The sequence below is a fragment of the Streptococcus sp. V919 genome, from assembly GCF_054353475.1.
On sequence record NZ_JBTHHY010000004.1, the window covers coordinates 3,901 to 61,571 of the forward strand.

General features: G+C 40.8%; 48 protein-coding genes and 3 pseudogenes (1 of these 51 running past the window's edge). 15 read left to right on the forward strand and 36 right to left on the reverse strand.

Annotation, left to right across the window (positions count from 1 at the left end; all coding sequences use genetic code 11):
- The 4 genes and pseudogenes from ACXYSK_RS08520 to ACXYSK_RS08535 all read right to left on the reverse strand — a co-directional run.
- Positions 1-1,550: SSURE domain-containing protein (locus ACXYSK_RS08520; RefSeq protein WP_458625693.1), on the reverse strand; the 1,550-nt coding region annotated here is incomplete at its 3' end.
- Positions 1,551-1,686: 136 nt separating this feature from the next.
- Complete coding sequence (locus ACXYSK_RS08525; RefSeq protein ID WP_006150965.1) at positions 1,687-2,352, reverse strand: potassium channel family protein; 666 nt, start codon at positions 2,350-2,352, stop codon at positions 1,687-1,689.
- Between the two features lie 13 nt (positions 2,353-2,365).
- Positions 2,366-3,745, reverse strand: coding sequence for a TrkH family potassium uptake protein (locus ACXYSK_RS08530; protein WP_458625694.1), 1,380 nt, complete (start codon positions 3,743-3,745; stop codon positions 2,366-2,368).
- 33 nt (positions 3,746-3,778) lie between these two features.
- Positions 3,779-4,455, reverse strand: a pseudogene (locus ACXYSK_RS08535) (nucleoside phosphorylase); the annotation flags it as partial.
- Here ACXYSK_RS08535 and ACXYSK_RS08540 point away from each other — a divergent pair.
- Positions 4,449-4,565, forward strand: a pseudogene (locus ACXYSK_RS08540) (glycerol-3-phosphate 1-O-acyltransferase PlsY); the annotation flags it as partial. The pseudogenes ACXYSK_RS08535 and ACXYSK_RS08540 sit on opposite strands and share 7 nt — an antisense overlap.
- An 81-nt stretch (positions 4,566-4,646) precedes the next feature.
- On the opposite strand, the gene ACXYSK_RS08545 reads toward ACXYSK_RS08540, so the two are convergent.
- The 4 genes and pseudogenes from ACXYSK_RS08545 to ACXYSK_RS08560 form a co-directional block, all read right to left on the reverse strand.
- Positions 4,647-5,930, reverse strand: coding sequence for a glycosyltransferase (locus ACXYSK_RS08545; protein ID WP_458625695.1), 1,284 nt, complete (start codon positions 5,928-5,930; stop codon positions 4,647-4,649).
- A pseudogene (locus tag ACXYSK_RS08550) lies at positions 5,890-6,546 on the reverse strand (hypothetical protein). Before ACXYSK_RS08550 ends, ACXYSK_RS08545 begins: the two are co-directional and overlap by 41 nt.
- A complete protein-coding gene (locus tag ACXYSK_RS08555; protein ID WP_458625696.1) occupies positions 6,539-7,681 on the reverse strand; it encodes a glycosyltransferase family 2 protein in 1,143 nt (380 codons plus the stop codon). Before ACXYSK_RS08555 ends, ACXYSK_RS08550 begins: the two are co-directional and overlap by 8 nt.
- On the reverse strand, positions 7,681-8,454 hold the full coding sequence (locus tag ACXYSK_RS08560) for an SDR family NAD(P)-dependent oxidoreductase (protein WP_458625697.1): 774 nt from the start codon (positions 8,452-8,454) through the stop codon (positions 7,681-7,683). The genes ACXYSK_RS08555 and ACXYSK_RS08560 overlap by 1 nt, the downstream gene beginning before the upstream one ends.
- A gap of 163 nt (positions 8,455-8,617) precedes the next feature.
- Between ACXYSK_RS08560 and ACXYSK_RS08565 the strand changes: the two genes are divergently transcribed.
- The 4 genes from ACXYSK_RS08565 to ACXYSK_RS08580 all read left to right on the forward strand — a co-directional run bounded on the left by ACXYSK_RS08565 (position 8,618) and on the right by ACXYSK_RS08580 (position 10,461).
- Positions 8,618-9,070, forward strand: coding sequence for a DUF3290 family protein (locus ACXYSK_RS08565; RefSeq protein WP_458625698.1), 453 nt, complete (start codon positions 8,618-8,620; stop codon positions 9,068-9,070).
- Positions 9,067-9,699: a DUF421 domain-containing protein gene (locus ACXYSK_RS08570; RefSeq protein ID WP_458625699.1), complete on the forward strand. Its 633-nt coding sequence runs from the start codon at positions 9,067-9,069 to the stop codon at positions 9,697-9,699. Before ACXYSK_RS08565 ends, ACXYSK_RS08570 begins: the two co-directional genes overlap by 4 nt.
- 118 nt (positions 9,700-9,817) lie before the next feature.
- Entirely contained in the window at positions 9,818-10,021 is a 204-nt protein-coding gene (locus tag ACXYSK_RS08575; protein ID WP_000020982.1) for a CsbD family protein, read from the forward strand.
- A gap of 251 nt (positions 10,022-10,272) precedes the next feature.
- Entirely contained in the window at positions 10,273-10,461 is a 189-nt protein-coding gene (locus ACXYSK_RS08580; protein WP_458625700.1) for a hypothetical protein, read from the forward strand.
- A 216-nt stretch (positions 10,462-10,677) separates the two neighbouring features.
- On the opposite strand, the gene ACXYSK_RS08585 is transcribed toward ACXYSK_RS08580, so the two are convergent.
- Together ACXYSK_RS08585 and ACXYSK_RS08590 are read right to left on the reverse strand one after the other, a co-directional pair.
- Entirely contained in the window at positions 10,678-11,625 is a 948-nt protein-coding gene (locus ACXYSK_RS08585) for an AEC family transporter (RefSeq protein ID WP_458625701.1), read from the reverse strand.
- A gap of 83 nt (positions 11,626-11,708) precedes the next feature.
- On the reverse strand, positions 11,709-13,334 hold the full coding sequence (locus tag ACXYSK_RS08590) for a malolactic enzyme (protein WP_458625737.1): 1,626 nt from the start codon (positions 13,332-13,334) through the stop codon (positions 11,709-11,711).
- A gap of 324 nt (positions 13,335-13,658) precedes the next feature.
- On the opposite strand from ACXYSK_RS08590, the gene ACXYSK_RS08595 reads away from it, so the two are divergent.
- The 3 genes from ACXYSK_RS08595 to ACXYSK_RS08605 all read left to right on the forward strand — a co-directional run bounded on the left by ACXYSK_RS08595 (position 13,659) and on the right by ACXYSK_RS08605 (position 15,441).
- The gene (locus ACXYSK_RS08595; RefSeq protein ID WP_458625702.1) at positions 13,659-14,009 is read left to right on the forward strand and encodes a helix-turn-helix domain-containing protein; all 351 of its coding nucleotides are present in this window, start codon (positions 13,659-13,661) and stop codon (positions 14,007-14,009) included.
- Positions 14,010-14,120: 111 nt separating this feature from the next.
- Positions 14,121-14,996, forward strand: a complete 876-nt coding sequence (locus tag ACXYSK_RS08600; RefSeq protein WP_458625703.1) for a LysR family transcriptional regulator — start codon at positions 14,121-14,123, stop codon at positions 14,994-14,996.
- A gap of 295 nt (positions 14,997-15,291) precedes the next feature.
- A complete protein-coding gene (locus ACXYSK_RS08605; protein WP_458625704.1) occupies positions 15,292-15,441 on the forward strand; it encodes a hypothetical protein in 150 nt (49 codons plus the stop codon).
- Positions 15,442-15,483: 42 nt separating this feature from the next.
- On the opposite strand, the gene ACXYSK_RS08610 is transcribed toward ACXYSK_RS08605, so the two are convergent.
- From ACXYSK_RS08610 to rpoB, 5 genes are all read right to left on the reverse strand, one after another.
- A complete protein-coding gene (locus ACXYSK_RS08610) occupies positions 15,484-16,686 on the reverse strand; it encodes a carbohydrate-binding domain-containing protein (RefSeq protein ID WP_458625705.1) in 1,203 nt (400 codons plus the stop codon).
- A 153-nt stretch (positions 16,687-16,839) separates the two neighbouring features.
- On the reverse strand, positions 16,840-17,403 hold the full coding sequence (locus tag ACXYSK_RS08615; protein WP_458625706.1) for a sugar O-acetyltransferase: 564 nt from the start codon (positions 17,401-17,403) through the stop codon (positions 16,840-16,842).
- A gap of 146 nt (positions 17,404-17,549) precedes the next feature.
- The gene (locus tag ACXYSK_RS08620; protein ID WP_458625707.1) at positions 17,550-24,107 is read right to left on the reverse strand and encodes a CshA/CshB family fibrillar adhesin-related protein; all 6,558 of its coding nucleotides are present in this window, start codon (positions 24,105-24,107) and stop codon (positions 17,550-17,552) included.
- A gap of 256 nt (positions 24,108-24,363) precedes the next feature.
- A complete protein-coding gene (gene rpoC / locus ACXYSK_RS08625) occupies positions 24,364-28,014 on the reverse strand; it encodes a DNA-directed RNA polymerase subunit beta' (RefSeq protein WP_458625708.1) in 3,651 nt (1,216 codons plus the stop codon).
- Between the two features lie 32 nt (positions 28,015-28,046).
- Complete coding sequence (gene rpoB, locus ACXYSK_RS08630) at positions 28,047-31,649, reverse strand: DNA-directed RNA polymerase subunit beta (protein WP_458625709.1); 3,603 nt, start codon at positions 31,647-31,649, stop codon at positions 28,047-28,049.
- A 534-nt stretch (positions 31,650-32,183) separates the two neighbouring features.
- Between rpoB and ACXYSK_RS08635 the strand changes: the two genes are divergently transcribed.
- From ACXYSK_RS08635 to ACXYSK_RS08645, 3 genes are read left to right on the forward strand one after another with little or no spacing between them, the layout of a single operon-like run.
- Entirely contained in the window at positions 32,184-32,489 is a 306-nt protein-coding gene (locus tag ACXYSK_RS08635) for a rhodanese-like domain-containing protein (RefSeq protein WP_458625710.1), read from the forward strand.
- 20 nt (positions 32,490-32,509) lie between these two features.
- On the forward strand, positions 32,510-34,165 hold the full coding sequence (locus ACXYSK_RS08640) for an FAD-dependent oxidoreductase (RefSeq protein WP_458625711.1): 1,656 nt from the start codon (positions 32,510-32,512) through the stop codon (positions 34,163-34,165).
- The gene (locus ACXYSK_RS08645; protein WP_006151008.1) at positions 34,155-34,448 is read left to right on the forward strand and encodes a rhodanese-like domain-containing protein; all 294 of its coding nucleotides are present in this window, start codon (positions 34,155-34,157) and stop codon (positions 34,446-34,448) included. The genes ACXYSK_RS08640 and ACXYSK_RS08645 overlap by 11 nt, the downstream gene beginning before the upstream one ends.
- Positions 34,449-34,545: 97 nt before the next feature.
- On the opposite strand, the gene ACXYSK_RS08650 is transcribed toward ACXYSK_RS08645, so the two are convergent.
- Positions 34,546-34,803, reverse strand: a complete 258-nt coding sequence (locus ACXYSK_RS08650) for a metal-sensitive transcriptional regulator (RefSeq protein WP_006150993.1) — start codon at positions 34,801-34,803, stop codon at positions 34,546-34,548.
- Between the two features lie 485 nt (positions 34,804-35,288).
- On the opposite strand from ACXYSK_RS08650, the gene ACXYSK_RS08655 reads away from it, so the two are divergent.
- A complete protein-coding gene (locus tag ACXYSK_RS08655) occupies positions 35,289-37,301 on the forward strand; it encodes a DUF2079 domain-containing protein (RefSeq protein ID WP_458625712.1) in 2,013 nt (670 codons plus the stop codon).
- A 49-nt stretch (positions 37,302-37,350) separates the two neighbouring features.
- On the opposite strand, the gene ACXYSK_RS08660 is transcribed toward ACXYSK_RS08655, so the two are convergent.
- The 10 genes from ACXYSK_RS08660 to ACXYSK_RS08705 all read right to left on the reverse strand — a co-directional run bounded on the left by ACXYSK_RS08660 (position 37,351) and on the right by ACXYSK_RS08705 (position 46,495).
- A complete protein-coding gene (locus ACXYSK_RS08660; RefSeq protein WP_458625713.1) occupies positions 37,351-38,205 on the reverse strand; it encodes a VOC family protein in 855 nt (284 codons plus the stop codon).
- Between the two features lie 130 nt (positions 38,206-38,335).
- Positions 38,336-39,838 carry a zinc ABC transporter substrate-binding protein AdcA gene (locus tag ACXYSK_RS08665; protein WP_458625714.1) on the reverse strand — a complete coding sequence of 501 codons (1,503 nt, stop codon included), beginning with the start codon at positions 39,836-39,838 and terminating at the stop codon, positions 38,336-38,338.
- A 9-nt stretch (positions 39,839-39,847) separates the two neighbouring features.
- Positions 39,848-40,654, reverse strand: coding sequence for a metal ABC transporter permease (locus ACXYSK_RS08670; protein WP_006150990.1), 807 nt, complete (start codon positions 40,652-40,654; stop codon positions 39,848-39,850).
- On the reverse strand, positions 40,647-41,351 hold the full coding sequence (locus tag ACXYSK_RS08675) for a metal ABC transporter ATP-binding protein (RefSeq protein WP_303941918.1): 705 nt from the start codon (positions 41,349-41,351) through the stop codon (positions 40,647-40,649). The genes ACXYSK_RS08670 and ACXYSK_RS08675 overlap by 8 nt, the downstream gene beginning before the upstream one ends.
- Positions 41,351-41,791, reverse strand: a complete 441-nt coding sequence (gene adcR, locus ACXYSK_RS08680; protein ID WP_458625715.1) for a zinc-dependent transcriptional regulator AdcR — start codon at positions 41,789-41,791, stop codon at positions 41,351-41,353. The genes ACXYSK_RS08675 and adcR overlap by 1 nt, the downstream gene beginning before the upstream one ends.
- A gap of 248 nt (positions 41,792-42,039) precedes the next feature.
- Positions 42,040-43,308 carry a D-alanyl-lipoteichoic acid biosynthesis protein DltD gene (dltD, locus tag ACXYSK_RS08685; RefSeq protein ID WP_458625716.1) on the reverse strand — a complete coding sequence of 423 codons (1,269 nt, stop codon included), beginning with the start codon at positions 43,306-43,308 and terminating at the stop codon, positions 42,040-42,042.
- Positions 43,301-43,540: a D-alanine--poly(phosphoribitol) ligase subunit DltC gene (dltC, locus tag ACXYSK_RS08690; protein WP_000351968.1), complete on the reverse strand. Its 240-nt coding sequence runs from the start codon at positions 43,538-43,540 to the stop codon at positions 43,301-43,303. Before dltC ends, dltD begins: the two co-directional genes overlap by 8 nt.
- A 14-nt stretch (positions 43,541-43,554) precedes the next feature.
- Positions 43,555-44,799 carry a D-alanyl-lipoteichoic acid biosynthesis protein DltB gene (dltB, locus tag ACXYSK_RS08695; RefSeq protein WP_458625717.1) on the reverse strand — a complete coding sequence of 415 codons (1,245 nt, stop codon included), beginning with the start codon at positions 44,797-44,799 and terminating at the stop codon, positions 43,555-43,557.
- Positions 44,796-46,346, reverse strand: a complete 1,551-nt coding sequence (dltA, locus tag ACXYSK_RS08700; RefSeq protein WP_458625718.1) for a D-alanine--poly(phosphoribitol) ligase subunit DltA — start codon at positions 46,344-46,346, stop codon at positions 44,796-44,798. Before dltA ends, dltB begins: the two co-directional genes overlap by 4 nt.
- Positions 46,347-46,363: 17 nt before the next feature.
- Positions 46,364-46,495: a teichoic acid D-Ala incorporation-associated protein DltX gene (locus ACXYSK_RS08705; RefSeq protein ID WP_006150987.1), complete on the reverse strand. Its 132-nt coding sequence runs from the start codon at positions 46,493-46,495 to the stop codon at positions 46,364-46,366.
- A 285-nt stretch (positions 46,496-46,780) separates the two neighbouring features.
- Between ACXYSK_RS08705 and hslO the strand changes: the two genes are divergently transcribed.
- Together hslO and dusB are read left to right on the forward strand one after the other, a co-directional pair.
- Complete coding sequence (gene hslO / locus ACXYSK_RS08710; protein WP_458625719.1) at positions 46,781-47,653, forward strand: Hsp33 family molecular chaperone HslO; 873 nt, start codon at positions 46,781-46,783, stop codon at positions 47,651-47,653.
- Positions 47,640-48,620, forward strand: a complete 981-nt coding sequence (gene dusB, locus ACXYSK_RS08715; protein WP_373114035.1) for a tRNA dihydrouridine synthase DusB — start codon at positions 47,640-47,642, stop codon at positions 48,618-48,620. The genes hslO and dusB overlap by 14 nt, the downstream gene beginning before the upstream one ends.
- Before the next feature lie 51 nt (positions 48,621-48,671).
- On the opposite strand, the gene ACXYSK_RS08720 is transcribed toward dusB, so the two are convergent.
- A complete protein-coding gene (locus ACXYSK_RS08720) occupies positions 48,672-49,358 on the reverse strand; it encodes a DUF1275 family protein (RefSeq protein WP_458625738.1) in 687 nt (228 codons plus the stop codon).
- 127 nt (positions 49,359-49,485) lie between these two features.
- A complete protein-coding gene (locus tag ACXYSK_RS08725) occupies positions 49,486-50,172 on the reverse strand; it encodes a hypothetical protein (RefSeq protein WP_458625720.1) in 687 nt (228 codons plus the stop codon).
- A gap of 280 nt (positions 50,173-50,452) precedes the next feature.
- Between ACXYSK_RS08725 and ACXYSK_RS08730 the strand changes: the two genes are divergently transcribed.
- Positions 50,453-50,683 (forward strand): hypothetical protein, encoded by a 231-nt coding sequence (locus ACXYSK_RS08730; protein WP_458625721.1) that lies wholly within the window; start codon positions 50,453-50,455, stop codon positions 50,681-50,683.
- 38 nt (positions 50,684-50,721) lie between these two features.
- On the opposite strand, the gene ACXYSK_RS08735 is transcribed toward ACXYSK_RS08730, so the two are convergent.
- From ACXYSK_RS08735 to ACXYSK_RS08770, 8 genes are all read right to left on the reverse strand, one after another.
- Positions 50,722-51,495, reverse strand: a complete 774-nt coding sequence (locus ACXYSK_RS08735; RefSeq protein ID WP_458625722.1) for an NUDIX domain-containing protein — start codon at positions 51,493-51,495, stop codon at positions 50,722-50,724.
- A gap of 75 nt (positions 51,496-51,570) precedes the next feature.
- Complete coding sequence (locus ACXYSK_RS08740; RefSeq protein ID WP_458625723.1) at positions 51,571-54,003, reverse strand: ATP-dependent Clp protease ATP-binding subunit; 2,433 nt, start codon at positions 54,001-54,003, stop codon at positions 51,571-51,573.
- A 6-nt stretch (positions 54,004-54,009) separates the two neighbouring features.
- Positions 54,010-54,468, reverse strand: a complete 459-nt coding sequence (locus tag ACXYSK_RS08745) for a CtsR family transcriptional regulator (RefSeq protein WP_414259938.1) — start codon at positions 54,466-54,468, stop codon at positions 54,010-54,012.
- 336 nt (positions 54,469-54,804) lie between these two features.
- The gene (locus ACXYSK_RS08750) at positions 54,805-55,095 is read right to left on the reverse strand and encodes a DUF7675 family protein (protein ID WP_458625724.1); all 291 of its coding nucleotides are present in this window, start codon (positions 55,093-55,095) and stop codon (positions 54,805-54,807) included.
- Positions 55,096-55,125: 30 nt separating this feature from the next.
- Complete coding sequence (locus tag ACXYSK_RS08755; RefSeq protein WP_458625725.1) at positions 55,126-55,365, reverse strand: hypothetical protein; 240 nt, start codon at positions 55,363-55,365, stop codon at positions 55,126-55,128.
- Positions 55,366-55,522: 157 nt separating this feature from the next.
- Positions 55,523-55,888: a hypothetical protein gene (locus ACXYSK_RS08760; protein WP_458625726.1), complete on the reverse strand. Its 366-nt coding sequence runs from the start codon at positions 55,886-55,888 to the stop codon at positions 55,523-55,525.
- A 103-nt stretch (positions 55,889-55,991) separates the two neighbouring features.
- On the reverse strand, positions 55,992-56,720 hold the full coding sequence (locus tag ACXYSK_RS08765; protein ID WP_458625727.1) for an ABC transporter ATP-binding protein: 729 nt from the start codon (positions 56,718-56,720) through the stop codon (positions 55,992-55,994).
- Positions 56,720-57,671, reverse strand: partial view of an ABC transporter substrate-binding protein gene (locus ACXYSK_RS08770; protein ID WP_458625728.1) — the 3' portion only. Its footprint extends 56 nt past the window's final position; the window shows 952 of its 1,008 coding nt (coding positions 57-1,008); its start codon lies off the right edge, out of view; it ends in the stop codon at positions 56,720-56,722. Before ACXYSK_RS08770 ends, ACXYSK_RS08765 begins: the two co-directional genes overlap by 1 nt.

Genomic DNA, 57,671 nt, shown 5'->3' on the forward strand with positions numbered 1-57,671 from the left:
GACCATGGAGCCTTGTCTGATGCCTTCAGAATCAAACGAGTCAACATACCGTCACCGGCAAAGAATTCATATGGGATAACTTGGTTAACACCGGCGGTGAATGGACCTGGGAAGTTAGCCTTGTCCAAGTAAGAAGCTGGGACATCTACTGTATCTTTGGTATTGTCGGCCACACCTTTTTGCACTTCAGCTGGGGTAGTCAAGCCATTCAAATTGACATCCAAATCTTTAGTCGCTACGAGGTTGCTCAAATCGGCCTTACCATCTTTCGCACCATACACTTTAATAGTAGCTTTATAACTTTGAGTGCCGTTTTGTTTCAAGGGGTCAAGAAGCTCTTTGTCTGATTTTCCTTGAGTACCAGCCAAATCCACTTCATAGAAGTAGAGGCCTTTGCCCAATTTCTCTACTGGTGGGAGAGCGGGATTTTTAGCTGAACCGTTGTCTGACCATGGGGCCTTATCGGATGCTTTTAAGATGAGGCGGGTCAACATACCGTCACCAGCGAAGAATTCGTATGGAATCACTTGGTTAACACCGGCGGTGAATGGACCTGGGAAGTTAGCCTTGTCCAAGTAAGAAGCTGGGACATCTACTGTATCTTTGGTATTGTCGGCCACACCTTTTTGCACTTCAGCTGGGGTAGTCAAGCCATTCAAATTGACATCCAAATCCTTAGTCGCTACGAGGTTGCTTAAATCGGCCTTACCATCTTTCGCACCATACACTTTAATAGTAGCTTTATAGCTTTGAGTGCCGTTTTGTTTCAAGAGGTCAAGAAGGTCTTTATCTGATTTACCTTGAGTGCCAGCCAAATCCACTTCATAGAAGTAGAGACCTTTGCCTAATTTTTCTACTGGTGGGAGGGCAGGATTTTTTGCTGAGCCATTGTCTGACCACGGAGCCTTGTCAGAAGCTTTCAAGATAAGGCGGGTCAACATACCATCACCGGCAAAGAATTCGTATGGAATCACTTGGTTGACTCCGGCTGTGAATGGGCCTGGGAAGTTGGCCTTGTCCAAGTGAGTGGCTGGGACATCTACTGTGTCTTTGGTATTGTCAGCCACACCTTTTTGCACTTCAGCTGGAGTGGTTGCTGGTTGAGCTTCACTTGCCTCACGGTCTTGTCCAGAGACTACAGGAGCAGAATTTGTTGCAGGTTTAACCGTATCTGCTGTTTGCTTCTTAGATTCTGGTTTTGCTTGCACTTCTTCTTTGGGAACTACTACTTGGTCTTTATCAGCTACATCCGCTTTTTCTGGAGAGCTTATAGAATCCAAGCTTACTTTAGGTACTGAATCTGCCTGTTCTGAAGGAAGAGCTACATCGACTGCTTTTTTTAGAGCCTCTGCTGGTAAGTCGCTCTTTTCACTCACCGAATCTGCATCTGGCACGACTTGAGCAGTGGTCGGATTGACCACATCAGCACGCGCAGAACTTGGTTGTCCGACCAGGACAAAGAAGCCACTAGCTACAACAACTGAAGCAACACCGACACTGAGACGGCGAATAGACCAACGAGTATATCTCTGATTTGGATTGAATTTCATAGGATTCTCCTTAGAGTTTTCTTTTTTTGATGACTCTAGTATAATCTCCTAAAATTAAAAAGGATTAAGAAAAAGTTAAAATTTTTCTTAAATCCCTCTTATAAAATATTTATATTGACTCAATAATCTTTTTCTTCTACTCATTGAGGTTTGCAAGATTATCTAAGTATTGGTTATTAATAATAGCCATGATATAGGTATCAGACTGTAAAAGGTCTTCCGGTCCGAATTGAACATCTAGTGGAGCATTCTCGTATTTACGAAAACCGAGTATATTGAGATTATAGCGTCCTCTAAGATTTAATTGGCTAAGACTCTGACCTACCCAAGATGCAGGGATTTTCATCTCAACAATGGAGACATTCTTGTCCAACTGAAAGACGTCTACGCTATTATGAAAGAGAATCGTTTGAGCTAATGAACGACCCATTTCATACTCTGGTGAAATAACAGAGTCTGCACCGATTTTTTCAAGTACTTTTTTTGCTGTATGACTTTTGACCTTAGCAATAACAGTTGGTACTCCCAAATCCTTGCAATGCATAACCGCAAGAACACTAGACTCCAAGTTTTCACCAGTTGCGACCACAACCGTATCACAGGTATCAATTCCGGCTGATAACAAGAGTTCTTCATCTGTGATATCTCCAACAACACCGCGAACTAAAACAGGTTCAAATTGATTGATAAGTTCCTCATGGTCGTCAATAGCTATGATATTGATATCATGCTTGGCAAGCGCTGCGAGAACACTGCTCCCAAAAATTCCTAAACCTAAAATTCCGATTGTCCGATCTGACATAGTTTATCCTTTCCTATCCTATAGTAATATCTGCTTTCATATAGTGGATCATATCTTTCTTGTCTGGACGATACTCAGCCAAGCTAACTAATAGCGTCAACGGCCCGATTCGTCCTATAAACATCAATAACATGACAACACTAAGTGCTATCTTACCTAATTCTGGTGTCAAGTTCGCTGTTACTCCAACGGTAGCAAGCGCAGAAATAGTTTCAAACATCAAGTAGATAAATTTCGGATTCCCTTCTGCTGTTATTCCAAGTAAAATCAAACCCACCAAAAAAGTTATCAAGAAAACAATGAAGACACTGAAGGATTTTTGCACTGTCCGAGGTTCAATCGTTCTCCGAGCTACATTGGCATGGGGCAATCCTAAAAGTTCACTGCGCGCAAATACTAACAATACAAAGAAGGTTGTGATTTTAAGTCCCCCGGCTGTTCCACCAGGTGCCCCACCTAGAAACATTTGTAAAATATAAATCAGCAACGTAACAGGTCGGGCCTGGGTGTAATCAATCGAAGCAAAGCCTGCCGTTCTCATACTGACTGTTTGGAAAAAGCTAACCAGCAATTTATCAGGTACGGTGAGATTGCCAATGGTCCCTGGATTGTTCCACTCAATCAAAAGGGTTGAAACTGTTCCAGTAAATAAAATCCCCACTGTTAAAAAAAGAACCAATTTGGTATGAAAACGAAGACATCGTTTTTTCTTCTTTCCTAACTGGGTCGCTAGGTCAAACCAGACCATAAATCCCAGACCACCTGTGATGATCAAAGCAGCAATTACTAGATTAATCAAAGGGTCGGTCTGAAAAGCTACCAAACTTGTACTTCCAAAATTATCAAAACCAGCATTACAGAAAGCTGAAATAGCTACGAAGATAGAGGTGAAAATCCCTCGGCCCCAACCAAATTCAGGAACAAAACGAAAACTTAACAGGAAGGCTCCTAGGCCTTCAACGAGAAAAGTCGTTAAGAAAATTGAACGTATGAAAACCTTTAACGACTGAGTTTCTCCATAACTGAAGCTCTCAAGAATTGTTTCACGGCTACGAAGACTTAGCTTTTGCTTACTTTGAATATAAAAGACCCCGATAAAGGTCATGAGACCCAAACCGCCAATCTGGATTAAAAACATACAGATTAACTGGCCCCAGACATTGTAGGTTGAAGCTACTGGTTGAGTAAAGAGTCCTGTCACGCAGACCATGGATACTGCTGTAAAGAGATGGTCGAAATAGGTCGCTTGAGAGCTAGTTGCTTGCACAAATGGAAGACTTAAAAGAAGAGAGCCTACGAAAATAACCAAAGCAAAACTTAAAAAAATTCGACGAGCAGGTGACAAACGCCCCAAGGTCGTGTTTATTTTTTCCGAAAATGATTTGAATAACATAGCTACATTGTACCACAAAATCAGTTAAAGCAGTCATATATGACTAACGATTTCAAGACAGAGTTCTAGCGCCTTATCAAAAGCTTCAGAGCCCCAGTCACGACTGTCGTAGTTGTCCAGATCCGCTAAGGAATCTGCGGTAAAGAGCAACTCACCCCAGACTGCACCGCGAAGTTGAGCTACTGCTGCTAATGCAGCACATTCCATCTCCACAACTGCACAGCCTTCCTCCTTACGATAGGCGACTTTTTCAGCTGTTTCTCGGTAAAAACCATCTGTCGACCAGGTCATGACTTCTTCATAAGGAATACCTCTTTGTTCCAAGACTTGCTCAATGGCAGAGATAGCCTCAGTCTGCATCTCCATATAACGAGAAGGCGCTGCATAGTGGTAGCTCGTCCCCTCATCTCGCAGAGCGCGAACAGGGACGAGAAAGGCATCTTCCTCAATATCGGCTAGGACTCCACAAGTACCGGTGGGGTGGAAATGATTTGCTCCACACCATAGCCAATCAACCAATCCATAAACTGGGCCGCTGGAGCAGAACCAACAGGAGCTTGGGCTAGGCATACTTTTTCACCTTTATAATCCATGACATAAACAGGATAAGTTTTAGTGGCAGAAACAAATTCCCCGACGCACTTCGCCCCTACTTCCTGAGCATAGCGATCAATCTCCTCCTCCAAAAATGCATAGACGCACTTCTTTGGCCACCTTGATTATCATCCGTCACAAGGACAATATCAAACGAATCCTCAACAAGAATGAAAACATCATCACTTGGGGTAAAAACATCACCCATCAAAAACAAAAAGACTAGAGTCAAACCTCTAGTTTTTTTATATTCAATAATAGAAGGTATTTGTAAGAAAGCAAACAGGTTTCTCCCCCTCCACTTCTTCTATGACCTCACTTTCAAGAGTTTCTCTATTTCTTGATAAAGAATCTTTGTTGGCTGGTAGGCTTTGCTTTGTTGAGCAAGGACCTTTAGGTGCGACCAATCTTCCCGAGAAACCAATTCATTAAATAAGCGCAAAACTTCGGAATCTGTCTTTTTACGAGAGACCAATCCTATTTGGAATAACTCAGCCCTAACCGCATTATCAAACTGGTCATAGTCCTGGGGCAAAATTAGACTTGGAATGCCCTGCTCGATACAGCCCATCAGGATCCCTGCACCTGCATGATGAATGGCAAAGTCCATTTGATCCAGAACATCTGAATAAGGGAGGTAATCAAAGACCAGAAGATTTTCCGACAACATCCTGGGTGGATGCTCCAAACCACTAGAATCCCCTAAGGTTACGTAAAAGACATAGTCAGGATGTTCTTGGCTCAAAAGCTTTGCCAACTCCACCATCCGCTCTTTTTCCCATTTTAAATGAGTACCACAAGTGACGAGGACCCGCTTTTTAGAGCTAGTGAAATACTGCTTCTGCCCTTGAGGAAGGTGGTCAAAAGAGAGACAGCGATAACCAACCCATTTAAGCTGAGATGGAAAATCATCTCGAAACTCCAACTCTTTCATGCCCAGAGCCAAGATTGAATAGGGAGAATAGATGGCTTCTGTCCCATCTTCACGGTACAATTTGAAATTCTCTAGGCTATCGAGATTCTTCTTAACCAGCGCAAGTCCAACTTTCTTTGCCAGACGGATGACTTGCCTACCCAGCGCATCTCTCCACTTGTAGAAGGTTCCCTGGTGCGGTTTCCAGCCACCTAGATAAGCAGGCGTTGTCGTTCGACTTTCAATCGCTACTGGACTTGGAATGGTCGTAATCCAGGGAATGCCCAAACGATCTGCTAAAACTCCAGCAGGAGCGGCTACAAAATCTGCAATGATCAAGTCTGGTATCCCCTCAGAGTTCCAAATTTGAGTTATTTCGTCAAAAACTTCAGGTATCAGTCTGCTATTGGCCCTTAATTGTTGGTACATGATTAATAGGTTTGCTTGCTTGGCTGTATTGGCTATATCTTCCATTACTGTCGGACGATCAGGAAATAAGGCAAGGCAGTCAAAACCAATCTGCTCAACCAATGCCTTTTTCTGAAAACCTGTAATAACACGGATCTGAAAACGCGGATCCTCCAGCAAGGGTTTGACCAAAGTTAAAGTCGGAAATAAATGACCACTAAAGGGGACGCTAATCACATCGATTTTTATCACTTTTTCTAATCCAGTCATAGATGATTCCTTTCACATCTTCTCTGTATTCATAGCTATAATGATTCGTATCCACTTGGATATCCGCTGAATGGCGGTCCAAAATTCGTGAATAAGGATCTTTTTTGCCTTTGATAACCAGTAGTTCTAGCTCCTTTTGACGTAAGAGAAGATGGAAAACCGGGCCAAGCGCTATCACACGCAATCTCGGAAGGGAGACCTGATTCCCTAAACTTCTGAGCCACTAGGTCAGCATATTGACCCCTGAACTCTTACAAACAAGAACCACCTCCTGCGCTTCCAACAAGGGAGACAAGTGCTCCTGTAACAGCTTTTGGAAACAAGGGTTCAAAATCGTATGCCAATAGTAGATGATATTGGATACAGAAGCTGACAAGAGGGATACTTGAGGAAACTGTATATGTTCAAAATCTTGATTGAAGGGAAAATTACTCTCTACTACTCTATAATCTGATGGACAAATCGTATGGAGGAGTTCCAGTTGTCCTGCTGTCAGCCCGGTACAAGTGACATCACTGCTCCCACTGAGAAAGAGAACCAAGCGATCAGAGTTTAGCATGGTATGATCAAGAGATAAATCAGACAAACGGTCTAGATAGGACTTCATCTTACTCATAGCGAATCTTTCCGTCCGTCACACGAATCTTCCGCCCCCGCCAGTTTATCACAGGTGGAGTCAATAGAACATAGACAAACAACCAAGGAAGCACAAGATCATTCAGCACTTCATAGATGACTTCATCCAAGTATAGGCGATTGGATAGAATGCTTTGTCGATAGAGGAGCATCCATACTGCCTTGAATCCCAGTAAGCTTAAAGCTAGAAGAAGGTAAGGCCACCCTAAAAAAAGACTTAGGATCAAAGCTGGAAGAGGCAGAAAACTCGGTAAACCTATGAGACTAAACAGCTTCCAATCCAGGTGTTCTTTGAGGTAGATAGAGCTAAAGAGAAGCCAACGCTTCATCTGGAGCAAATATTGCTTGGTATCCTTGATAGTGGTTCGAACATTACAGGTGACCCGTGTTTGGATAATGGATACTCCTTTACTCCTTAAAAAATCGGCTACGGCTAAATCATCACATAGATAATCCTTAATTGCTGTGAAAAGCCCCTGGTCTTTTGCAAGTTCTACCGGTAGAATATAGAACATCCCGTTGATGGAGTGATTCGCCTCAACTTCTGCCATGGTAAAATAGGTAATAAAAGAATTGCCATTAACGAATGCTGCGACCAGCTTGGACCAGAAATTGCTTCTCTCCTGGTTATAAGGAATACCTGTCAGAATGACCTCTTGACCCAAATAGGCAGTCAGCTCCCCCATCTTAGAAAAATCGATCACACTATCATCGTCCAAAACAATCAGATAAGGCCGGGTCAGCTCCTCTACAACCTGCTCAATCTTGTAACTCTTGGGATTAATCCCCTGAGGGACATCTTCAATGAGAAAGATTCGAATGCGTTGGGCAAAGGAAGCCTCTTGGCAAATCTGATCTGCTACACGCTGGGCTTCTGTATCAGACTGGTCAATCAACCAGTAGAATTCTACTGCTTCTGTTTGCTGGAGATTGGCTCGCAAATCACTCTCTAAACGAGGATCCCCTGAGAGGATAGGTTGGACCACTGTAAAAAGCTCTTCTGGGAAGTCTGCAATATGAGCCTGACCTCTTTTATAATAAGTAAAGGACAGCAACCAACGGATGATAAATAAGAGAAGATAAGCAACAGCTAAAAATATAAATATGAATTTCATCAATTAAGTCCCTTTCGTAAATACCTGGCGAGGACACGAATGATACACCTTTGGGGAAGCATGCTACCTAGCCAAACTAGTAAGCGATAGCGAAGCCCGATAATCGCATAGGAAGTATCCCTTTCTATAAATCGGATCAACTGCTGAGCGACTTTCTCAGGCTTCATCTGCAAGCGACCGCCACCCAATGCTTTTACTAGTTTGGGAGGAAGAATAGCTGTTTGGACTGGTCCAAGAATATAGAGACCTAGCTGAATCGGTGAATCTGATTGCTTCAGTTCCTCCTGGAGAGCAAGAGTGTAGGTCTGCAAGGCAGCCTTACTAGCACTGTAAGCTGCTAAATAGGGATGAGGAAAAAGAGCAGCCAGAGATGACAGCTGGACCAAGTGGATCTTCTGATTCTTCTTCACTAGTTGCTTAATTAGTTGGACCGGAACATGGTAATTGACTTGCCAGAGGTCTTGCTCACTAGCTGAATCAAGGTCACTTCCACGGGAAAAGTAAGATAAACCTGCACAATTGACGAGAAGATCTGCATCTAGGTTCTCTACAAAAGCTTCTAGGGCTACTTGATCTAGCATATCTAACGTCAGAATTGAAAGCCGCGCTTTGCTCCCAGTTAGTTCCTTTAGAACTTGGGAGAGTTTGTCAGCATCGCGACCCACTAAGACCAGATGATCCAGACTTCTTGCCAGTTCTTTCGCTAGCTGCCGGCCAATCCCTCCTGTAGCTCCTAAAATGATTGCTTTTTTAATAGTATCTTCTATCTTCATAGCTCTAGTATACCAAATTTCGATTAGATAGAAAACTCCTACTTCCATTCTCCCACCTTAAGGTACAATCCATACCTTTAAAAAATGAGATATCACTTTAAATCATTGAAGTTAAGGAGGAATTAGTTTATAATAACTTGAATTCAAAATCGGGAGGATTTTTATGAAATTCTATTCATATGATTATTTATTGAGTCAGATTAGCCAACAAAATTGGGTCATGGTGATCATGTCCATTCTCTTAGTCTTAGTAACGGCTTTTTTCGCTTTTAAGGCATATAAGGATAAACGCGGAAGTAAGTTCCGTGAATTATCGATCATTTCTATTTTGACCTTAATCGCTTTCGTTTTGATAAGCATTTCGAATTTTCAAAATAACCAATCCAATGACAATCAATTCCGTAGTTCCTTACACTTCATCGAGATTGTCTCAAAAGAGTTAGGTGTTGATAAGAAAGATGTTTATGTCAACACTTCAGCGGTAACTGATGGAGCAATTATTAAGGTTGGAGACAATTTTTATCGTGCTATCAGTGGAAGTGCCCAAGATAGCTATTTACTTGAAAAAATTGACTTATATAAATCCGATGTTGAACTCGTGGAGGTTGAAAAATGATAAGCTTTTTTGCTACAATTGCGATTAAATTGGCCTTAGGCCTTCTGTCTCTAGTTTTTGTTATCAATGTAACAGGTAAAGGAAATCTTGCACCAAGCTCTGCAGTAGACCAAGTACAGAACTTTGTTCTCGGGGGCATTATCGGTGGGGTTATCTACAATAGTTCGATCACCATCATCCAATATGTTGTTATCCTCATCATCTGGACTATTCTCATCTTGCTCCTTAAATGGCTCAACACCAATGTTTCTTTGATTAAACATCTGATTGACGGAAAACCTACTATTATCATAAAAAATGGTCAGTTAGACCCTGAAGCCTGTCGATCAAAAGGTCTTGCAGCTGCAGATGTAGCTCTTAAATTGCGCGCCCAAGGGATCTTCCAATTGAAGGATGTCAAGAGAGCTGTGATTGAACAAAACGGACAGCTAATTATCGTAAGAATGGGTGACGAAAATCCAAAATATCCTCTCATTACCGATGGTGTTGTCCAAGTTGAAATTTTAGAAACCATTGGCAAGTCTGAGGAATGGCTAACAGAAAAATTAAAAGAGGAAGGTTTCGAAGACGTTTCTAATATCTTTATCGCTGAATATGATAAAGGTCAACTGAATGTTGTAACCTATTAAAAAAAACAAACTGATGCTTTTCGTATCAGTTTTTTGCTTTTTGACAATAATGGGTATATACTTAAATTATTATCTGATGGAATTTGGATGATGGAATACATTATCGGAGGTAACCCCCATGTCAATCGAAGAAAAATTCAACCAAGCTAAAGGTTCTGTTAAAGAAGGTTTTGGTAAACTTACTGGCGATACAAAAACTCAAGCTGAAGGAGCTGCAGAAAAAGTAGCTTCAAAAGCTAAAGAAGTTGCTGAAGATGCAAAAGAAGCTGTCGAAGGTGCAGTATCTGGCGTGAAAAACATCTTTAAAAAAGACGGAGAATAATTCTTTTTCGTCCTAATATCATAAAAACTCTTATTCCAAGCTTTTAATCATGCTAGGGATAAGAGTTTTTTCTTGTCCTCACATTATGAAAAAAGCATCTCTTTCCGAGATGCTTGGCATAAACTTACTAGTTTTAATGAAGGAAGCTAGCTAGTAGATACAATAAATAGATGTGAGTGAGTGAGTGAGTTAGATAGAAGATATAAAAAAATATTTATCTCCTCGTCCTTTTTCTCCATTATAAAAGAACCATGGCAAGCCCACCCTCTATGGTAAACAGATTTGGAATCAGCAACATCACAATAGCCAATGTTCGAGCTAAAATTGGTGAGACATCTCCTTCTCCTCCTAGAATCGTTCCAAGTACCAAAACTGGAATAGAGAAAAGAACTGGCAGAAGAATAAATCCAAAACCTTTAAAAAATGTTTTTACCTACTAAACCACATCTAAGAACAGCAACTATAAGAGAGGCACTAAAGGCATTATTGGAGACAGTACTTCAAGTATTTCTTAAATCTTATTAAACAAAATTGTTTTAAAAAGTCTAGTTACCTCCACAATAACTAGACTAGCAATAAATATAAATAAAACGAGTTTGATAAGTGTTTGCCATTTTTTTAATCCAATTAAAAAATATATGCAAACTCTCCTCCTTTTATCCTAACAATGTCTGTAGAATCGGAATCACAATCACAAATAAAATCGTGCTGAGAGTGACCACATTCGTTGAAAACTCAACATCGCCTTTTCCTTGATTGGCAAGAATTGGAAGTACCGCCAAAGCAGGTGTTGCTGATTGGATCATAAAGGTTTTAAATTCTGCTGCTACCATATTTGGAGAGAAGAATTTCAAAACCAGGAGCATGATGACCGGTGCAAGGATAAAACGGCCAACCAGTGTGATGATGGTATCCTTATCAAAGCGAATGGTCTTAAGTCCTGCCTTCGCTAGAACGATACCAATATAGACAAGTGATAATGGCGTTGTTAAACTACCAATATAGGTCAAGGTACTTTCCGCAAAACTTGGAACAGGCAGACGGAGCACTAAAAAGGCGAGGGCTACGAGAAAACCTAATAAAGGAGCTGGGAAGAGCTTCTTCCAATTAAATTTTTGAGCCTGTTTTGAAGCCCCTTCTTTGCTATCAGAAGTCATCAGATAGACACCTAAGGTCCAAGTAGAGATAGTATTTGTAATATAATATACCAAGAAGTAAGGAAGGGCTTGATCCCCAAACAGAGCGATATTTAAAGGCAAACCAATGAAAATAGTATTGGCATTGACAAAGGTATTAATCATGGTTCCTCGACGTCCTGGGCGCACTTTAAAAACTTTCACTGCGATAAAGGCCGCTAGGTAACCAAGAATGAAGGCGATAAACGTATACAACAAACCGCCAGACAAGCTAATCAATTTATCTAAAGTTAAATATTTAAGAACAGAGGTAAAAATTGCAACAGGCATGGCCACGTTCATAATAAGTTTAGATAAGTCATCTCCAAAACTCTCTTGGAACCAACCACGGACTTGCAAGAAATAACCAAGAATGATGATGATGATAATGGGTACAATACTCTGAATTGACGTTATAAAGATTTCCATAGTCTCCCTTTCTATATAACAAGATATACACAAAAGGTGTACGAGGCATCCGATCGCACTCGTACACCTCCAATTAAATTTACTTATTTATATTCTGGGTACCATTTCAAATCACGAACCGCTTTAGCCATATCTGTTTCTTGAGCACGTGCAAGGCCTTGTTCTTGCGCTTTTTTAGCAACTGCTTCCGCTACTTTGATGGAAACATCGGCTACATACTTGAATGGAGGTAAGACTGGTGCTCCTGGTTCGCCTGGATTGACAATACCACTTAATGAATGTGCAGCAGCACCAATCATTTCATCTGTCAACAGACTCGCTTCAGAAGCTAACATACCAAGTCCAAGACCTGGATAAATCAGGGCGTTGTTAGCTTGACCAATCACGTAGTCTACTCCTTTATAAGAAACGGTACCAGCTGGAATTCCTGTTGCAACAAATGCTTTTCCGTCTGACCATTCGATCAAATCTTTGGCACTTGCCTCAGCTAGTTTGGTTGGGTTTGACAATGGGAAAATGATAGGACGTTCTGTATTTTCACACATAGCTTCTACAATTTCTTTTGTGAAAGTATTTGGCTGAGTTGAAGTTCCCACAAGAATCGTTGGCTTAACCGTCTTCACCACTTCAAGAAGGTCTGTCAACTTGTCTGCATTAGCAAAATCAGAACGTTTCTTAGCAAATGGTTTTTGTTGAGGAGTCAAGTCATCCATGTCATCAAAGAGGAGACCTTGTTTATCTACCATAAAGAAGCGTTTATAGGCTTCTTCTTCAGGCAGACCTTCACTAACCATTTCGCGAAGCACACGAGAGGCAATCCCTGCACCAGCAGTTCCACCACCATAGCAGAGGTAAACTTGATCCGTTAATTTTTCACCTGTAATATCCAACGAACCAAAGATACCTCCAAGGGTTACGATACCCGTTCCTTGGATATCATCATTAAAGGTTGGAATTTGCTTCCGGTATTTTTCAAGAATATTGGCAGCATTTAAGCGACCGAAATCTTCCCAGTGAAGATAGAGTTTAGGGAAAAGACGTTCTGCAGTTTGGACAAATTGGTCGATAAAATCATAATAACGATCACCACGCACACGTTCGTGACGATTTCCTAAGTAATTAGGATTGTTACGCAATTCTTCACGGTTGGTACCTGCATCAATGACCAAAGGAAGCACCGTTGAAGGATCGATTCCTGCAGCTCCAGTATAGACCATCAATTTCCCAACAGAAATATCGACACCATTTGTTCCCCAGTCTCCAATACCAAGAATACCTTCTGCATCTGTCACAACAATGAGACGAATTTCACGGTCCCCTGCTGCATTTTTCAAAGTTGCTTCGATATTTTCAGGATGATTAATATCAAGATATGCGGCATATTGTGGATCTACAAAGAGGTCGCTATAACCCTCAATGGTATCAGCAATGGTTGGGTCATAGACAATAGGATTAAATTCCTCCAAATGTTGAGCAAACAGGTAATAGAAAAGAGTACGATTTGTATTAAAAATTTCCATCAAGAACAAACGTTTTTCCAAATCGTTAACCTTTGTTTGCATTTGCGCATAAGTTTGTGCTGCTTGTTCTTCAATGGTTTGAACGTAAGGTGGCAGAAGGCCAATGAGACCTAGTTTCTGACGTTCCTCCAAGGTAAAGGCAGTCCCTTTGTTAAGGAAAGGGTTGTTTAAAATATCATGTGCAGTCATCATGTGACCTCCTTATTTAGTTTATTCTATTATAGCACTTTTTACTTTATATGACACTTTGTTCTGTATATGATACAATATAAATGAATCGCTAAATGAAAATTTAGACGACGCACCCTAAAATGACGGAACTTCAAGCAATAACAAAATAATAGATTTGTCCATTCCTTACTAAATAGTCCTGATCATCTTTTTAAAAAGCGAAATCCTTTCCACGTTTTTAGAAGGTTATTCCCATCAAAAAATTCAAAATAAGTCTCTTATAGCATACGTTGTTTTGTTTAAGGTGTTAATTTTGTTATTTAAAACTTGTATTCTGGTTACATGAAAACAAAACATTATTTACAACGGTATATAGCGCAAAAGGTCAAATATTTGCGAAAAAAACAAAACATGAGTCAAGAGGAGCTGTCGGAACGGGCAGACCTTGGATTAAAATACATCAATCAATTGGAAAATCAAAATGTGAATCTGACCATTCACAGTCTTGAAAAAGTCATTTCTGCTCTTGAGTTAACTCCTGAAGAATTCTTCAATTTTGATTCACTCGAAGCATCTTCAGATCCTACCGACAGCCTTTCACTTAAGAGAGTAAATATGAAAATTAAACAACTTCCAGTTGAAAAAAGGGAGAAGTTCCTAAAAATTTTCGAAGATCTTTTAGATAGCCTTTAATTGTCCTCTGACTCACCTTAGATTGTAACAAACAAAAAATCATATAGTCAAATTAGCTATCACGGATAATTTTTGCTTATCCATGTCTGTCTATTTAGAAGAGGGAGCCCAATGAATCTTAAGGACTTTTATTATTTTCTTGATCTTAGTCAACAGCAATCCTTTACTGGGGTTGCTCAAAAACACGGGATCAGTCAACCATCCGTTTCCTATGCGATTAAACGACTAGAAAAGGAATTTCACTGCCAATTAATCGTGCACGATCCTTCTCACCGTACTTTCAAATTGACGCCCCAAGGAGAAATCTTGCTACGACATATTCAAAAGGTCTTACCTGAGATTCAAGGGGCAAAAAAAGAGATTCTACGGAGTCTCTCTCAATTCAATACGATTGGTTTCCCACCAATCATCATTGACTATCTTGTCCGAAAACAACCCGCCTTTATCAGTAATATTGCAGCTCTTCAAAGTATCCATCCTGTTCAAGAAGGATCTGTCGAACTTTTGGAATTACTTTCCAAAGGAGAGCTAGATGCTAGTTTTTTGGGGAGTTTGGAACCGATTAAAGACCATCGCTTTCAGGTAAGAGAAATGGCCAAACGAGATCTCTTCTATATCCTTCATCACAACCATCCACTAGCCTCAAAAAAGGTATTACAATTTTCAGACGTCATCGATGAAGATTTTATCATTCCAGATGAGCACTTTGTTCATTTAAAAGCCTTTGAACAGTTGAATGAGCGTTATCACCATAAGGCTACCCCCTTCTTTCAGACAGATGATATTCAACTTCTAAAACAACTCCTTCGGAAACAAGTTGGAATTAGCTTACTAGCCGATCTTGCACTAACAGATAGTGAAGAAGAACTAATCGCGATTCCGATGGCAGAAAATGAACGGATTAGTTTTTACGTTTCACTAGTTGAACCAAAAGAAAGTAATCTCAAACCGGAGGTCATCCAATTCTTTGAAAAATTACTAAACTAGTCGCCGTCTTTGTTCTTAGTGCTAATGCAGAAACATAAATAAAGTGACTAGCTAGTATTTTTTACGACAAAAAAATATAGTAGAAATACCAATAAAATAAGGATTCCTGAAAATTGGTAGGAATCCTATTTTTTCGTGAGTTTTGTGTATTTAAATTATTTCATGTATATTTTTCTTGTTCGGTTTTTTATTAATAACTAGAGATATGAAAATCCCAAAAACCTTGATTAATATGCCATTGATAAGTATTTAAAAACCGGTATCAGAAAAAAAGTTTATTAAAAGGGAAAGTATTTTGAAAAAATATACTATTTTACGTAAACAAACTTTAACTTTAGCTTCTGTTGTTTTAGGAACTGTCTTCACAGGAACGACTATTGCTTCTGCTGATGACGTTGCACCTGCAACAAATCAAGCTGCTCCTGCAGCTCTTCCCAAAAATTGAAAAGAAACTCTCCCTTCTCTTTCGAGAAAGGAGATTTTTATTTTATGGGTGTCCGCCAGGTGCTCCTCCGCCTCCAGGCATAGAATTGACGATTTCAGTTTGTTTTTCACCATTGAGGTAGATATCTCCACCTGTGTAGGTCGCTGTTCCGTCAAAGTCAAAACCAGATTGACCAGTCATTTTGATGGTTCCTCCATTAACTGTGATATTCCCATTTGAGTCAATTGGATCTGTGTCCCCTTGGCCAACTTCAACTGTCAAATTCCCACCATTCATAGTAAAGAAGATTTCGCTTTGTTGGGCATTTTTGTTGGCTGCATTGACACCATCATCTGTTGAGTAGATGGTGATATCCCCGCCGTTAATAGTGATTGACTTACCTTCAAGCCCTTCTGTAGAATTCTTAACTGTGTAGGTTCCACTATCAATAACCAAATCACCTGAAGCGTGGATACCATCATCACCAGCAGTAACAGTAATAGTATTATCAGAGAGATACATGGTTCCAACAGATGTATCATCATCATTATCGGCCTTGACTCCGTCTTCCTTGGCATCGATGGTCATGGTTGTTCCAGTGATGTTGAGCTCATCATTGACATTAAAGGCATCTCCAACTGCTGTGATGTTGTAGGTTCCACCTGTGATGTGAAGCGTGTCGTTAGCCTTGATAGCATTGTTTTTCTTGCCATCTACATTGAGAGTCCCTTTACCATTGATGGTCAAATCTACTTTAGAGAAGAAGGCTGCATCGGCCTTTTCATCGCTATTAGTAGCAGAATCTGACAAGCTATTTGTAGTTCCATCTACTAGGGTCACATAAACATGACCTGCTGATTTTGCAGAAATAGCAGCATTGGTATTGGTCATAGTCACACCGTTTAGTACGAGATGCACATCATCTGTTTTTTCAGCTTCAATCTTGATTTGAACACCATCAGATTGTCCAGAAATCACATAGGTTCCTGACTTAGAAATTGTGACGGTAGAATCTGATACGGCAACTCCGTCACCAGAAACAGTTGCAGATGACCCTGACAGCGTTACAGTTGCTGCCGTCTTTTCATCGTAAGAAGTATCATAGTCTTTATCCGTAAAATAGCTAGTTTTCTTAGCGTTTGTAGTTGATGTAGTGGTTGTTGCGGTATTGCTAGTTGTTGTATTTGAAGTTGACTGGGTACAAGCTGTCACCAGTGCTAGAGTTGCTATACTCGTTAATAAGAATGTCCATTTTTTCGCTTTCATGATCATTTCCTCATCTTTCATTTACATGATTTTAGTCTACGGGACTTTCCTAAAAGAAGCCTAAACTTTTTCTGAAAGTTTTCTTAACCCCATCCGAACTTCATTAATAATCATTATTTATGGTACAAAAAAGAACAGCATCTTGCTGTTCTTTTAATTTTCTTTGACTGGAATTTCTTTGATAACTCGTGCTGGGTTGCCTGCCAGAACTACATTATTACCAAAAGATTTAGTAATGACTGCTCCTGCTCCTGCAATAACATTATCACCTAAAGTAACACCCGGTAGGACAATGACACCACCACCTGCCCAGAAATTTTTCCCTATCGTAATGGGTTTCCCAAATTCTATCCCAGAATTTCGTTCATTCGGATCAAGGGGATGAAGGGGTGTTAAAAATTGACAGTTAGGACCAATCATGGCATTGTCTCCTATGGTAATCGGACAAACATCCAACATGGTTAAATTCCAATTGGAATAAAAATTTTCTCCCAAATGAATATTGACACCATAATCCACCACCAAACGAGTATTGACATAGAGATTTTCACCAGTTGAGCCAAACCAGCCTTTGATGATTTCCATACCTTTTACTGGATCGACTTCTGCATTAAAAGTTGCTTGATTTTGTCGTGCTATTTGTGCTAGAGCACGAAGTTCTGGATCGAACGGGTGATAGGGTTCTCCCGCAATCATTTTTTGATATTCACTTTTCATAGTTTGACTTCCTTGTTTGCTTTACAAGATTGTAGCATAGTTCTATCCTTTAGACAAGCAGCAAAGAGATTAAAAAAACTAGTACATCTTTAGATGTACTAGTTTTTAATTAGAAAGGTGACTTTCTCACTACTTTACAGAGTTTATTAGTCTTCTTTCTTTTTACGAGCGATAAGTCCAAATCCACTCAAGACACCTACTAAACCAAGGGCAGCAAGACTAGCATGATCTTCAGTACCAGTATTTGGCAATTTAGGAGTATTTTCCTTAGCTGGAGTTTCAGAAACTTGAGCTGATGTAGCTGGGGTTTCTGGAACTATGGTTGGTTTCACATTTGGTGTTACTACTGAATTTGGTGCTGGCACCGGAGCTGGTGTTGGCACTGGTGCTGGCGTTGGCACTGGTGCTGGTGCTGGTGTTGGCACTGGTGCTGGTGCTGGTGTTGGCGTTGGTGTTGGTGTCACTTTCTTCTTGTAGATGTGTTGGACATTACCATCTTTATCGACAACTGTCTTCACAAATTCATAACCTGGAATATCTTTCTTAGGTTGTTCGCCATCTTCTGTTGGGTTACCTGGAATTGGTTTACCATTTTCATCAACATATGAAGTTGTTATTTTTTCGTAGACATGGACTGTATCCCCGTTAGGCAATTTCTTAGTTTCAACGAAGCGGTAACCTGGGATATCTTTCTTAGGTTGTTCACCGTCTTCTGTTGGGTTACCTGGAATTGGTTTACCATCTTTGTCTACAAACGTAGTAACTGGGGTTACAGTTGGTGTGTAAGTTGCAGAAATTTTTGTTCCGTTAACATCTTCACGCACAACTGTCACTGATGGAGCAGTTCCAGTAAATTCTGGTTCTGGTTTAAAGGTTACTGTTCCATCTGGAGCTACTGTGTATGTACCAACTCCTTCAACAGTCTTAGTTGTTGAACCATCTTCAAATGTAGCTGGGACATCATTATTCATAGGCACATCTGGGTTACCTGGTGTGAAGGTTGGTGTACCAGATTGTTCTTTACCTTTTGGTCCAATAGATGTAGCTGGTTCCGCTGTTGGTGTTACTGGAGTTACAGTTGGGGTGTACTTAGCTGTAACTGGCGTACCGTTCTTGTCAACACGTTTAACAGTCACGCCTGTTCCTGTTCCTGTGAATGATTTTTCTGGTACGAATGTAACTGTTCCATCTGGAGCTACAGTATATGTTCCTTCGCCTGGAATGACCTTAGTTGTTGAACCATCTTCGAAGGTTGCTGGCACATCATCATCCATCGGCACATCTGGGTTACCTGGTGTGAAGGTTGGTTTGCCTGTTTGTGTCTTACCTTGGATATCTGTTGATGTTGCTGGTTCTGCTGTTGGTGTTACTGGAGTTACAGTTGGGGTGTACTTAGCTGTAACTGGTGTACCATTCTTGTCAACACGTTTAACAGTCACGCCTGTTCCTGTTCCTGTGAATGATTTTTCTGGTACGAATGTAACTGTTCCGTCTGGAGCTACAGTATATGTTCCTTCGCCTGGAATTACCTTAGTTGTTGAACCATCTTCGAAGGTTGCTGGAACATCATCATCCATCGGCACATCTGGGTTACCTTCTGTGAAGGTTGGTTTGCCTGTTTGTGTCTTACCTTGGATATCTGTTGATGTTGTTGGATCCGCTGTTGGAGTTACTGGAGTAATCTTAGGTGTGTATGTTGTTTCAGCCGGAGTGCCGTTGGCATCTTTAGCTTGAACTTTAACCGGAACTACTTCACCTGAGTAAGACTTATCAGTTGGTGTAAAGGTTACAACACCTGTTTCTTTATCAACTGTGAAAGTACCGATTTCTTTCCCTTCTGGTGATTTAGCAACTACTGATGCAGCTGGTTGACCGTTTTCATCAAGGAGAGTAATGGTATCCTTGTCGATTGGTGCTACTGGATCACCTTCTGTAAAGGCTACTGTACCAGTTTGAACTACACCTTGAGGTGCTTCTGATTCAGCTGGTGTTGCGGTTGGTGTTACTGGTGTTACTGTTGGTGTGTACTTAGCTGTTACAGGTGTACCATTCTTATCTACACGTTTAACAGTTACGCCTGTTCCTTTACCTGTGAATGATTTTTCAGGGACAAAGGTTACAGTTCCGTCTGCTGCTACTGTGTAAGTACCAACGCCATCTACTGTCTTGGTAGTTGAACCATCGTCGAAAGTAGCTGGAACGTCATCGTTCATTGGCACACGGCTATCGCCTTCAGTAAATACAGGTTTACCAGTTTGTGTAGCACCTTGGATATCTGTAGTTTCAGCTGGTGTCGCAGTCGGTGTTACTGGAGTTACAGTTGGTGTATAAGTTGCAGAAGCTTTGGTTCCATTCTTATCTTCACGAACAACTGTCACTGCTGGAGCAGTTCCAGTAAATGATTTCTCAGGAACAAAGGTTACCGTTCCGTCTGCTGCTACTGTGTAAGTACCAACGCCTTCTACTGTCTTAGTTGTTGAGCCATCGTCAAATGTTGCTGGAACATCTTCGTTGATTTCAACAGTTTTCTCAACGCCATCAACAGTCACAGTTCCACCCTTGAATTCAGGTTTACCTGTTTGAGTTGCACCTTGAATGTCAGTTGTTTCTGCTGGAGTTGCAGTTGGAGTCACAGGTAATACAGTTGGTGTGTATGTTGCAGAAGCTTTGGTTCCGTTCTTATCTTCGCGGACAACGGTCACGGCTGGTGCAGTTCCGACAAATGATTTCTCAGGAACAAATGTCACAGTTCCATCTGCTGCTACTGTGTAAGTACCAACACCTTCAACGGTCTTAGTTGTTGACCCGTCGTCGAATTTTGCTGGAACGTCTTCATTGATTTCAACAGTCTTTTCAACGCCATCAACCGTTACAGTTCCACCTTTGAATTCAGGTTTACCTGTTTGAGTGGCACCTTGGATATCTTCTGTTTCAGCTGGTGTTGCTGTTGGTGTTACTGGAACGATTTCAGGCGTGTAAGTTGTATCCACCTTGATACCGTTTGAGCTTTCAGCTTGAACCTTGGCTGGTGTGACTGCGCCAGTGTATGACTTGTCAGTCGGTGTGAAGGTTACTTGACCAGTTGTAGGATCGATTGAGTAAGTACCGATTTCAGTCGTACCATCAGCAGCATAAGCTGGTGTCGTTGAAACTTCGTTACCATCTTTATCTAGCAATGTGTAGCTATTGTCTTTAATGGTAATAGCTTTATCTTCACCATTTACCTGAACAGTTTTTCCTGCAAAGGTTGGTGTACCTGTTTGAGTAGCACCTTGGATATCTTTAGAAGTTGCTGGGTTTGCTGTTGGAACAGCCGCTACAACAGTTGGTGTGTAAGTTGCATCAGATGTGATGGTTGCTGTCTTGCCGTCTGCGTTGGTAATCGTCGCTGTTGCTTGAACGGTCACACCAGTTGCAGTTCCAACAAAGTCTTTTTCAGGTGTGAAGGTCACTGCGCCTGTAGTAGGATCGATTGTATAGCTACCTTCACCTGCTACTGTTACAGTTGTTTCATCAGTCGGTTGACCAGTTGCTGGATCCACCAATTTCTTGCTAGTGATTTCAACAGTCTTATCGTTACTCAAATCAAAAGTTGGTGTTTGTGTTTGAGGAACATTTTGAATATCCGCAGAAACCTTGTCTGTAGGAGTCACTGTGATTGGTGTGACAGTTGGAGTGTACTTAGCTGTTGCAGTCTTAAGGTATTCATCACGGACGGTACCGTCTTTATCTTTTCCGACAGGAGCTGTTACTGATACGGTAACACCTTGAGCTGTACCTGTGAATCCTGGTTCTGGAACAAAAGTTACTTTACCAGTAGCATCATCAATGCTGTATGTTCCTTCACCTGCCACTGTTACAGAGGTTGCATTGGTTACTTGACCAGTCGCTGGGTCCACCAATTTAGCAGGGTATTCCAAGCTTGGAGTGACAGAGATCTTTTCGCCATTAACATTCGTTGTAGTTGTGTTAAAGGTTGGTGTACCAGTTTGAGTCGCACCTTGAACATCTGTCGAAGTCTTATCTACCCCTTCAATATCCGTTGGTGTAACAGTAGGGATATAAAGACCATCCATGGTATTCAAAACAGTATCTACATTGGCTTCATCAGCTGGGAATTTTGTTGACCAACCCGTATCGTAGCCATTGCTGTCTGAACGACGGATAGAGATTCCATCAGCTGTTCCGAGGAAGTGATCTTCTGGAATGAATTCCACATCTACATCTTTACCATTACCAGTAACTTTGTATTTACCTTGGCCTGGTACGACATAGTAACCTTCCGCATCCAAAGTAGCTTTGTTTCCATTAGAATCAACAATGTAAGGTTCAATTGTTTCATCAATTTTAGCTGCTTCTGTTAGGCTATACCCTTGCAAACCTCGAGCAGTAAAGGCTACAGTTGCAGTTTGCTTCGCCCCTTGAAGACCAGTTGTTTCTTTAAATTCCCCTTTTGGTGGGTGAGTGATTTGAGTCTTAAAGTCTTCAACCTCACCAGAGAAAGCCATACCCGTTGGACTTTCAATCTCCTTATCATTCTTTGCGATACGGATCCGAACACCCAATTCATTGACACTAGGATCAATATAGGTTTTACTCTTTGTAAAGCTTAACGTAGCCGTTCCATCTTGGGTAATAGTTGTTAAATCAGAACGTTCATCTTCATCAAAGGTTCCGTTTTGGTTGAAATCTATCCAACCATAGATGTTAGCTTTTGCTGCTCCACCCGTATGAGCTTCCACTGAAATGGTGTAATTACCTGGACGTGTCCGGTCCATCTTGATCAGCTCATTGGTTTTTCCTTTGAGATCATTTGGAAGTAATTGGTCGATGCCTTCATCCGCAGTGGTCGCTTTATCGTCACCAGTCCAATCAAGGGTATTGTTTTCATCCATATCAGGACTCAAGTGGCCGAGATAAGGTTGGTTTACTTTCTTACCGGTAATCCCATCCACAGTTGCAATTGAATGAACTGCCTTACCGTATGATTCAGGCGCATCTCCTTCATCAAGCGGGAAAAATCCAACCATAGCAGATTGTTTACCACCTGAAGCAATGTAAAGACCGATTTCAGAAGCTCCCTTTGTCATAACAAGAGGAACAGCAACATCACTTGCAGAAATATTTGGTCCGAAGACTCCTGTTCCGAGACCTCCAGTTGTTAAATCAGCACTTCCAAAGTACTTCCAGGCAACCTCTTTTTTGTCTGGTCCAACTTGAGTTGTTCTACGAAGTTGGTCAAGATTAGTTCTAGAGAAATTCATGCCGTCTATATTGGTGGAAGGGTTTGAACCAAATAAATTGTCTGTATTTTGTGGAATAAACGTTCTAGTCCATTTTTTTCCATATTTATACCACTCACCAATGTGTTTCCATCCTTCTCCATTGGTGGTAAACAGAACCAATTCACCAGGGTTAGCTGACTCACCATCTGCCATGACAATGGCAGGTTTGACGGTTTTGCCACGGAAGGTCGCAGAAACTTCAAACTGGATCCCAATGTTCCCGCCGGTTAATTCTGAACTAATAGTAGTTTTCTTAGTTGTACCAGTATCAATCCCCTCGCCTTTAATTTCAGTCCAACGGTTTTGAGGCTCGGCAATAACCTTAGCTTCTTCACCGGCATTAAATTCCGCCAAGGTAAACGGATTTGCATTTCCATTCACATAACCATTTTTAGCGTTTGGATCATAGGTCGCTTTTTCAGCTTCTGTTGCTCCTCGTTCTTCAAGGCGATTTTTGTATATTTCTGTCGCTTGGAAAGGCTTCAAAGATTTTACCTTGATGGTTACCACATAGCCAGGCATAATTTCCTTGGTATAGGTAGCCCCAACTTGGAGGGCAAGTTTGCCATCTGATGTCGTCGTTGTACCTGTCCAGTTAGCTGTATCCCCAAAGTCCAACCATGAGATTTGACTCGCCAAATCCGCTGCTTTTATATCTGTTGTGAATCCTGGTTTTTCCACCTTTGGTGTAGAAGTTGCGTCTTCAACGTCTGCACCAATCCCAGTAGCTGTCACTGTATCAGCACGGAAGGCTGTGTTTTTGTCAATCTCTTTGCCATTACGAGGGTCGTTTTTACCTGTATTCGTAATTGAGTTTGTACCTTCAGCTGGTTTTGTGTTTTCTGCAGGTTTTCCAGTTGTTACTTCTGTCTTATCAGCAGTTGCTACTTTTTCTTCAGCTACAACTTTTTCTTTATTTTTTAGTTTAGCATTGACAGTTGTTACAAGCGATTGATAAGCTGCATCTAGTTCAGCTTGACTTGTAGCAGAAGTAAGTGCATTTTTAGCATTAGCAAGACCTACCTTAAGAATTTCAACACTCTCGTCTGTCTTGTTGTTGTACTGACCGTTTGCCAAGTTCGCTTCAATCTCAGCAACATAAGCTGCTAATGTTTCAGTCTTAAGTTCAGGTTTTACCTCAGTTGAAACCGCAGGGGCTGCTTCTGCTTGGTAAGTTACTTCTTTAGCTGTTGTTTCTTTAGTTGTTGCTGCTTCAGCCGCAACAGGAGTTTCAGCTTTACCGACTTCTGTCGTTGCTGCAACCCCATCAGCTTGTTTTTCTTCCGTCACTTCATCGGCACCAACACCTGTGGCAGTTCCGAGCATCACTAACGTTCCTAGTAGGACCGAGCAAACTCCTACATGAAGTTTACGGATCGAGAATCGACTGATTCGGTCGTTAAACAAATCATTTTTCACGATTTTTTCCTCCATTTTCCTTTTGGGAGTATATCTTTTTTATCATTTATGCATTGTTTTTAACAAAATCCTAAACATGCAACTGTCTTATTTATCATGAGGAAGTCTAAAAGCAAAGCTTTTTGCTCACTTTTTTAAAAATGAAATTAATATACCTTAATTCCATAATATTCCTATTTTTTAGGAAAATATACATTACACTGTCATGACCAATACACACCAAAAGAGGGAAGTTTCCCTCTTTTATATGAGTAGATTATTCACTTGTTTCAACAGTCTCTACTAGGACATCCACTTGCTCTTCCTCTTGTGAATCAGCAAGAGATGATTCTTCATTACTCGCTAGTGGTTCAATGTTACGGTAGCGAGCCATACCAGTACCAGCTGGGATGATCTTACCGATGATAACATTTTCCTTGAGACCAAGGAGATGGTCTTTCTTACCACGGATAGCTGCATCTGTAAGGACACGAGTTGTTTCCTGGAAGGAAGCAGCTGACAAGAAACTATTTGTTTCAAGTGAGGCTTTTGTGATTCCCATTAGGACTGGACGACCTGTTGCTGGAACTCCACCTGCGATAAGAACATCTTTGTTAGCATCTGTAAAGTCGTTGATATCCATGAGAGTACCCATGAGAAGGTCTGTATCTCCTGGATCCATGACGCGAACTTTACGGATCATTTGACGAACCATTACCTCGATGTGTTTGTCACCGATTTCTACCCCTTGGCTACGGTAAACTTTCTGTACTTCACCTAGAAGGTAAGTTTCAACTGACAAGACATCACGTACAGCAAGGAGACGTTTTGGTTGGATAGAACCTTCTGTCAAGGCTGCACCGCGAGAAACTTGGTCTCCAACTTCTACACGCATACGTGCTGTAAATGGCACAACATATTCGCCTTCTCCAGTTTCACCTTTAACAAAGACTTTCTTAGTACGAGTTGAAGCATCTTCTTCGATTGCTGTAACTTCCCCTTTGACTTCTGTGATGACCGCTTCCCCTTTCGGATTACGGGCTTCAAAGATTTCTTGGACACGAGGAAGACCTTGAGTGATATCGGTATTTGAGGCAACCCCACCCGTGTGGAAGGTACGCATTGTAAGCTGTGTACCAGGTTCCCCGATAGATTGGGCAGCGATTGTACCAACTGCTTCACCGACTTCAACAGCATCACCAGTCGCTAAGTTAATACCATAACAGTGACGGCAGACACCATGACGAGTGTTACATGTAAATACTGAGCGGATCGTTACTTCTTCGACACCAGCATTGACAATTTCACGTGCCTTGTCTTCTGTAATCAATTCATTTGGACCGATGATAACTGCACCAGTTTCTGGATGCTTAACAGTTTTCTTAGTGTAACGACCATTGAGACGTTCTTCAAGAGACTCAATCATCTCTTTACCTTCAGTAATAGAGCGAATCAAGAGACCACGGTCAGTTCCACAGTCATCCTCACGGATGATAACATCTTGGGCAACGTCAACCAAACGACGAGTCAAGTAACCTGAGTCGGCTGTTTTAAGGGCCGTATCGGTCATACCTTTACGAGCACCGTGAGTTGAGAAGAACATTTCGAGTACTGACAAACCTTCGCGGAAGTTTGAAAGGATTGGCAATTCCATGATACGTCCGTTCGGAGCAGCCATCAGACCACGCATACCGGCAAGTTGTGAGAAGTTTGAGATGTTACCACGGGCACCAGAGTCCATCATCATAACGATTGGGTTCTTAGGATCTTGGTTGGCAACCAAACGTTTTTCCAATTTTTCACGGGCAGCACGCCATTCAGCTGTAACAGCATTGTAGCGCTCGTCATCTGTGATCATACCACGACGGAATTGTTTTGTGATTTGTTCTACACGTTTGTGTGATTCTTCGATGATTTCAGCCTTGTCTTCAACAACTGGGATATCGGCAATACCCACTGTCAAACCTGCAAGAGTTGAATGGTGGTAGCCGAGGTTCTTCATACGGTCAAGTAGGGCAGATGTTTCTGTCGTACGGAAACGTTTGAAGATTTCAGCGATGATATTTCCAAGGTTTTTCTTCTTAAATGGGGCGTTAATTTCAAGTTTGCTAATAGCTTCCTTGATATTTCCACCTAGTGGCAAGAAGTACTTATCTGGAACACCTTCTGTCAAGTTCGCATTTGTAGGTTCTTGCAAGTAAGGTAGGCCTTCTGGCATGATATCATTGAAAAGGATTTTACCGACAGTTGTAAGCAAGATTTTGTGTTTTTGCTCTTCTGTCCATGGTTTGTTGAGGCTATCTGTTGCAATACCAACACGCGAGTGAAGGTGAACATAACCATTACGGTAAGCCATAACAGCTTCGTCACGGTCTTTGAAGACCATTCCTTCACCTTCACGACCAGCTTCTTCCATGGTCAAGTAGTAGTTACCCAAAACCATGTCCTGAGATGGTGTAACAACTGGTTTACCATCTTTAGGGTTCAAGATGTGCTCAGCAGCAAGCATCAAGATACGAGCTTCTGCTTGAGCTTCTTCTGAAAGCGGTACGTGGATGGCCATTTGGTCACCGTCGAAGTCGGCATTGTAGGCTTCACAGACAAGTGGGTGCAAGCGAAGAGCTTTACCATCAATCAAGACCGGCTCGAAGGCTTGGATACCCAAACGGTGAAGGGTCGGTGCGCGGTTCAAAAGAACTGGGTGTTCTTTGATCACTTCTTCGAGGATATCCCAGATGCGTTCATCTCCACGTTCTACCAAACGTTTCGCAGCTTTCACGTTCTGCACGATATCGCGTGCAACGATTTCACGCATCACGAATGGTTTAAAGAGCTCGATAGCCATTTCACGTGGCACACCACATTGGTACATCTTAAGAGTTGGACCAACGGCGATAACAGAACGTCCTGAGAAGTCAACACGTTTACCGAGCAAGTTTTGACGGAAGCGTCCTTGTTTACCTTTGAGCATGTGGCTCAATGATTTAAGCGGACGACTACCTGGCCCTGTGATTGGACGACCACGACGACCATTGTCAATCAAAGCATCAACTGCTTCTTGAAGCATACGCTTCTCATTTTGAACGATGATACCTGGGGCATTCAACTCAAGCAAACGAGCCAAACGGTTGTTACGGTTGATAACACGGCGATAAAGATCATTCAAGTCAGATGAGGCAAAACGGCCACCATCCAGTTGCAACATTGGGCGAAGATCTGGTGGAATAACCGGAAGGATATTAAGAACCATCCATTCAGGTTTATTTCCAGACTTGTAAAAGGCATCCAAAACATCCAAACGACGGATAGCTTTGACACGTTTTTGCCCAGTAGCTGTTTTCAACTCTTCTTTGAGTTCAGCAATTTCTTTTTCGAGATCTACTTGTTTCAAGAGGTCTTGGATAGCTTCGGCACCCATTTTGGCAACGAATGATCCTTGACCATATTCACGCAAGCGTTCACGGTATTCACGCTCTGTCATGATAGATTTGTGCTCAAGTGGTGTATCTTTTGGATCGATCACCACATAAGCAGCAAAGTAGATAACTTCCTCGAGGGCACGAGGACTCATATCAAGGGTCAAGCCCATACGGCTTGGAATCCCCTTGAAATACCAGATATGAGATACAGGAGCTTTCAACTCGATGTGTCCCATACGTTCACGACGAACTTTTGTACGCGTTACTTCAACACCACAACGGTCACAAACAATCCCTCTGTAACGAATGCGTTTGTATTTACCACAAGCACATTCCCAGTCTTTTGTAGGACCAAAGATCACCTCATCAAAGAGTCCTTCACGTTCTGGTTTCAACGTACGGTAATTGATTGTTTCAGGTTTTTTGACTTCTCCATAAGACCATGAACGGACTTTGCTTGGAGAAGCTAGTGTGATTTGCATACTTTTAAAACGATTTACATCAACCACTATTTCTTCCCTTTCTATTTTAAGTGAACTGCTTATTCTTGTTCAGCAGCTTCTTCTGTTGCTTCCGCTTTTGCATTTTCTTCAGCTTCAAAGGCTGCTTTTGCCTCTTGAGCTGCTCTTTCGCGGGCTTTTTCAAGGTCATCTACGTGGATGACATCATCGTCTTCCACTTCATCGAGGTCACGAAGTTCCACTTCTTGATCATCTTCGTCAAGGACACGCATGTCAAGACCAAGAGATTGCAATTCTTTTACAAGAACTCGGAACGATTCTGGAACACCTGGTTTTGGAATTGGTTTTCCTTTTGTAATAGCTTCATAAGCTTTCAAACGTCCGTTGATATCGTCAGACTTGTAGGTCAAGATTTCTTGAAGGACATTTGATGCACCATAGGCTTCAAGTGCCCAAACCTCCATCTCACCGAAACGTTGTCCACCAAACTGAGCTTTACCTCCAAGTGGTTGTTGTGTAACGGTTGAGTATGGTCCGACTGAACGTGCGTGCAATTTATCATCAACCATGTGGTGAAGTTTGATCATGTACATGACACCGACTGACACACGGTTATCGAATGGCTCACCTGTACGTCCATCGTAAAGAATTGTCTTAGCATCACTATCCATACCTGCTTCTTTGACAGTGTCCCAAAGGTCTTCAGAACTTGCTCCGTCAAAGACTGGTGTTGCGATGTGGATACCAAGAGTACGAGCTGCCATACCTAGGTGAAGCTCCATAACCTGACCGATATTCATACGTGATGGTACCCCAAGTGGGTTCAACATGATATCGACTGGAGTCCCATCTGGAAGGTAAGGCATGTCTTCTACAGGAACGATACGAGAGACAACCCCTTTATTTCCGTGACGTCCGGCCATCTTATCTCCTACCTTAATCTTACGTTTTTGAGCGATGTAGACGCGAACCAGCATATTAACGCCAGATTGCAATTCATCACCATTTGCACGTGTAAAGATTTTAACATCACGAACGACACCATCGGCACCGTGTGGTACACGAAGAGATGTGTCACGAACTTCACGAGATTTGTCTCCAAAGATAGCGTGCAAGAGGCGTTCTTCAGCAGAAAGATCTTTTTCACCCTTAGGCGTTACTTTACCTACAAGGATATCTCCTTCTTTAACCTCAGCACCGATACGGATAATCCCCATTTCGTCAAGGTCTTTAAGAGCATCTTCACCAACGTTTGGAATCTCACGAGTTATTTCTTCAGGACCAAGCTTTGTATCACGTGTTTCTGATTCGTATTCTTCAAGGTGGACAGATGTATAGACATCATCTTTGACCAAGCGTTCGCTCATGATAACGGCATCCTCGAAGTTGTAACCTTCCCATGTCATGTAGGCAACGATTGGGTTTTGTCCAAGCGCCATTTCACCTTTTTCCATAGAAGGTCCATCAGCGATAAAGTCGCCTTTTTCAACGACATCACCAACTTTTACAAGGGTGCGTTGGTTGTAGGCAGTACCTGAGTTTGAACGACGGAATTTTTGGATATGGTAAACATCAAGCGAACCGTCTTCACGACGAACTTCTACCTTATCTGCATCTGCATAAGTAACTTTACCATCGTATTGAGCGATAACAGCCGCTCCAGAGTCGTGAGCTGCTTGATATTCCATGCCAGTACCAACAAATGGTGCTTTTGGATCAATCAAAGGCACCGCCTGACGTTGCATGTTGGCACCCATGAGGGCACGGTTGGAGTCATCGTTTTCCAAGAAAGGAATACATGCTGTCGCAACGGCAACTACCTGTTTTGGAGAAACATCCATATAATCAACACTTGATGCTGGATATTCTTGGTTAACCCCTTGGTGACGTCCCATGACAACTTTTTCTGCAAAAGTGCCATCAGCGTTCAATTTAGAGTTAGCCTGAGCAACTGTGTACTCATCTTCTTCATCGGCAGTCAACCAAACGATTTCGTTGGTTACTTTACCAGTCGCACGATCAACCTTGCGGTATGGTGTTTGAATGAAACCATACTTGTTTAAGTGTCCATATGAAGACAAGTTGTTGATCAAACCGATGTTTGGTCCTTCAGGCGTTTCAATCGGACACATACGACCATAGTGAGTGTAGTGCACGTCACGCACTTCATATCCAGCGCGGTCACGTGTCAAACCACCAGGTCCTAAAGCAGACAAACGACGTTTGTGTGACAACTCAGAAAGTGGGTTGTGTTGATCCATGAACTGTGACAATTGAGATGAACCAAAGAATTCTTTGATTGCAGCAGTTACTGGACGGATATTAATGATTTGTTGAGGTGTTAACACTTCGTTATCTTGAACAGACATACGTTCACGAACGTTACGTTCCATACGTGAAAGTCCAAGACGTACTTGGTTGGCAAGCAATTCACCAACGGCACGGATACGACGGTTTCCGAGGTGGTCAATATCATCGACACGACCGATACCTTCAGCCAAGTTGAGAAAGTAGCTCATTTCAGCAAGGATGTCTGCTGGAGTGATTGTGCGAACTTTATCATCTGGATTCGCATTACCGATGATAGTCACAACACGATCTGGATCAGTTGGTGCTACAACCTTGAATTTTTGGAGTACGACTGGTTCTGTCAATACCGCTGAGTCATTTGGAGTGTAGACAATATTGTTCAAGTCACCATCCAAGTGGCCTTCGATACTTTCGATGACATCGCGAGTCATGACAGTACCTTTTTCAACCAAGATTTCACCAGTTTCTGGATCTACCAATGGTTCAGCAATTGTTTGGTTGAGTAAACGATTTTTAACATTTAGTTTCTTGTTAATCTTGTAGCGTCCTACAGCAGCCAAGTCATAACGACGTGGGTCGAAGAAACGAGCTAAAAGCAAGGTACGTGAACTCTCAGCAGTTTTCGGTTCACCTGGACGAAGGCGTTCATAAATTTCTTTCAAAGCCTCGTCTGTACGAGAGTCCATTGGATTTTTATGAATATCTTTTTCTACAGTATTGCGAACCAACTCGCTGTCACCAAAGATATCAAAGATTTCGTCATCACCTGAGAAACCAAGCGCACGAACCAAGGTCGTAAATGGGATTTTACGAGTACGGTCGATACGAGTGTAGGCGATGTCTTTTGAGTCGCTTTCCAATTCCAACCAAGCTCCACGGTTAGGGATTACAGTTGAACCGTAGCCCACTTTACCGTTTTTGTCTACTTTATCATTAAAGTAAACACCTGGAGAACGCACCAACTGTGATACGATAATACGTTCACCACCGTTGATGATGAAAGTACCCATCTCAGTCATGATTGGGAAATCACCAAAGAAGACTTCTTGAGTTTTGATTTCGCCAGTTTCTTTGTTAATCAAGCGGAAAGTTACAAAGATTGGTGCTGAATAACTAGCATCATGGATGCGAGCTTCTTCAAGCGTATATTTAGGTTCTTTGATTTCGTAGCCAACAAATTCCAACTCCATTGTTTCTGTGAAGTTTGAAATTGGCAATACATCTTCAAACACTTCCTTTAGACCGTGGTCTAGGAAATCTTTAAATGAATCAGTTTGAATTTCAATCAAATTTGGTAAGTCAAGAACTTCTTTAATTCTTGAAAAACTACGACGGGTACGATGTTTCCCGTATTGAACGTCATGTCCTGCCAAGATGATTCTCCTTTGTAAATAAAGTTCCAAGCTTAGTCGCCTAAGCTAATAATTATCGTTTAATGGTTCTAAAACCCCTATCAACTTATCCCCCTTGACTAATTTTTCAGAATCTTTAAATCTCTGTTACAGATGCAAAAAATACCGAAAAAAAGCACAAAAAGAGCAGTTAAATCCGACTTTTTTGAGGAGATTTAACTGCTGTGAGCCTTGTCCGGACAATATTTCAGACAAAACCTACGACAAATGATTACTCATATTATACCCGATTTTCTCTAATTTTTCAAGTCCTTTGAAGGATTTTTCTTGCTTTAGTATAGTTGTGGCTTGTTTTCAGAAAAGGTTATTTTCTAGACAACTAGTTGTTGAATAAATAAAACAGGTTCTATTCATTAACCTACCAACCAACTCTTTAGTTTGTAAGATAGCATCTTGTATACTGAAAAAGAAACAATACTAATCAATTCAACTTGCTTGACAAAAGATTGACTTCATGATTTAATATACCCCATAAGGGTATGTTTGGAGGTGCCTATGTTTCACTTATTTACAAAAATTGACAGTATTTCTACCAGCGAGTTAGAAGCTAAACTCAGAGAACCGATTCAGCTACTGGATGTTCGGACGCCTACGGAATTCCATAGAGGTCATATCAAAAATGCCAAGAATGTCCCTCTATCCGAAATCGGATCTTATACACCAACGACAAAAGAAACACTCTATGTCATTTGTCATTCTGGTGTGCGCAGCAAACTAGCTGCGAAGAAGTTAAAGAAAAAAGGCTACGATGTCATCAATGTCCGAGGCGGTATGAGCGCTTGGACAGGTAAGGTTATCTAGAAGCATAAAGGAGAAAATCAATGAAAATTATCATTGTCGGGGGAGTCGCAGGCGGGATGTCAGCAGCAACCCGTCTCAGACGTCTCATGGAAGACGCCGAAATCACTATTTTTGAGAAAGGTCCCTTTGTTTCCTTTGCAAACTGCGGACTTCCTTACTATGTTTCAGGAGAAATTTCTAAACGGGAAGATTTGTTAGTCCAAACCCCTGAAAGTCTCAAGGCACGGTTTAATCTGGATGTACGACCTTTCCATGAGGTCATCAGCATTTCGCCAGCAGAGCATACTGTGACTGTCCGCCATGATGGACAGGAATTCACAGAAGGCTACGATAAGTTGATTCTCTCTCCAGGAGCTAAGCCATTTGTTCCTGCCATTGATGGCTTGGCAGAAGCTAAGAATGCTTACGCACTCCGAAATGTTCCTGATCTCGATGAAATTATGGCCGCCTTGGACAAGCATCCAAAGGAAGCTGTCGTCATCGGTGCAGGTTTTATCGGGCTTGAAATGGCTGAAAACCTGGCAAAACGTGGATTGCAGGTTACTATCGTGGAGAAAGCACCTCATGTCTTGCCACCATTAGATCAAGAAATGGCAGCCTTTGTCCAAACAGAATTGGTTAAAAACGGCGTTCGCGTTATCACTTCTCAGTCTGCGACTCGATTTGAAGACCAAGGAAAAATCATCGTTCTCGAAAACGGTCAAAAAATCACTTCTGACCTTACCATCCTTTCTGTCGGTGTTGAACCAGAAAATACTCTGGCTAAAGCTGCGGGGATTGAACTGGGACTTCGTGGCGGGATCCTGGTCGATGAACATTACGAAACCAGTCAAAAAGATATTTTTGCAGTTGGGGATGCCATCGTCGTCAAGCAAGAGATTACGGGCCAAGACGCTCTCATCTCACTCGCTTCTCCTGCCAATCGTCAAGGACGCCAAGTGGCGGACGTCATCGCAGGACTTGGTCGTACAAACAAAGGCAGTATCGGCACTGCGATCGTTCGTGCCTTTGATATGACAGCTGCTTCGACTGGTCTCAGCGAGCGTATCCTTACCATGAATCAACTTCCTTACAAGTCACTTCATGTCAGCGGTAAAGACCACGCTGGTTATTATCCTGGCGCTACTGATATGACCTTGAAGCTCCTCTTTGACCCAAACACTGGAAAAATCTATGGTGCCCAAGGAGTTGGGAAGAAAGGTGTTGACAAACGAATCGATATCCTAGCAACTGCTATCAAGGGAAATCTCACCGTCTTTGACTTACCAGAATTGGAGTTCACCTATGCACCGCCATTTGGTTCTGCCAAGGATCCCGTCAATATGCTGGGCTACGCAGCCTTGAACCTTATCGAAGGTCTCAGCGACAACGTTCAATGGTACCAGCTCGAAGACGAACTGGCTAAGGGTAAGAAATTTCTTGATGTACGGACAAGTGGCGAATTCCAAAGTGGTCGACTTAAGGTTGACACCATCCACATCCCCCTAAACGAACTACGGGAACGCTTGGATGAACTAGACAAGAACCAAGCCTACATCGTTAGCTGCCACAGTGGTTTACGCAGCTATATCGCAGAGCGTATCCTCAAGCAAGCAGGATTTACCGTCCAAAACCTTGACGGCGCTTATTCACTATACAAAATGGCGAATCCAGAAGGAGTAAAATATGCTAACTAATATCAGCATGGCTGACTTTTATGAAAAATATCAAAATGAAAATCTAGATCTTATCGATGTCCGTGAAGTACATGAATTCCAAGCAGGACATGCACCAGGTGCCAAAAATCTTCCGTTAAGTACCTTGGAGCAAGGCTACAAAGAACTCAAAACTGACCATGAATACCATGTCATCTGTCAAGGAGGTGTACGTTCTGCCTCTGCCTGTCAATTTCTCAGCGCCCAAGGGCTCAACGTCACAAATGTAGAAGGTGGCATGAACCACTGGCCAGGTGATATTTAATAAATAAAATTCAAAAAGAGCAATTGGTCTAATTTCAAGAAAACCAACTGCTCTTTTAATCATTTGTTCACTATTTAAGAGAAACGTATGTTTTTTATTACTTGCGTTTAATCAAGTATTTAACCGCCTTTTCCAATCTTTCCTTCTGTGCTTGAGGATCCTCTAAAGGGTCGTTAATACAAGATGTTAAATTCTCCGTTATCATCAGTTCAATAATACGATCAACACTGGATCGCACTGCTGTTAATTGAGTAATGATATCGACACAATCACGCTCTTCCTCCATCATCTTTTGAATACCTCGCAATTGACCCTCTGAGCGTTTGAGGCGTGTAATGTATTTTGAATTTGTCATGTCTTTATCCTTAAACGATTTTTCTACATTATATCTCTAATACAGACCTTTGTCAAAAGGAGCACTTATCTTAAAGGTAAAGACTTCTAGTTCCCCACTCTAACTCGCGTAACGATACCGTCTTTGTCAGTCATGCTTAATTCTGAGGATGAAAACCACTGAGTTACCGCTTCGCTACTTTTAGATTGAGCAAATACTTTTAATAATTCCTCTTTGTTCTCAATTTCAGTCACATAGTAGGCTAGGGCTTTGAAGGATTTTTCTTACTTGAGTATAGTTGTGGCTTGTTTTCAGAAAAGGTGGTTTTTATAATTTCATCTTTTCTTTACTTTTTATTTCAAAAATGCTAACTGATAATACGATGAGTAATTCTTCAAAAAATGTAAGAGATTTTTTTAAAGGCAACTCAAAACTATATAATAATCAGTCACAAGCTAAAGAAATTACTTTTTTATGATAGAATACTAGTTGGAGGACTTTATGAAATGAAACGAATTCTAACAAACTTGATAGAGCAACGAATGTATTACTTATCGTGTTTACTCGGAGCCTATCTTCTGATGATTTTGATCGAATTGTTAACTTCAACACCACACGATGTATTTCTCGCCTTAGCTCCCGTGTCAGCTTTAATAATAGGAACTTTTTTTATAGTTGGGTCCGCTTTGATTCTTTTTGCTAAAAAAATTCCTGCATTAAGTATTTCCAAAATCAATACTTTATTATTAAACATTGTATTATTTATTTCTATCTATAAGAGCATGTCCTTTTTCTTATCCCTAGGTTTGCTATTGCTGACATTAGTACTATATATTGGCAGTTTTCTCAGAAAAGAAAAATTTTCATTTCTGTACCTACTAGTTATTTTATTTACAACACCTCGTCTATTGACATTGCTTAATTCAAACTTCCAAGATACTGCACTTGAGTTTCATGCTTTCAATTTGGCAGACACTCGATTTAACATTATTATTTGGCCTGTAATCTTTGCTGGTTTGCTTTCAGGAACCACCCTTCTTTTAATTCACAACTCCCCTCTTAAGCAATACTTAGAGCGCTACAAAAAATTACTAACCTATGGTGTATTTTCTATCGTTACTCTCTATGTTGTCTATCTCTCGATTGTTTTTATCTATAAAATAAAAACCTTTGATGGTTCTACCTTTGATATTGGTCTATTCTCACAGATGTTTCATCGCATGAGCACCGATTTGAGCGCTATCACAACACTAGAGCGCGATCGAGTATTATCGCACTTTGCAGTTCACATCTCACCCATTTTCTATCTGATGTTACCTTTCTACAAGCTTTTCCCTCATGTTGAAACTTTAGAGGTACTACAAATTTGGGTTGTATTCTCTGCAGTTATTCCTTTAAGATTACTCCTATCAAAATTGAATTTATCGAAATTGGCAAACATTTTGACAGTCCTTTGGTTTGTGCTTTTACCAGTATTAACTACTGCAGGAGGTTATCACCTACACGAAAATTGTTTCTTAGTTCCTTTGATTTTTTGGGTATTCTATTTTATAGTGAATGAGAAGAAGTGGGGTATCCTAGTATCGACTATTTTACTACTACTTGTGAAAGAAGATGCTTTTATCTATGTTATTAGCATTGGTATGTATTTCTTATCACAAAAACGTTTCAATCTGACGAGCAAAACCAAACAATGGCTGATCCTAACTGAATTTCTTCTACCACTTCTATACTTCACTCTAGCATTGTTAATCCTGAGCACATTCGGAGAAGGCGGAATGGTCTCACGATTCGATGCATTCTTACTAAAAGATGAAAATGGTATTTTAGCCGTATTTAAAAATTTAGTTCTTCACCCAAGTTTCGCCATCAGCCATTTATTCATGGCTAAAAAACTAGGTTATTTATTCCTGATGTTAGCTCCTATGTGTTTTCTACCACTATTGCAACGCAACTGGTCAACTTATTTTTTAGCTCTACCTTTAGTAGTTATTAATTTATTGCCGGATTGGCCTTATCAATACGACATCGGCTTCCAATATAGTTATGGTAGTGGAGCCTTACTCTTCATAATGGCCTTGCTTGCTTTAGAAGATTTAAAAGAACACAAACTCATGAAAGAAAAAATGGTGATTTCAGTCATTTTTGTGGGTATTATTTTTTCTGGTACTTTTCTTCATCGTCTTACTCATAATTGGTCTTCTAACATTGCCTATTACCAACAAAACAAGGACAAATACGATGCAATTAGATATGGCCTAGAAATTCTACCAGAAGATGCCTCAATCGTTGCAGAAGGAGGCTATACACCTGCACTTAGAAAACATCAGGCCCTATACGATATTTTCTACCACAACCAGCGAAAAGCTGACCCATCAATTGATTATATTGTAATTCCACGAGAACAAAAAGGGAAAAACGATGTCTATGATTCTGTAATTGCCAGTTATGAAACACTAGGATATAAGGAAAGTAAGTACGCAACAAAAGAACTTTTCATTCTCGAAAAACCTGAATAAAAAAAAGAGCAGTTCAAACTACTTTTAAAGCAGATTGAACCGCTCTTTTCTAATCTCCTACCCTGACTCGCGTAACGATACCGTCTTTGTCAGTCACACTAAACTCTGCAGACGAAAGCCACTGAGTGATGGCCTTGCTAGTTGGAGATTGAGCAAACACTTTTAATAATTCCTCTTTGTTCTCAACTTCAACCACATAGTAGGCTAGCCCCACCATTCCATGCTTACGTCGAACTAAGTTTTTGCCACCCCATTCATTGACAGCCAGATGATGGTGATAAGCCCCTGATGCTATCCAACTGGCATGTGGAATCGTGAATTTATCCTCAAGACCAAGAGACTCTTGGTAGAAAGAGCTCGCTTCTAGACTATTTTTAACAGATAGATGAACATGGCCCATACGAGTGCCTTCTGCAATTACAAAATGATCAAGTTCTTTGCCTAGTTCATAGATATCTTGAGCAGAAAGTTCTTCTGTCACGCCAATAATACGGCCATCCTCACGAATATCCCAGACTGTCACAGGCTTATCTCTATAGAGTTCTATGCCATTACCCTCCAGGTCTTCTAGATAGATAGCCTCACTATAGCCATGATCAGCACCACCAATCAAGGGAATCTTTAAGTCTAACAAGTGTTTAAGAATATTAGCCAAATCTTCACGAGTCGGCAAAAGAAGGGCCATATGATAAAGACCATAACTCTGCTTAGGATTGCTGGCATCCTCTATTTGGATCAGTTTTACTAACGGTTTTCCTCCAGCACCTAAAAGAACTTGATTTTCCGATTGATTCAAAATCTCCAACCCAAGCAACTGATGATAAAATGCTGTCTGACTTTCTAAGTCCTTGACATTTAAAGCTACTTCAGCCAAATGAATGCGACTATTATATTCATAAACCATAGAAAACCTCTCTTTGTTGTAACTTCTTTTATTACATCTATTATACTCCCCTCTCAGCCAATGTCAATCCAGATGCTTAAAGATGAAAAAGACAAGAAAAATCCTCCCATGTAGGAAGGATTGTTTCGATTTAATGAGCCAACATTTCTTGGGCGATTTCTTGACCAGATAAATTCTCTGGATAGTAGGTTGGCCAGTTGTCCATCTCGTCAAAGAGGGCTTCCTGGCTAGTTCCTCCAAAGAAAATATGGAAGTGCCCAGTCTTAACTGGTGCGATATTGTGGTCGCTGAATTGAACATACTTAAATTGTCCAGCGTCCGCATCTGTCGCTTCAAAGAGATAACGAACTCCTCGATTCCCTTTCTTATAGGTCAAGATTTTCTTGCCGACATACTTGTATGTATATTTCTTACTTTGGTCACCTTGGATGAATTCCATAGTGTTATCCGTGATATTAATCTTAGATACATCAGTTTGATAGCCTTTTTGATAGTAGGCTTTGTATTCATCCTTGGTCATTTTGCCAGTCAATTTAGCCTTGTAGTCAAAGACTTGGTCTAGAGTACCATTTTCAAGGAAAGGATAAACAGACTGCCAGTTGCCAGCATAATCACTCAAGGTACGATCCTTGACATCTGCATCCTCAAAGTAACCATTTTGAACGGTTTTAGTTTCCTCTGCTTTCTCTGGTTCAATTTCTGCCCCTGCCTGGTCAGTTGTTTGCTTGAGGGCTTTTAGATTTTTCTCCATGACAGAGATATAATTCTCTCCCGACTTCATATCCTCTTCGGTTAAACTTTCAAGAGGATTTAGAACATCTAACTTAACTCCTGTTTCTTTTGAAAGAGTATTGGCTAAAGCTTGAGAGGCATTTTCTTCAAAGTAGATATAAGAAATCTTATTTTTCTTGATGTACTCGGTCAATTCTGCCAAGCGACTTGCTGACGGTTCCGCATCTGGTGACAGACCTGAGATAGAGACTTGATTAAGTCCGTAGTCCAAGGCTAGATAACGAAAGGCAGCGTGCTGAGTCACAAAACTCTTTTGTTTAGCACTAGAAAGACCTTCAGTATAGGATTTATCCAAGGCTTGTAGTTTTTCGATATAGGCTGCTGCATTCTGTTCAAAAGTCGCCTTCTTATCTGGATAGTCAGCTGATAAACTGTCACGGATATGCTCAACAAGCTTAATGGCACGCGCAGGAGACAACCACACGTGAGGATCATACTCGTGATGATGACCTTCTTCGCCATGATCATGGTCTTCCTCTTCTTCACTACCTGGAAGAAGCAACATATCTCCAGTAGCCTTGATTGTTTTTACTTTTTTCTCATCTAGTGAATCTAAAAGCTTTGGAACCCATGTTTCCATGTTCTCATTTTCATAAACAAAGGCATCAGCATCTTGGATTTTAGCGACTGCCTTTGGTGATGGTTCATAATCATGTGGCTCTGTTCCAGCCCCGATTAAGAGTTCGACATTGGCTGTGTCCCCTGCTACTTGCTTGGTAAATTCGTAGACAGGATAGAAAGTTGTGACGATATTTAATTTTCCGTCTGCCTGTTTTTGATTGGAACAAGCGACTAAGAATAGTGTTACAAGACTTGCCAAAAGTAGGCCTAGTTTTTTCATTTTCTTCTCCTATTTGATAAAACGTTTGAGTAAGCTGACTAACAAAAAGACAACTACAAAGATAAGGGTAATACTTGCACTCGGCGGTGTCTCTGCATAATAGGATATATAAAGCCCTGCTACCATACCTAGAAAACCAATAACGCTGGCAAGAATCATCACCGAACTAAAGTTCTTCCCTAGACGTAAAGCGATACTAGCTGGCAAGACCATGATAGTTGATACCAAAAGTGCTCCTGCGGCTGGAATCATGAGTGCAATGGACACACCCGTTACCATGTTAAAGAGAATGGACATAGTACGCACTGGAAGGCCATCTACAAAAGCTGTATCCTCGTCAAAAGTTAAGATGTACATGGGTCTCAAAAAGAGGAAGGTCAAAATTAAAACAACTGCTGCAATGACAAAGAGTCCAATTACCTGTTCTTGACTGATGGTCACAATAGAACCAAACAGATATTGGTCCAAACTCATCGAGCTAGAGCTCTTACCCTTACTCATAACAATGAGTGAAACCGCAAGACCTGTTGACATGAGGATGGCTGTCCCAATCTCCATAAAGCTTTTATAAACCGTACGCAGATATTCAAGGAAAACCGCCGCTATCAAGACGATAGCAATGGTTGAGATGGTCGGAGAAATCCCTAAAACCAAACCAAAGGCAACACCTGAAAGCGAGACGTGACTTAGAGTGTCACTCATGAGACTTTGACGGCGCAAGATTAGGAAGGTCCCAAGAACTGGTGAAAAGAGACTCATGGCAATAACAGCCAAAAAGGCCCGCTGCATAAAATCATAAGACAGTAGATTAAGCATGGTCCACCTCCTGATCACTTTCATGGACATTGAAGCAACGCCATGGGGAATCTTGGTCTCGAACCAGGTGAATATTACGATCTGCGTAGTCCTTGACTTCTTCAGGATCGTGAGTAATCATCAGAACAGCCTTGCCATGGTGGTGGGCACTATGGTGCATGAGTTCATAAAATTCATTCTTGGTTCCCGTATCCATCCCTGTCGTTGGCTCATCCAAGATAAAGATATCTGGATCTGAAGCAAACATACGTGCAATGACAGCTCTTTGCTTTTGCCCACCGGAGAGAGAACCAATACGTTTATCCCGATGCTCCCACATGCCGACAGAGTTTAAACTCGCCTTGATATGTTCCTCATCATGGGCATTCAAACGACGGAACCAACCCTTTCTTGGATAGCGACCTGATTTGACAAATTCATAAACAGTACTTGGAAAGCCTGCATTAAAACTTGCAATCTGTTGAGGAAGATAGGCAATTCTTAGTTTTTTTCCGTGAATATTTGTTTTTGAGATGGTTACTTTCCCAATTCTCGGTTGTAAAATTCCAAGACTAGCCTTGATTAGCGTTGTCTTCGCTGCTCCATTTTCTCCAGTTAGGGTGACAAACTCCCCACTATCAACACTGTAATTGATATGTTCAAGCACAGGTTCCTTGTCATAATAGAAGGACAAATCCTCTACTGTGATGTATCTCATTACTTGATTTCTCCTACTAAAGCAGTTAAAAACCGCTGGATAATTTCTTGTTCATCTGGCGCGAACTGAGTCGCAACCTGCTCATAGGTCGAGAGGGTATGTTCATGATGGTGATGGTGCTCTTCAGCAATTGGTCGAGCCAAGTCTGTCAATTTATAAAAAATAACTCGAGCATCCTTGGGATCCTTAGAAGTTTCAAGCATACCCTCTTTAATCAAAGATTTGATAGCCTTGGTAACAGCTGCTTGACTGACATTCAGACGACGTGCCAACTCAGAATTGGTTAACGATTCCTCTGACAAGAGCATGAGAATATGCTCCTGGGTATTTGTCAAAGCAACTTCACTCGTGCAATGACCAATCAAAATTTCGTGCTGATTTTCAGCTTTTAAAATAATCTCATTTAAAAATTGATCAATATCCTTCGCCAATTGTCTCATGATTTGCTCCTTTCTCAGAACAGAATTACTTTAAAATACAAGATTTTTACTTCGTTTCTTTACCAGTTAAGTATATCACATCCCAGTTAAAAGTCAAGAAAAAAGATGAAAAGATCTGATATGTTTTCATTTCCTCTACAGACTTTTTACTTCCTTCATTCAAAAGGAAACTTCACTACTACACTAACCTTTACCCAAAATTCATTGATTACAAAAAGCCCAAACCAAGGTTCAGACTCTTTTGCTATTTATTGAAAATCTTTGATATTCCCATCGTAATCAGCCCAATCTTGGCTGAAAAATCGATTATTCATTTGGTAATTAGGTGCTGTTGTTGGATTGCTCAAAAAAGGATTTACAACCTTATCAAACGCCAACCAACCTAACCAACCGATATGAATCGTATCCTTGACAAAGTATGGTTCATCACCATCTTTTGAAAAGTCAGCGATGTTGGTGAACCCTTGACTTTCCAATTGGTATCGAATTTTTTCGACAGTGTGTTGATACATTTCTTCACTCAAGCCTGTATAATCCATCCATTTTTTATTGACAGGTTGAAAAACAAAAATCACATTGACCTTAGACTTGGCAAATTGATCGAGTACTAACTGTAGATCATTGTACTCAGGCGATTTTAGAAAGTTAAAATTCTTTTGAGAGCCTTCCCACTTTTTGAAATCCTTCTTTAGCTGATTATTGTAAAAATGATTATCTACTCCCAAATCATTATTGGTCGTATTTTCTTCCCCCTCTTTTCGAGCGATAGCTTCCAATTCTTCATAAGAAAATTGATCTGGGAGATTGCCCAAATATTTTTCAACGTGATCTTTGTAACTTAATCGCCCTCGAATGGAGAATTGCCCAAAAAGAGCAGATTGTTTTTCGTTGAATTCTGCAGAAGCTGTAATTATTGAATGATCGAAGTCTGACAACTGTTCATTCTTAGCCAACTTTTCAACAATCCCTTTCAGAGAGATTCCTGGATTTTGTTTCAAAAGTCTGTTGGCAGCAAACTGAGAGGCAGCATCTCCAGATTGATTTTCCAAAAAAGCAGTTAGTTGATCATTATTAAAGTAAGTTTGGAAAATAGTCGGGTCATGATCCTCTTTTGTAAACCATTGTGGAGAGATTACAAATACCGCTTGTTTATTCTCAAGTTCAGATGTGATTTGTTGCATCCCAAAATACTGGCTAAGAGACGCTGCTCCTGCCTGCCCCAGAAAGTAAGGGCGATAAGAACGATTATACTTTTCAGCTAGTACCGCCGGGTGCATATTATCAAAGCGATTCCACTCACTGGACCCAAAGAAAGGGATAAACCGCATATCAGGGTCTGTAAGAGCTCGCACTTTTTGACTTCTCTCCTTAAAGCTTTCTGCACTTATTGAGGCTGCAGAGTATTTTTCCTCCATAAGATTGTGACTTTTGCTACCAGGATAAAAAAGGATAAGTAGAAGAAGCAATAAAGCAGCAACAAGGAGTGGCCCAAAAATTAACCACAGACGTTTAAGCATTCTTTAACTCCGTAATCCCTGCTACGATTTTATTGGCTGTATTCCAGTCGTCACGACCAAATTCTGTAACCGGGACACGAATATCAAAGCGATTTTCGATTTCCACGATCAATTCAACTGTTCCCATACTATCCAAGACACCTGCATCAAAAAGATCTTCATCCATCATGTCAGAAACATCTTCCATGAACAATTCATCGATAATTTCAATAACTTCTGATTTGATATCCATTTTTTTAATTCCTTCTATTTTTTAAACCATAAATCATTCAAAAATCCAGAAAAGATTAAGAATGAAACCATTACGACATGGAAGGTTAGCACCATGCCAAGTAACTGAGCCCAACGATTCTCAAGCAAGGGAGGTTGCCCTGCTTTCTTACGTTCCTTATTGAGCGTTTTTTTCTTCCGAATCCAGGCATCATTCATCACTAAGCCTACCCCATGAAAGAGTCCGTAAGCGATATAAAACCATGTTATCCCATGCCAGAATCCCATAAGGAGCATGTTCAAGATATAAGCGACACTTGAAGTCATATTTCGATTCTTAAACAATTTCTTTCTCGTCATCAACAGAACCATGCGCATAAAGACAAAGTCACGGAACCAGAAAGATAAACTCATGTGCCAACGATTCCAAAACTCTTTCAAATCTCTCGACAAGAAAGGTTTGTTGAAATTGATCGGACTACGAATTCCCATCAGATTTGAAATTGCTAAAGCAAACAGAGAATAGCCCGCAAAATCAAAGAAAAGATCCAAACCAAATGTATACATGACTGCCACTACATAATAGTTAAAGAATCCACCTGCCTGTAGAGCTAGATTTTTTAGGGGCGTTAACATAATTTCGCCTAAAATATGAGCCAAGATAAATTTATACAGAAACCCCAACATGATATATCGAACTGACTCAGCTAGCATGTCCATCAACTCATCACGTTCTGGAATCGTCTGATAATTTTCATTAAAACGCTTGAATCGATCAATGGGACCACTTGAAAATGTCGGCATGAAGAGGAGAAAACGTAAATACTCCCACAACTTTAATTCCTTAATGACTCCATCTCTGAGTTCAATAATGATTCCCACCGAACGAAAAGTCAAATAGGAAATACCAATAAATCCTAATAAAGACTGTGTGCCGTTAATAGCCGGTTGCACTTTCACAAAAATGATGGGAAGTAACGATAATAGACTCACCAAGTAGAAAATCCATTTGCCATCTCGGACTTTTCGATACTGCTTGTACAAAAGTACCAGTAATATTTGCCATATCAGATAAATACCTAAGGCAGCTATCTGATTAGTCTTGCCCCCCGTCAACATAGTGACGATAAAGAACAAACTAACCAATATTTCATACCAGGCAAAACGTTTTTTGAAAAAAAGTCCGATAAAGATTGGCAAGGTAGCCGTAATTACGTACAAAAAGTACTGTGGATTCCCATAAGGCTCAATATGAGGTAGCTGTTTTAGGAAATCCATCATCTATTGTTTACCTCGCTAATCAAGCCTTTGATGTCAATCTTCCCATTTGGAGTTAGTGGCAAATCTTGTCTATAAAGGAACTTAGACGGCATCATGTAAGACATCATGATATCTTCCAAGTCTTCTTTGATGGCTTTCGTGATATCAATTTCGCGCTCAAATTGTTCTTTGACGCCCTCTTTTAAGATGACATAGGCCAAGAGATTTTGGACCTTGTGATCTTTATTATAACGCGGTACTGCGACAGCCGATTCGATATACTTCGATTTGTTCAAGTTTTGAGAGACATCCTCTAGCTCGATACGATAACCATTAAACTTGATTTGGAAGTCCATCCGTCCACCATAGAGTAGGAGGCCTTCATCCGTCATGGTTCCGACATCTCCTGTATGGTAGGCTGGAAGACCTTCAAATTCGAAGAAGGCTTCTGCTGTTTTCTCTGGATTATTCATATAACCCTTTGAAACAGCTGGTCCAGACACGATGATTTCCCCTTGCTCTCCGTTTGGCAATTTATTGCCTTCCTCATCAATGATGAAGGTTGGAGAATCTTCTTTGGTATAGCCAATTGGCAAGCGTTTAAGAGTCGCTAACATCTCATCTGTAATAGCGACTGCCGACAAAGCAACAGTTGCTTCCGTTGGTCCATAAGCATTGATGATGCGTGCATTTGGGAAACGCTCGCGCAATTTCTGAGCGGTTTTAACGGTCAACTCTTCCCCATCAAAGTAGAAATGGGTGATGCCTGGCATCTTTTCAGCATTGAAATCATTAGACAACATGGCCATATCAGCAAAAGATGGTGTTGAAGTCCAGATAGCAATCGGAAGAGAAAAGATCGTCGCAAAGAGTTGTTTGAAGTCTTGAGTGATGGCTGATGGAAGAGCAAAAAGGGTTCCACCAAGAGCCAAGGTCGGTGCCCAGTACATGACAGACAAGTCAAAGGAATAAGGTGGTTGCGCCAACATTTGCGGACGCTCTGGCGTTGCAAATTCCTTGTCCGTAATCATCCAGTTGGTAAAGCTGAGCAAGTTGTCGTGCGAAATTTGCACCCCTTTTGGTTTCCCAGTTGTCCCTGAGGTAAAGATGATGTAGTAGTTATCATCCCCTTTGACCGGATGTTGCAAGTCATAGGCATGCTGAGTCGCATAAGCTTCACGCACTTGCTCCAAGGACATGATTGGAGCAGCCGGGTTTTCCAATGGAAATTCATTGATGGCAATAATCAAGCTAGGCTCTGCTACTTCAAGAATAGCAGACACGCGCTCCAAGGCAGAATGGCTATCAATTGGGATATAGGCATGACCAGATTTTGTCAAGGCCACAAAAGTTGCTAACATTTCATATTCTTGTCCACCAAAGACCACAACAGGAGATTTTTCAGGTAATCCTAGCTGATCAATGACTGCAGCCAAGCTATCAGAATCGGCTTTCAAATCACCATAGGTATGTTCCTCACCAAGAACATTATATACCGGAAAATTGGGCTGAGTTTGAGCGAAATGCTCAATTCTTTCAATCATATCTCTAATCGGCTTATTAGACACGACGCTCTCTCCTTAAACTAAAATTCATTGTAAATAAAGCTTCCCTGACTTTGCCCTAAATAACTAAAGAAATAAAGTAAACCCAGCAAAACAATAAAATACAGGACAGTTTGCCCTAAAAAAACATAGTATGATTTCTTTTTATTCATGATTGATTTCTTTTCTGTAAATTTTCATCAATTTTTGCAAAAATACAATTACTATTTTATCTCGTTCCCATTTTACCACTTTATTCCCTTTGTTTTCAACTGTTTACCATTTTTTAGAAGTTGATTTTAGCTTATTTTAAGACAAGGCAAAATCTTGATAAAAACATCCTTTGAAAATCTAAATCTTATAACATCCTAATACCAGCAAATTATAAATCAAACAATTTGAAAGACTAGCAAACACACGGCTCCCCCTTTGGGCATTTTTATGCTAAAATAGTAGCTATGGATAAAATTATTAAAACAATATCAGAAAGTGGATCTTTTCGTGCTTATGTACTAGACAGCACTGAAACCGTCCGCACTGCTCAAGAAAAACATCATACACAAGCTAGCTCCACGGTCGCACTTGGCCGTACCCTCATTGCCAGTCAAATTCTCGCCGCCAACGAAAAGGGAAATACCAAAATTACTGTCAAAGTCCTCGGAACTAGCTCACTCGGAGCCATCATCACCGTTGCAGATACTAAGGGGAATGTCAAAGGCTATGTACAAAATCCTGGCGTTGACATCAAAAAAACTGCTACTGGTGAAGTTCTAGTCGGACCTTTTGTCGGCAATGGCCAATTCCTAGTGATCACAGACTACGGTACTGGAAATCCATACAATTCCATGACCCCTCTTATTTCTGGAGAAATCGGTGAAGACCTAGCTTTCTACTTGGCAGAAAGCCAACAAACCCCTTCAGCTGTAGGGCTTAATGTCCTTTTAGACGAAGACGATAAGGTTAAGGTTGCAGGCGGCTTCTTGCTACAAGTATTGCCAAATGCCAAGGAAGAAGAAATTGCTCGCTTCGAAAAACGCATCCAAGAAATGCCAGCTATTTCTACACTTCTTGAAAGTGAGGATCACATCGAAGCTCTTCTAAAAGCTATCTACGGAGATGAATCCTACAAACTTCTGTCCGAAGAAGAAATTCGTTTCCAATGCGACTGCAGTAAAGAACGCTTTATGAACGCTCTAGCTAGCCTGCCAAGCTCTGACCTACAAGAAATGAAGGATGAAGATCACGGAGCTGAAATTATCTGCCAATTCTGCCAAACAACTTATAACTTTGACGAGAACGACCTGGAGGAACTCATCCGTGACAAATCTTAATACACCTTTTATGATTGGCAATGTTGAGATTCCCAATCGTACCGTTTTAGCACCCATGGCGGGGGTAACTAACTCTGCCTTTCGTACCATTGCAAAAGAGCTCGGAGCTGGCCTTGTGGTCATGGAAATGGTCTCTGACAAGGGTATCCAATACAACAACGAAAAAACTCTTCATATGCTTCATATTGATGAAGGAGAGAACCCAGTTTCTATCCAGCTCTTTGGTAGTGACGAAGATAGCCTCGCACGCGCAGCAGAATTTATCCAAGAAAATACCAAGACCGATATCGTCGATATCAACATGGGCTGCCCAGTGAATAAAATCGTGAAAAACGAGGCTGGTGCTATGTGGCTTAAGGACCCAGACAAGATCTATTCTATCATTAACAAGGTTCAATCAGTCCTTGATATCCCTCTCACTGTCAAAATGCGTACAGGCTGGTCTGACCCATCCCTAGCAGTAGAAAATGCCCTTGCCGCTGAAGCTGCAGGTGTTTCTGCCCTTGCTATGCACGGTCGTACACGCGAGCAAATGTATACTGGCCATGCGGACCTCGAAACTCTTCACAAGGTTGCACAAGCTCTGACTAAGATTCCATTTATCGCTAATGGTGACATCCGCACTGTCCAAGATGCCAAACAACGCATTGAAGAAGTCGGTGCTGATGCTGTCATGATTGGTCGAGCTGCTATGGGTAATCCTTATCTCTTCAATCAAATCAATCATTACTTCGAAACGGGAGAAATCCTTCCTGATTTGACCTTCGAAGATAAAATGAAAATCGCTTATGAACACTTGAAACGCTTGATTGATCTCAAGGGAGAAAAGGTTGCTGTCCGTGAATTCCGTGGTCTAGCTCCTCACTATCTCCGTGGTACATCCGGAGCTGCTAAACTTCGTGGCGCTATTTCACAAGCAAGCACACTGGCAGAGATTGAAACTCTCTTACAGTTAGAGAAAGCATAATCTTTTGTCTACATCACAAAAAAGGCAAAGCTCAAAATGAGCCTTGCCTTTTTATATATTCTCATCTTGCAAATCTAGTTGCTTCACTCTAGCTATATAGTAGGACATAATCAAAAACAAATTGAAGCTGACAATCCAAATCGACCATTCATGGAGAAAATGCATCGATACAGCTAAACTAATTGCCCCCAAAACGAAACTACCGACAACGATTCCATAGTTCAAGGCTTGACGGCGATATTCTTGGATATTTCCTTCTCCCCTAGTTAAGCGATACAAAGCGGTCAACATCTTTCGGTAATTTCCAGAGGTCATAAAAATGACATAGGGATGATCTTCAATCAAACTACCCGTAAATGTTAGCATCATCATTCCTGTTCCAAAAGCAATAAAAGGAACTTCAAGTAAAGGAAATCGTGAAAAGAAAGGTAGAATAAGGGTTCCGATAAATAAGGGAAGTAGCATCTTAACTCGCCAATAGGCTGTTTTACGATATTCTTTCACGTGTAAGGCAAACAGAAACCCTATGGAAAAGAAAATAATAGAACAGAATCGCAACATGGTATTGATGACATGTGAGTCATGCCAATCCGATATCAGAAGAAGAATGTTCCCTGTCTGTGTAGCCACCAAACTATGGTACTGGATGTGACAGAACACATCCAAAGAACCACCGATAAAGCCAAGAAACACTCCCATGAGTCGTGTATTTTGAGGTAAAATTAATTTATCCGCCATTGATTTATCACTCATTCCCTTTTGATTCATTTATTATACCACTTCTATTAGAGAAATTAAGTGAAAAACAGTTGAACTACTCTTTTATAAATCTAAGTCTAGACAAGATTTGAGGCGAGGCGGCTTTCTATGGTTGAATCAAAACAACACTAGATACCGTACCATCTGCACCTGTTGTAATTTGGATGACTTTTCCACCACCTACTTCAGCATTGTATTTCCCATCATCAAGAGTATAAGAATAGCTTTGGATAGAATAGTTTTCTTTCTTACCATCAGCAGATTCTACTGTAAACTTGCCACCTGATGAAACAGTGATAGTTTCACCATTAGCGCCCTTCCAATTTCCAGCTGCAGCCGAAAAATCTTTGTCCACCATAGTCAAGACTCCTTTATAACGTTTGTTATGTTCTGCTTGCTTGTCTTGAAGTTTGCGATCAGTTGTTGGATCATAAGTTGACTGATTCGATTTTGCTTGTGTTCCTTCTTGATTTGATGGGGTTTGAGAAGTCGTCTGCTTAGCAGAAGATTTTTGATTCTGCTTTGTTTCTGGCGCTGTTGTTGCTTGCGATTGATTAGCAGTAGACCTTGACTGATCAGAGGATGACGACTTAGTGTTTTCTGATGTAGTTGATGACTTCTGAGTCTTGTTATCTTTACTTGAAGAACTTGCCTTAGAACTAGAAGATGCTTGTGTTGTCTTACTAGAACTATCACTCGCAGTGTTCTCTTTCTTATTACCACAAGCTCCTAATAACAAGGTTGAAGCCAATACGGCAACTGCTAGTAAACGAATGGATTGTTTTGTTTTCATAATATTCCCCTCCTGTAATCCTTTTGAAACGTTGTGTAATATTTCTGTAATATTATTGTAATATTTGTACTGGTTTTTGTCAACTATTTATATAAGTTTTTTAGCAAATTTATTGATACTTTTTGTTTGCTTTCACCTCTCCTATCTCTACTATTCGTAAAGAATTCAAAAAAGAAGATTCTTTCTACTGAAATGCTATATTTTAATAGTGTAATCGCTTGCATTTTTTTTCTTGAAGGGATATAATAAAATTGAAATAGGATATTGGAGGTGTAGCCCTATGTCAAACAAATATTACAAATATCTTCCTTGGATGATTATTGGTGCTTTCTCTTCTTATGGGGTTGCTACTCATTACGCTCAGACAACATTTGATTTGTTCTACTTAAACACTATTTTCATGATTGTTTATGTGGCTCTAATGTACTTACACGAACATTATTTAAAATATAAATACAAAGATCTCTTCATTCGAACCATGAGTAATTCTAATAAAGATAAACATCCTTAAACAAAAAGAGGTCGGGATAAAATCCCGACCTCACTTTTTTATTTTAATCGATAAATAGTGATGACTTCCTTCTGAGGAATCCGTTTAAAACCAACTTCCTCTAAGCTGTCTCCATATTTCTCTAAGAAACTCTCACTCGTATCTGATTTCCCTGGGCATAGAGTCTCAATGAGGGCTAAACCATCACTCGCTGTGAACTCATCCTCTAGTAGATAAAGGAAATGAGGGTCATAGTCGATAGCTTTTTGAATTTTCTGGATGGATGTTTGAATAATGGATAAGTGGTCAAATGCAAAGTCCTTCTCTTTCAGTTCTTTGCCATCCAAATAACACTTACCTGTGTGAAAATCAACATCTACAAGAAGGACTTCTTTTGCATCATCTCCTGCCTGGACCAAGTCAAGCGCTCGGTTCGGTAGGTAAACCAAGTGGGCAATGGTAACTGTCCACCCTCTGGGATCACGGCCAGGTGTAGATACCGTTACTAGTTGTTCAATCTTTTCTAGTGGAAGATCAAGATTGATTTCTTCTTTTACCTCACGTTGACAAGCATGGGCAGCATCTTCCCCCTTATCCATAAATCCGCCAACTAGCGCTAAACAATTTTGGAAAGGATGTGCCTTCCGACGAATCAGAAAGAGTTTCATTTTTCCTTCTACAAAGCAGTAAGCTACCATATCCACAGTCACGCTTGGTTTTTCATACTGAGGGAGTTCTTGCTGGTGATACCACTCAAGAAACTCCTCCTGGCTTGCATGAACTTCAAAATACTCTTTTTCTGTCATCCCGGTTGGAATAGTTTGATTCATCATCTTCTACTTCCTTTCTGCATTGATGGCAATGAAGGGTTTCTCTCTACTGTAACTGGAGTATCCTAGTTCTTGTTTTTATACAATGTCAAATTTCAATTGACCAGCTTTGACGCCAATCTTAAGTGTCTTACCTTCTTTCAGTTCACCTGTAAGAAGGAGTTCTGCTAGTTTGTCTTCTACTTCTGTTTGCAGAGTTCTGCGCAGTGGCCGAGCTCCCATCTCTGGATCATACCCTTTCTGAGCTAAAAGCTTCAGGGCAGATGCTTGGAGTTTCAAGTCAATTCCTTTTTCTGCTAGGCTTGCAATCAGTGGTTTGACCATAATCTTAACCACTTCCTGCATATCTTGACTTGACAAGCTATGGAAGACCACTTTTTCATCAATACGGTTGATGAACTCTGGACGATAAGTTTTTTTCAACTCTTCAAACATTCGTTTTTCCATATTTTCCTGATCAAAACGAATATCCTTAGCTCCAAAACCGACTGTCTTGTCATCACGAAGAGCTGTCGCACCAAGGTTCGACGTCATGATAATGATGGTATTTGAAAAATCAACCTTACGGCCTTTACTGTCCGTCAAGACACCATCATCCAAGACCTGCAAGAGAACATTAAAGATATCTGGGTGCGCCTTTTCTACTTCGTCAAAGAGAAGTACTGAGTACGGTTTATTACGAACCTTCTCGGTCAACTCTCCGCCCTCTTCGTAGCCTACATAACCTGGAGGAGCTCCGTTGAGACGGCTGGCTGCAAATTTCTCCATGTATTCACTCATGTCAAAGCGGATAAGGGCTGACTCGTCATCAAAGAGAACTTCTGCCAAGGCCTTGGCCAATTCAGTCTTACCAACACCTGTTGGTCCTAGGAACATAAAGGATCCAATTGGACGTTTGTTATTGCGAATACCTGATTGATTTCGGCGGATGGCACGACTGATACTAGATACAGCTTGTTCCTGTCCAATAACACGTTTATGCAATTCAGCTTCAAGGTTGAGATACTTCTTGGCATCCGTTTGTGTCAATTTTTGAACTGGAATACCTGACAAGCGACTTAAGGTTGTCAAAATATCAGATTCTTTTACGACATCTTTGTAAACAGGTGCTTCCTGCTCTTTTGAAATGAGTTGCGCTGCTTGCTTCCATTTGCCATCCATCAAGGCCTTATCAGCTGGAGATAGACCTGACTCGTCTGCTTTCACATGCTTCGATTTGTTTTGGACTGTCGCTGCTGCTTCATCCAAAAGGTCAATCGCTGAGTCTGGCAAGTGACGGCTTGTCAAATAGCGATGCGCCATTTTAACAGCTGTTTCGACAGCATCGTCTGTAATTTGGACATGGTGGTGCTTCTCATAAGTTGCTTTTAATCCTTGTAAGATTGCCATACTGTCCGCCACGCTCGGCTCTTCAATCATCACTTTTGCAAAGCGACGAGAAAGGGCTGCGTCTTTTTCGATGTGTTTTTGATACTCTTCCTGAGTAGTCGCTCCGACAGTTCTCAGAGTTCCACGTGCCAAGGCAGGTTTCAGGATATTTGCCGCATCCAAGGTCGAATCAATCCCACTTCCTGAACCCATAATGGTATGAAGCTCATCAATAAAGAGGATGACCTTGCCATCTTCCTCGATATCTTTGATGATATTGTTCATACGTTCTTCAAAATCCCCACGGAAGCGAGTTCCTGCAACCACATTCATCAAGTCAAGCTCTAGAACACGCATCTTAGCCATTTCAGCTGGTACATCTCCATTAGCAATTCGCTGCGCAAGCCCAAGTGCTAAAGCTGTTTTACCAACGCCCGCATCTCCAACTAAAACTGGATTGTTTTTGGTTTTACGGCTCAAGATTTGAATCATACGAGAGATTTCTTGATCACGTCCGATAACTGGCTCCAATTTGCCTGAACGAGCTTGCTCTGTAAGATCATGAGTGTAATCTTCCAAACCACCACTTGGAGTTTGAGGCATGCCCATCATATTGGCCATAGAATTTTGCTTGTCTGCTACTGAGCGATGGCGCTGACGCAGAGCTTTCAAATCTTCCTTTGTCCAACCAGCACGCGCTTCAAGGCTACGACGAAGTCCAGCAATCTTGACTTGGTCTTTCTGGTCTTCATAAGAAAAGCCAGCTTTTTCCAAAATGCGAGTAGCTAAAGCATTACCGTCATGCAAGATTGCGTAGAGAAGGTGCTCAGTCCCCAATGCTTTTGCATGTACAACGGAGGCAACATGTTCCGCCTCCAACATCAAGACGTTTAAACGATAAGAAAAAGGGAGTTCCTGATAATCTTCCTTGTGGCTATAGTTGGCCTCTGTTAATTCAACAGCGACCTCCTCTAAACGATCAATCTCATACGGGAATTCGTTCAAAGTTGCTCCAGCAACACTGTAGCTATGATTAGCCATAGCAATCAGTAGGTGCCAAGACTCCAGGTAGTCTGCGCCAAAGCGACTCGCCACTAGAAAGGCACTGTCTATACATTCTCTCAATGCTTTTGAATATTTCATGTAATTTTATTTTCCTTTTCTATCTACTTCATGCAATATCTGACGAAGCATATTCGCACGAATATAATCAGCTTCCTCGCCCAAAACACGATCTGAGGCCGTTGCAACTAACAGATTCATCTCCTGACGAGTCAAGAGTTCTTGTTCAAGTAAAAGTTTTAAAACATCTTCAAAGATGACTTGGCTGACTTCTTCACCTACTGAATACAATAAATCGCGGAGCATTTCATGGTGGTTGGAGAATTCAATTCGGCCAATCCGAATATAGCCTCCACCTCCTCGCTTACTCTCAACTAGATACCCTCTACTCTCTGTAAAACGAGTTTTAATCACATAGTTAATCTGGCTAGGTACGACTTGAAAGGTATCCGCTAGCTGGCTACGTTGCAATTCGACGATACCAGATTGTTCTAAAATCGCCTTGATATAGGCTTCAATATGATCCGATGTATTTTTAAATTTCATAGCTTGCTACCTCCTTCTCAAACTTTGACTATCTTTGACTATACTATCATTTACGACTCCATAAGTCAAATTTTTAGAGCTCAAGCCTTGAAAATACTGACTTTTAAAATTGCTCCCGATAGCAAACGATGCCTTATTCCATTTTCTATTCTACACTTATGTTATAATAAAAAAGTTACAGCTCGCTTTCAAATCCTTTGAAAGTATGTTATTTATCATCAAATCTAAGAAATATTTCGTAAAGTCTAGAAAATAAAACTTCGGTATCATTAATGGTATACCGAAGTTTTTTGTAGTTTAGGTTGTTTTTCGTTCACTAGCTATAGTTCATATCTATCATCGAGAGAAAAAATCTCTCCAGTAAGGATTTTCTCTATCAAAAATTCTAACTTCTTCTTCAGTCATATTGTGAGGATAATCACGAAAAAGGTTATAAATTTTTTTCTGGTCAAAGCTGAATAATATTTCTCCTCTAACATCTATCTTATCAATCCACCAAACTTTTGACTCTTCACTATCTTTGTAAAAATCACTGTACCCTTCAAGATTAGACTCCGAAAAAATGGGTTCATCTATTTCATCGAATGGGTCTTGTTTGCTGTAGTCATTTAGTTTATTATTTAACATTATTTAATCACTTTTTGTTATCTCTTAAAATTACCACCAGGTAAATGATTTCTCGCTTGGTAATTCTCCTCTATCCCACATCTGCTTCACTGCTCCACGAGCCTTGTTTGCATAATAGGGTGCCCCAAGTTCTTTATCATAATTTGACTCGATAGCAACTGTAACTTCACCAGTGCGCTCATCAATCTCAATCAAACCTGGGTCACGATTTTCCGGAATATACCAATATCCTAAAATACTAGAATTGAAAATTTTAATTAGTTTCAACATTGCTTTTTCCTACATACTATATTTTCCAAAGAAGTTCAAGTCATTTAGTACCACACAACTTGCCCTGATTCTTTCAAGCTACCGTCTTCATTTTTTAGATTTATAATACATTTTGACACATTGAACGGATTGATTGCTATAGTTTCTATGCAAAACGCTATGATTGACTATCCGATAGCGTAAATACTGCCACTTTATTCATCAATTCATCCTCTGTGTAGTCAATTGCAAATGTATTCATTTCAAAAAAAGATTTTGGTGGAGTTGAATTTATCATAGGGAGACTATTTATCCTATACTCTTTGTCTCCAATTTTTACAAATTGATTAACTCTTAATTCAGAAAAATCTGGATCTTCAACTGTAATAGAGACCAAACGATTTGCAATTCTGTAAACATCAATGATTCTATTTCTCATATAATTACCTACTACACAAATACTTGATTTAAAGTAAGCACCTCGGCCATTAACATTAAATTCAAGATCTGTATCTAAATATTTTTTAATTTCTTCTTTTTTCATCACAACACCATACATCAATTATATCACTTTTTATCTATCAGAATTCCCATTTATAGACAAAAAAGAGCTGGCAAAGAATAATCTTCACTAGCTCCCTTCATTTCTAACTATTTAAACCCAATTCTGCTAAAATTTGCCGTTTATAGGCAATTTTTTGAACTTCCTTTTCTTCAGTTTCAGACCAATCAAGTTTGATTTCAGCAACAATCTGTCCCGGTCGATTTTTCAAGATATAGATACGGTCGCTAAGGTTAAGGGCTTCCTCTATACTATGGGTGATGATTAAAGTCGTCAGGTCTAGCTGTTTATGAATCTCAAGATACCAGGCATGAAGTTCCATCTTAGTCATCTCATCCAAGGCGCTAAAGGCCTCGTCTAGAAGAAAGAGCTTATGCCCAAAAAGATAGGTACGAAGCAAAGCAACACGCTGGCGCATCCCACCACTGAGTTCATGAGGGTACTTATCCCTTACAGCCGTCAACTGAAAGGTAGCAAGGATTTCGTCTGCACGGGCAATGGCTTCCGCCTTATCCACCTTTTGAATTAAGAGGGGCAAGATGATATTTCCTAGCACCGTCTTGTGTTCCAAAAGCAGATCCTTTTGTAACATATAGCTCACGCGCCCCTTGGGATTTTCCTCTCCATCAAGAATGATTCGTCCAGACTGGACTTCTAAAATGCCTGCAATCAGGTTAAAGAGAGTGGTCTTCCCTACACCACTGGGGCCTAGGATAGAGACAACTTCACCTGAAGTCACTTCTAGGTTGATATCCTCTAAAATCTTTTCATTGTCGTAGGCATAGCTTACGTGTTCTAGTCTAATTTCTGTCATTATTTTACAAATTCGTTGGTAAATCCTTTATCTGTCAAGTCTTCCTTGAGGATTCCATTTTCCTTATCCCATTTGTAGAAGGCATTCCAGCGGTCCGCATCAAATTGTCCCCATTTGTCCTTGTCGCTTGCGTATTCTTTTGACAAGTATTTTTGAGATTCAATGACAAAGTCACGTTTATCCTTTAACTCAGGGGCATTCTTGATCAAGATATCAGCTGCTTCTTCTGGGTGCTCCATGGCATATTGGTAGCCTTTTTTGATGGCTTGGATAACTTTGCGAGCTTCTTCTTTGTTGTCTTTCAGATAATCGTTGTTAGCGATGATAACTGGTGAGTAGTAGTCAAACTCTTTTACATAGTCTTTCAAATACATAAAGTTGGCATCCACACCTTGCGATTTAGCAAGGATTCCATCCCAACCATAGTAAATCCAGGCAGCATCAAAAACGCCATTGGCAATCGGTGTGATTGAGTTTGAGTCGTTGTTTGGTACTTTTTCTACCTTCTCAAAGTCTCCACCCTGAGATTCTACCAAGGTTTTCAACATAGCAAGTTCCGTTGGGTCATTCCAGGTTCCGTATTTCTTCCCGACCAAGTCTTTAGGACTATTGATATTATCAGACTTACGAGAGATAATCACTGATGTGTTGTGTTCTACAATCGCTGCAACGGCAGTAATACCTGCCCCCTTTTCTAATTTCTTAGCCATGTAGTCTTGGAAGTAGATAGCAAACGGTGCCTTACCGTTGATAACTAAATCAGATGAGCTTTCTTCTGGTGGCAATTTCAAGTCCACGTCCACTCCAGCTTCCTTGAAATAACCTTTTTCTTTAGCTACATAAAGCCCTGTATGGTTGGTATTTGGTGTCCAGTCTAGGATAAAGTCAATCTTCTTAAGTTCTGCTTCTTTGTTATCCTTAGAAGCAGTTCCTTGTCCACAGGCCACAAGC

Excerpts from the sequence above, each read along its gene's own strand:
- ACXYSK_RS08735 (WP_458625722.1), bottom strand. The coding sequence starts at position 51,495 with ATGATGAATCAAACTATTCCAACCGGGATGACAGAAAAAGAGTATTTT.
- ACXYSK_RS08555 (WP_458625696.1), bottom strand. The coding sequence starts at position 7,681 with ATGAAATTCATATTTATATTTTTAGCTGTTGCTTATCTTCTCTTATTT.
- ACXYSK_RS08765 (WP_458625727.1), bottom strand. The coding sequence starts at position 56,720 with ATGACAGAAATTAGACTAGAACACGTAAGCTATGCCTACGACAATGAA.
- ACXYSK_RS08575 (WP_000020982.1), top strand. The coding sequence starts at position 9,818 with ATGTCAATCGAAGAAAAATTCAACCAAGCTAAAGGTTCTGTTAAAGAA.
- ACXYSK_RS08640 (WP_458625711.1), top strand. The coding sequence starts at position 32,510 with ATGAAAATTATCATTGTCGGGGGAGTCGCAGGCGGGATGTCAGCAGCA.
- ACXYSK_RS08565 (WP_458625698.1), top strand. The coding sequence starts at position 8,618 with ATGAAATTCTATTCATATGATTATTTATTGAGTCAGATTAGCCAACAA.
- ACXYSK_RS08525 (WP_006150965.1), bottom strand. The coding sequence starts at position 2,352 with ATGTCAGATCGGACAATCGGAATTTTAGGTTTAGGAATTTTTGGGAGC.
- ACXYSK_RS08570 (WP_458625699.1), top strand. The coding sequence starts at position 9,067 with ATGATAAGCTTTTTTGCTACAATTGCGATTAAATTGGCCTTAGGCCTT.
- ACXYSK_RS08645 (WP_006151008.1), top strand. The coding sequence starts at position 34,155 with ATGCTAACTAATATCAGCATGGCTGACTTTTATGAAAAATATCAAAAT.
- ACXYSK_RS08750 (WP_458625724.1), bottom strand. The coding sequence starts at position 55,095 with ATGTTAAATAATAAACTAAATGACTACAGCAAACAAGACCCATTCGAT.
- ACXYSK_RS08560 (WP_458625697.1), bottom strand. The coding sequence starts at position 8,454 with ATGAAGATAGAAGATACTATTAAAAAAGCAATCATTTTAGGAGCTACA.
- ACXYSK_RS08530 (WP_458625694.1), bottom strand. The coding sequence starts at position 3,745 with ATGTTATTCAAATCATTTTCGGAAAAAATAAACACGACCTTGGGGCGT.
- ACXYSK_RS08740 (WP_458625723.1), bottom strand. The coding sequence starts at position 54,003 with ATGAAATATTCAAAAGCATTGAGAGAATGTATAGACAGTGCCTTTCTA.
- ACXYSK_RS08755 (WP_458625725.1), bottom strand. The coding sequence starts at position 55,365 with ATGTTGAAACTAATTAAAATTTTCAATTCTAGTATTTTAGGATATTGG.
- ACXYSK_RS08675 (WP_303941918.1), bottom strand. The coding sequence starts at position 41,351 with ATGAGATACATCACAGTAGAGGATTTGTCCTTCTATTATGACAAGGAA.
- ACXYSK_RS08635 (WP_458625710.1), top strand. The coding sequence starts at position 32,184 with ATGTTTCACTTATTTACAAAAATTGACAGTATTTCTACCAGCGAGTTA.
- ACXYSK_RS08660 (WP_458625713.1), bottom strand. The coding sequence starts at position 38,205 with ATGGTTTATGAATATAATAGTCGCATTCATTTGGCTGAAGTAGCTTTA.
- ACXYSK_RS08670 (WP_006150990.1), bottom strand. The coding sequence starts at position 40,654 with ATGCTTAATCTACTGTCTTATGATTTTATGCAGCGGGCCTTTTTGGCT.
- ACXYSK_RS08760 (WP_458625726.1), bottom strand. The coding sequence starts at position 55,888 with ATGAAAAAAGAAGAAATTAAAAAATATTTAGATACAGATCTTGAATTT.
- ACXYSK_RS08705 (WP_006150987.1), bottom strand. The coding sequence starts at position 46,495 with ATGAATAAAAAGAAATCATACTATGTTTTTTTAGGGCAAACTGTCCTG.
- ACXYSK_RS08610 (WP_458625705.1), bottom strand. The coding sequence starts at position 16,686 with ATGAAAGCGAAAAAATGGACATTCTTATTAACGAGTATAGCAACTCTA.
- dltC (WP_000351968.1), bottom strand. The coding sequence starts at position 43,540 with ATGGATATCAAATCAGAAGTTATTGAAATTATCGATGAATTGTTCATG.
- dltD (WP_458625716.1), bottom strand. The coding sequence starts at position 43,308 with ATGCTTAAACGTCTGTGGTTAATTTTTGGGCCACTCCTTGTTGCTGCT.
- ACXYSK_RS08545 (WP_458625695.1), bottom strand. The coding sequence starts at position 5,930 with ATGACTGGATTAGAAAAAGTGATAAAAATCGATGTGATTAGCGTCCCC.
- ACXYSK_RS08730 (WP_458625721.1), top strand. The coding sequence starts at position 50,453 with ATGTCAAACAAATATTACAAATATCTTCCTTGGATGATTATTGGTGCT.
- ACXYSK_RS08655 (WP_458625712.1), top strand. The coding sequence starts at position 35,289 with ATGAAACGAATTCTAACAAACTTGATAGAGCAACGAATGTATTACTTA.
- ACXYSK_RS08665 (WP_458625714.1), bottom strand. The coding sequence starts at position 39,838 with ATGAAAAAACTAGGCCTACTTTTGGCAAGTCTTGTAACACTATTCTTA.
- dltB (WP_458625717.1), bottom strand. The coding sequence starts at position 44,799 with ATGATGGATTTCCTAAAACAGCTACCTCATATTGAGCCTTATGGGAAT.
- hslO (WP_458625719.1), top strand. The coding sequence starts at position 46,781 with ATGGATAAAATTATTAAAACAATATCAGAAAGTGGATCTTTTCGTGCT.
- ACXYSK_RS08580 (WP_458625700.1), top strand. The coding sequence starts at position 10,273 with ATGGCAAGCCCACCCTCTATGGTAAACAGATTTGGAATCAGCAACATC.
- ACXYSK_RS08745 (WP_414259938.1), bottom strand. The coding sequence starts at position 54,468 with ATGAAATTTAAAAATACATCGGATCATATTGAAGCCTATATCAAGGCG.
- ACXYSK_RS08590 (WP_458625737.1), bottom strand. The coding sequence starts at position 13,334 with ATGACTGCACATGATATTTTAAACAACCCTTTCCTTAACAAAGGGACT.
- ACXYSK_RS08650 (WP_006150993.1), bottom strand. The coding sequence starts at position 34,803 with ATGACAAATTCAAAATACATTACACGCCTCAAACGCTCAGAGGGTCAA.
- ACXYSK_RS08600 (WP_458625703.1), top strand. The coding sequence starts at position 14,121 with ATGAATCTTAAGGACTTTTATTATTTTCTTGATCTTAGTCAACAGCAA.
- adcR (WP_458625715.1), bottom strand. The coding sequence starts at position 41,791 with ATGAGACAATTGGCGAAGGATATTGATCAATTTTTAAATGAGATTATT.
- ACXYSK_RS08585 (WP_458625701.1), bottom strand. The coding sequence starts at position 11,625 with ATGGAAATCTTTATAACGTCAATTCAGAGTATTGTACCCATTATCATC.
- ACXYSK_RS08720 (WP_458625738.1), bottom strand. The coding sequence starts at position 49,358 with ATGGCGGATAAATTAATTTTACCTCAAAATACACGACTCATGGGAGTG.
- ACXYSK_RS08615 (WP_458625706.1), bottom strand. The coding sequence starts at position 17,403 with ATGAAAAGTGAATATCAAAAAATGATTGCGGGAGAACCCTATCACCCG.
- ACXYSK_RS08725 (WP_458625720.1), bottom strand. The coding sequence starts at position 50,172 with ATGAAAACAAAACAATCCATTCGTTTACTAGCAGTTGCCGTATTGGCT.
- ACXYSK_RS08595 (WP_458625702.1), top strand. The coding sequence starts at position 13,659 with ATGAAAACAAAACATTATTTACAACGGTATATAGCGCAAAAGGTCAAA.